The 57,671-nt window shown below is 72.6% G+C and carries 42 protein-coding genes, 1 tRNA gene and 1 pseudogene (1 of these 44 only partly in view); 27 read left to right on the plus strand and 17 right to left on the minus strand.

Annotation, left to right across the window (positions count from 1 at the left end):
- Positions 1–17 precede the first annotated feature (17 nt).
- Together ACIPXM_RS16725 and ACIPXM_RS16730 are read right to left on the minus strand one after the other, a co-directional pair.
- Positions 18–1,580 (minus strand): sodium:solute symporter family protein, encoded by a 1,563-nt coding sequence (locus ACIPXM_RS16725; protein WP_401655744.1) that lies wholly within the window; start codon positions 1,578–1,580, stop codon positions 18–20.
- 175 nt (positions 1,581–1,755) lie between these two features.
- Entirely contained in the window at positions 1,756–2,538 is a 783-nt protein-coding gene (locus tag ACIPXM_RS16730; RefSeq protein ID WP_401655746.1) for an SDR family oxidoreductase, read from the minus strand.
- A gap of 116 nt (positions 2,539–2,654) precedes the next feature.
- Between ACIPXM_RS16730 and ACIPXM_RS16735 the strand changes: the two genes are divergently transcribed.
- A complete protein-coding gene (locus tag ACIPXM_RS16735) occupies positions 2,655–3,500 on the plus strand; it encodes a hypothetical protein (protein ID WP_401656179.1) in 846 nt (281 codons plus the stop codon).
- A gap of 157 nt (positions 3,501–3,657) precedes the next feature.
- Here the strand turns inward: ACIPXM_RS16735 and ACIPXM_RS16740 are convergent, their stop codons facing one another.
- The 3 genes from ACIPXM_RS16740 to ACIPXM_RS16750 form a co-directional block, all read right to left on the minus strand.
- Positions 3,658–3,858: a DUF397 domain-containing protein gene (locus ACIPXM_RS16740; RefSeq protein ID WP_401655748.1), complete on the minus strand. Its 201-nt coding sequence runs from the start codon at positions 3,856–3,858 to the stop codon at positions 3,658–3,660.
- Positions 3,859–4,156: 298 nt separating this feature from the next.
- Entirely contained in the window at positions 4,157–5,020 is an 864-nt protein-coding gene (locus ACIPXM_RS16745) for a helix-turn-helix domain-containing protein (protein ID WP_401655750.1), read from the minus strand.
- 270 nt (positions 5,021–5,290) lie between these two features.
- Positions 5,291–6,001: a GPP34 family phosphoprotein gene (locus tag ACIPXM_RS16750; protein WP_401655752.1), complete on the minus strand. Its 711-nt coding sequence runs from the start codon at positions 5,999–6,001 to the stop codon at positions 5,291–5,293.
- Between the two features lie 162 nt (positions 6,002–6,163).
- On the opposite strand from ACIPXM_RS16750, the gene ACIPXM_RS16755 reads away from it, so the two are divergent.
- The 3 genes from ACIPXM_RS16755 to lepB all read left to right on the plus strand — a co-directional run bounded on the left by ACIPXM_RS16755 (position 6,164) and on the right by lepB (position 11,474).
- Positions 6,164–8,527, plus strand: coding sequence for a D-alanyl-D-alanine carboxypeptidase (locus tag ACIPXM_RS16755; RefSeq protein WP_401655754.1), 2,364 nt, complete (start codon positions 6,164–6,166; stop codon positions 8,525–8,527).
- 93 nt (positions 8,528–8,620) lie between these two features.
- Complete coding sequence (locus tag ACIPXM_RS16760) at positions 8,621–10,567, plus strand: MFS transporter (protein ID WP_401655756.1); 1,947 nt, start codon at positions 8,621–8,623, stop codon at positions 10,565–10,567.
- 166 nt (positions 10,568–10,733) lie between these two features.
- Positions 10,734–11,474 carry a signal peptidase I gene (gene lepB / locus ACIPXM_RS16765; protein WP_401655758.1) on the plus strand — a complete coding sequence of 247 codons (741 nt, stop codon included), beginning with the start codon at positions 10,734–10,736 and terminating at the stop codon, positions 11,472–11,474.
- Positions 11,475–11,562: 88 nt separating this feature from the next.
- Here lepB and ACIPXM_RS16770 read toward each other — a convergent pair.
- Both ACIPXM_RS16770 and ACIPXM_RS16775 read right to left on the minus strand, forming a co-directional pair.
- Positions 11,563–11,635, minus strand: a tRNA-Arg gene (locus ACIPXM_RS16770).
- A complete protein-coding gene (locus ACIPXM_RS16775) occupies positions 11,598–12,602 on the minus strand; it encodes a DMT family transporter (RefSeq protein WP_401656181.1) in 1,005 nt (334 codons plus the stop codon). The genes ACIPXM_RS16770 and ACIPXM_RS16775 overlap by 38 nt, the downstream gene beginning before the upstream one ends.
- Before the next feature lie 66 nt (positions 12,603–12,668).
- Between ACIPXM_RS16775 and ACIPXM_RS16780 the strand changes: the two genes are divergently transcribed.
- On the plus strand, positions 12,669–13,550 hold the full coding sequence (locus ACIPXM_RS16780; protein WP_401655760.1) for an AraC family ligand binding domain-containing protein: 882 nt from the start codon (positions 12,669–12,671) through the stop codon (positions 13,548–13,550).
- 63 nt (positions 13,551–13,613) lie between these two features.
- On the opposite strand, the gene ACIPXM_RS16785 is transcribed toward ACIPXM_RS16780, so the two are convergent.
- Entirely contained in the window at positions 13,614–15,473 is a 1,860-nt protein-coding gene (locus ACIPXM_RS16785) for an acyl-CoA dehydrogenase (RefSeq protein WP_401655762.1), read from the minus strand.
- A 282-nt stretch (positions 15,474–15,755) separates the two neighbouring features.
- On the opposite strand from ACIPXM_RS16785, the gene ACIPXM_RS16790 reads away from it, so the two are divergent.
- The 4 genes from ACIPXM_RS16790 (at position 15,756) to ACIPXM_RS16805 (ending at position 20,951) form a co-directional block, all read left to right on the plus strand.
- Positions 15,756–16,442 carry a ScbR family autoregulator-binding transcription factor gene (locus ACIPXM_RS16790; protein ID WP_401655764.1) on the plus strand — a complete coding sequence of 229 codons (687 nt, stop codon included), beginning with the start codon at positions 15,756–15,758 and terminating at the stop codon, positions 16,440–16,442.
- Positions 16,443–16,657: 215 nt separating this feature from the next.
- The gene (locus tag ACIPXM_RS16795; RefSeq protein ID WP_401655766.1) at positions 16,658–18,019 is read left to right on the plus strand and encodes a cytochrome P450; all 1,362 of its coding nucleotides are present in this window, start codon (positions 16,658–16,660) and stop codon (positions 18,017–18,019) included.
- A gap of 186 nt (positions 18,020–18,205) precedes the next feature.
- Positions 18,206–18,967: a ScbR family autoregulator-binding transcription factor gene (locus ACIPXM_RS16800; protein ID WP_401655768.1), complete on the plus strand. Its 762-nt coding sequence runs from the start codon at positions 18,206–18,208 to the stop codon at positions 18,965–18,967.
- Positions 18,968–19,118: 151 nt separating this feature from the next.
- On the plus strand, positions 19,119–20,951 hold the full coding sequence (locus tag ACIPXM_RS16805) for a class I adenylate-forming enzyme family protein (RefSeq protein WP_401655770.1): 1,833 nt from the start codon (positions 19,119–19,121) through the stop codon (positions 20,949–20,951).
- Here the strand turns inward: ACIPXM_RS16805 and ACIPXM_RS16810 are convergent.
- Positions 20,924–22,198 carry a M6 family metalloprotease domain-containing protein gene (locus ACIPXM_RS16810; RefSeq protein WP_401655772.1) on the minus strand — a complete coding sequence of 425 codons (1,275 nt, stop codon included), beginning with the start codon at positions 22,196–22,198 and terminating at the stop codon, positions 20,924–20,926. The genes ACIPXM_RS16805 and ACIPXM_RS16810 overlap by 28 nt on opposite strands.
- 223 nt (positions 22,199–22,421) lie before the next feature.
- Between ACIPXM_RS16810 and ACIPXM_RS16815 the strand changes: the two genes are divergently transcribed.
- Together ACIPXM_RS16815 and ACIPXM_RS16820 are read left to right on the plus strand one after the other, a co-directional pair.
- Positions 22,422–23,114: a TetR/AcrR family transcriptional regulator gene (locus ACIPXM_RS16815; RefSeq protein ID WP_401655774.1), complete on the plus strand. Its 693-nt coding sequence runs from the start codon at positions 22,422–22,424 to the stop codon at positions 23,112–23,114.
- A 99-nt stretch (positions 23,115–23,213) separates the two neighbouring features.
- A complete protein-coding gene (locus ACIPXM_RS16820; RefSeq protein WP_401655776.1) occupies positions 23,214–24,755 on the plus strand; it encodes an MFS transporter in 1,542 nt (513 codons plus the stop codon).
- A 110-nt stretch (positions 24,756–24,865) separates the two neighbouring features.
- Here ACIPXM_RS16820 and ACIPXM_RS16825 read toward each other — a convergent pair whose 3' ends face one another.
- Complete coding sequence (locus ACIPXM_RS16825; RefSeq protein ID WP_401655778.1) at positions 24,866–25,354, minus strand: MarR family winged helix-turn-helix transcriptional regulator; 489 nt, start codon at positions 25,352–25,354, stop codon at positions 24,866–24,868.
- Positions 25,355–25,469: 115 nt separating this feature from the next.
- On the opposite strand from ACIPXM_RS16825, the gene ACIPXM_RS16830 reads away from it, so the two are divergent.
- Together ACIPXM_RS16830 and ACIPXM_RS16835 are read left to right on the plus strand one after the other, a co-directional pair.
- Positions 25,470–26,285: a dioxygenase gene (locus ACIPXM_RS16830; protein WP_401655780.1), complete on the plus strand. Its 816-nt coding sequence runs from the start codon at positions 25,470–25,472 to the stop codon at positions 26,283–26,285.
- Between the two features lie 361 nt (positions 26,286–26,646).
- Positions 26,647–27,648 carry an RNA polymerase sigma factor RpoD/SigA gene (locus ACIPXM_RS16835; protein WP_401655782.1) on the plus strand — a complete coding sequence of 334 codons (1,002 nt, stop codon included), beginning with the start codon at positions 26,647–26,649 and terminating at the stop codon, positions 27,646–27,648.
- 180 nt (positions 27,649–27,828) lie between these two features.
- Here the strand turns inward: ACIPXM_RS16835 and ACIPXM_RS16840 are convergent, their stop codons facing one another.
- Positions 27,829–28,845, minus strand: a complete 1,017-nt coding sequence (locus ACIPXM_RS16840; protein WP_401655784.1) for a helix-turn-helix transcriptional regulator — start codon at positions 28,843–28,845, stop codon at positions 27,829–27,831.
- Positions 28,846–28,907: 62 nt separating this feature from the next.
- Here ACIPXM_RS16840 and ACIPXM_RS16845 point away from each other — a divergent pair, with 62 nt between their 5' ends.
- The 4 genes and pseudogenes from ACIPXM_RS16845 (at position 28,908) to ACIPXM_RS16860 (ending at position 34,472) form a co-directional block, all read left to right on the plus strand.
- A complete protein-coding gene (locus ACIPXM_RS16845) occupies positions 28,908–30,470 on the plus strand; it encodes an MFS transporter (protein ID WP_401655787.1) in 1,563 nt (520 codons plus the stop codon).
- A 227-nt stretch (positions 30,471–30,697) separates the two neighbouring features.
- The gene (locus tag ACIPXM_RS16850) at positions 30,698–31,459 is read left to right on the plus strand and encodes a DeoR/GlpR family DNA-binding transcription regulator (protein ID WP_401655789.1); all 762 of its coding nucleotides are present in this window, start codon (positions 30,698–30,700) and stop codon (positions 31,457–31,459) included.
- A pseudogene (pfkB, locus tag ACIPXM_RS16855) lies at positions 31,456–32,394 on the plus strand (1-phosphofructokinase); the annotation flags it as partial. The gene ACIPXM_RS16850 and the pseudogene pfkB, both read left to right, overlap by 4 nt.
- Positions 32,395–32,465: 71 nt before the next feature.
- On the plus strand, positions 32,466–34,472 hold the full coding sequence (locus ACIPXM_RS16860; protein WP_401655791.1) for a fructose-specific PTS transporter subunit EIIC: 2,007 nt from the start codon (positions 32,466–32,468) through the stop codon (positions 34,470–34,472).
- Positions 34,473–34,574: 102 nt separating this feature from the next.
- Here ACIPXM_RS16860 and ACIPXM_RS16865 read toward each other — a convergent pair whose 3' ends face one another.
- Complete coding sequence (locus ACIPXM_RS16865) at positions 34,575–35,894, minus strand: hypothetical protein (protein ID WP_401655793.1); 1,320 nt, start codon at positions 35,892–35,894, stop codon at positions 34,575–34,577.
- 468 nt (positions 35,895–36,362) lie between these two features.
- On the opposite strand from ACIPXM_RS16865, the gene ACIPXM_RS16870 reads away from it, so the two are divergent.
- Complete coding sequence (locus tag ACIPXM_RS16870; protein ID WP_401655795.1) at positions 36,363–37,529, plus strand: glycosyltransferase; 1,167 nt, start codon at positions 36,363–36,365, stop codon at positions 37,527–37,529.
- Here ACIPXM_RS16870 and ACIPXM_RS16875 read toward each other — a convergent pair.
- The 5 genes from ACIPXM_RS16875 to ACIPXM_RS16895 all read right to left on the minus strand — a co-directional run bounded on the left by ACIPXM_RS16875 (position 37,472) and on the right by ACIPXM_RS16895 (position 44,478).
- Entirely contained in the window at positions 37,472–38,257 is a 786-nt protein-coding gene (locus tag ACIPXM_RS16875) for a DUF6227 family protein (RefSeq protein WP_401655797.1), read from the minus strand. The genes ACIPXM_RS16870 and ACIPXM_RS16875 overlap by 58 nt on opposite strands.
- Before the next feature lie 258 nt (positions 38,258–38,515).
- Entirely contained in the window at positions 38,516–39,340 is an 825-nt protein-coding gene (locus ACIPXM_RS16880; RefSeq protein WP_401655799.1) for an SDR family oxidoreductase, read from the minus strand.
- A gap of 143 nt (positions 39,341–39,483) precedes the next feature.
- Positions 39,484–42,288 (minus strand): AfsR/SARP family transcriptional regulator, encoded by a 2,805-nt coding sequence (locus tag ACIPXM_RS16885; protein ID WP_401655801.1) that lies wholly within the window; start codon positions 42,286–42,288, stop codon positions 39,484–39,486.
- Positions 42,289–42,366: 78 nt separating this feature from the next.
- A complete protein-coding gene (locus tag ACIPXM_RS16890) occupies positions 42,367–43,542 on the minus strand; it encodes a low temperature requirement protein A (protein ID WP_401655803.1) in 1,176 nt (391 codons plus the stop codon).
- Between the two features lie 225 nt (positions 43,543–43,767).
- Entirely contained in the window at positions 43,768–44,478 is a 711-nt protein-coding gene (locus ACIPXM_RS16895; protein WP_401655805.1) for a sirohydrochlorin chelatase, read from the minus strand.
- A gap of 317 nt (positions 44,479–44,795) precedes the next feature.
- Between ACIPXM_RS16895 and nirB the strand changes: the two genes are divergently transcribed.
- The 9 genes from nirB to ACIPXM_RS16940 all read left to right on the plus strand — a co-directional run.
- The gene (nirB, locus tag ACIPXM_RS16900) at positions 44,796–47,612 is read left to right on the plus strand and encodes a nitrite reductase large subunit NirB (RefSeq protein ID WP_401655807.1); all 2,817 of its coding nucleotides are present in this window, start codon (positions 44,796–44,798) and stop codon (positions 47,610–47,612) included.
- Positions 47,613–47,799: 187 nt separating this feature from the next.
- Positions 47,800–49,224, plus strand: coding sequence for a NarK family nitrate/nitrite MFS transporter (locus tag ACIPXM_RS16905; RefSeq protein WP_401655809.1), 1,425 nt, complete (start codon positions 47,800–47,802; stop codon positions 49,222–49,224).
- Positions 49,225–49,412: 188 nt separating this feature from the next.
- Positions 49,413–51,734 carry a formate C-acetyltransferase gene (gene pflB / locus ACIPXM_RS16910; RefSeq protein ID WP_401655812.1) on the plus strand — a complete coding sequence of 774 codons (2,322 nt, stop codon included), beginning with the start codon at positions 49,413–49,415 and terminating at the stop codon, positions 51,732–51,734.
- A 154-nt stretch (positions 51,735–51,888) separates the two neighbouring features.
- Positions 51,889–52,689 carry a pyruvate formate-lyase-activating protein gene (pflA, locus tag ACIPXM_RS16915; RefSeq protein ID WP_401655814.1) on the plus strand — a complete coding sequence of 267 codons (801 nt, stop codon included), beginning with the start codon at positions 51,889–51,891 and terminating at the stop codon, positions 52,687–52,689.
- 124 nt (positions 52,690–52,813) lie between these two features.
- Entirely contained in the window at positions 52,814–53,947 is a 1,134-nt protein-coding gene (locus tag ACIPXM_RS16920) for an MFS transporter (protein WP_401655816.1), read from the plus strand.
- Positions 53,944–56,241 (plus strand): molybdopterin oxidoreductase family protein, encoded by a 2,298-nt coding sequence (locus ACIPXM_RS16925; protein WP_401655818.1) that lies wholly within the window; start codon positions 53,944–53,946, stop codon positions 56,239–56,241. Before ACIPXM_RS16920 ends, ACIPXM_RS16925 begins: the two co-directional genes overlap by 4 nt.
- Positions 56,242–56,248: 7 nt before the next feature.
- Positions 56,249–56,848 carry a 4Fe-4S dicluster domain-containing protein gene (locus ACIPXM_RS16930; RefSeq protein ID WP_401655820.1) on the plus strand — a complete coding sequence of 200 codons (600 nt, stop codon included), beginning with the start codon at positions 56,249–56,251 and terminating at the stop codon, positions 56,846–56,848.
- The gene (locus tag ACIPXM_RS16935; protein ID WP_401655822.1) at positions 56,845–57,540 is read left to right on the plus strand and encodes a Rieske (2Fe-2S) protein; all 696 of its coding nucleotides are present in this window, start codon (positions 56,845–56,847) and stop codon (positions 57,538–57,540) included. Before ACIPXM_RS16930 ends, ACIPXM_RS16935 begins: the two co-directional genes overlap by 4 nt.
- Positions 57,537–57,671: the 5' end (the start) of a hypothetical protein gene (locus tag ACIPXM_RS16940; RefSeq protein WP_401655824.1), read on the plus strand. Its footprint extends 285 nt past the window's final position; only the first 135 of its 420 coding nucleotides appear in the window; its start codon is at positions 57,537–57,539; its stop codon lies beyond the right edge, outside the window. The genes ACIPXM_RS16935 and ACIPXM_RS16940 overlap by 4 nt, the downstream gene beginning before the upstream one ends.

Below are 57,671 nucleotides of genomic sequence, written 5' to 3' on the forward strand. Positions count from 1 at the left end.
CCAGGGGCGGCCCGGGACTACGCCGAGGGCTGTCCGGCCCGGTCGCCCGCCGCCCGGCCGGGCTGGCCGGGGATCGCGGCGGCCGAGGCACCGCCGTCGCCGTCGCCGCTGTCCAGGGTCTCCAGGAGCGCGTCGCGCTCCGGGGTGTCCTCCGGCTTGATGAGGCCGATGACGATGTAGAGGATCAGCGAGGTGGCGAGCGGCGAGACGATCTGGATCTGCAACTCCACGCCGTCCAGGCCGTAGTTGGTCAGCCAGAAGGCGAACAGACCGGCCGCCCAGGAGACCAGCGCCGCCGTCGGCCCGGACTTCCTGAAGGTGCGCAGCATGCCGAGCATGAACGGGATGGCGATCGGCCCCATGAGCCCGGCCACCCACTTGATGACGACGGTGATGATGTCCTTGAAGGTGGGGGAGTTGACCTGGGTGGCGACCGCCATCGACAGGCCGAGGAAGGCGATGGTGGACAGCCGCGCGGCGAGCAGTCCGGCGCGCTGGGTCCAGGTGCGGGCGGCCTTGCTGAGCACCGGCGCGATGTCCCGGGTGAAGACGGCCGCGATGGCGTTGGCGTCGGAGGAGCACATGGCCATGGTGTGCGAGAAGAAGCCGACGATGACGAGGCCCAACAGGCCGTGCGGCAGGAGCTGTTCGGTCATCAGGGCGTACGAGTCGGAGGCGTCGGGCTTCTTCGGGGTGATGAGCAGCGGGGCGACCCACATCGGGAAGAAGAGGACCAGCGGCCAGATCAGCCACAGCAGCGCGGAGAGCCGTCCGGAGCGGGTGGCCTCGCGGGCGGTCGGGGTGGCCATGTAGCGCTGGGCCTGGTTCCACATGCCGCCGCTGTACTCGAAGGTCTTGATGAAGAGATAGGCGAGCAGGAATGTCAGCGTGTACGGGCCGGCCGTCGGCGCGGTGTGGCCCTGGAGCTCCGGCCGGTCCCACACGGTCCACAGCGCGTCGATCCCGCCCAGCTTGCCGAGCACGGCGACGAGCATCGCGATCCCGGCGAGGAACTGGATGATGAACTGGCCGAGTTCGGTGAGCGCGTCGGCCCACAGGCCGCCGACCGTGCAGTAGATGCCGGTGATGACACCGGTGATCAGGATGCCCTGGTTGAGCGAGATGCCGGTGAAGACGGACAACAGGGTGGCGATCGCGGCCCACTTGGCGCCGACGTCCACGATCTTCAGGAGGACGCCGGACCAGGCGAGCGCCTGCTGGGTGGGGAGGTTGTACCGGTTCTTCAGGTACTCCAGCGGGGAGGCCACATGGAGCTTGGAGCGCAGCCGGTTCAGCCGGGGCGCGAAGAGGTGGGCGCCCACCGCGATGCCGATGGCGATGGGGAAGGACCAGGTGACGTACGAGGTCACGCCGTAGGTGTAGGCGATGCCCGCGTAGCCGGTGAACATCACCGCGCTGTAGCCGGACATGTGGTGCGAGATGCCGGAGAGCCACCAGGGCATCCGGCCGCCCGCCGTGAAGAAGTCCGAGACGTCGTCCACGCGCTTGTGGGACCAGACGCCGATCGCGACCATGACGCCGAAATAGCCGATGAGCACGGCCCAGTCGAGACTGTTCATTGCGTCCCCTCCATGGGGTCCGGTCCGCCTTGTGAACGCCGTTCATCGTGTGGGGAGTTACAAGGTCTGGACAATGCGATGGAGGGTCAAGGGACAGTAAAATCGTTCGCTTTACTGACCCTTGTTCACGTCTATGAACTTGTCGGCGGGTGTCCCCGGCCGTCCCGGAAGGGCCTCAGCGCATCAGCTCCCCCGCGTTGACCAGCAACGACTGCCCGGTGATGGCCCGCGCCCGGTCCGAGGCGAGGAACGTGATCGCGTCGGCCACGTCCCCGTCCGTCGCGAGCTCCGGGAGCGCCATCCGCTCGGTCAGCCGGGCGAGCACCTGCTCCTCGGGCAACTGCTCGGTGTGCGCGGCGAACTGCACGAACGCCTGCACCGGCGGCCCCCACATCCAGCCCGGCAGGACGGTGTTGACCCGGATCCGGTGCGGCCCGAGCTCACGCGCCAGCGAGTACATCGTCGACGTCAGCGCCCCCTTGGAGGCCGCGTACGCCGCCTGCCGCACCTCCGAGGGTGCCGCGATCGCCGACTGGGTGCCGACGATGACCACCGCGCCGCCCCGCTCCTTCAGGGCGGGCAGGCAGGCCCGGGTCATCCGCAGGGTGCCGAGCAGGTTGACGTCGAGCACGCCCTGCCAGCTGCCGAAGTCGGCGTCCTCCAGACCGCCGAAGTACGAGTCCCAGGCGGCCACGTGCACCACCGCGTCGACCCCGCCGAACCGCTCGACCGCGAGCGCCGCGAGGGCCTCGCACTGCGCCTCGTCGGTGATGTCGGTCGGCAGGTGCGCGGTGCGCGTGCCGGCCGGGTCGATCTCGGCGGCCGACTTGGCCAGGTTGGCCTCGGTCCGCGCGCCGAGCACGGCGTTGCCGCCGTCGCGCACGACGGCGGCGGCCACCTGGTGTCCGAGTCCGGCGCCCACACCGGAGACGATGACGGTCTTCCCTTGCAGCAGCATGTGCGTGCCTCCCGGAGCCTGTTCATTCATCTGACGGCCCGTCAGAGTAGGTGTGAGCAGCCCACAAGGGAAGGGGAGCGCGGATGAGCGAGGAACGGCGGCAGGGGACCGGAGAGATGTCCGGCGAGGGGGCCGGGGCGGCCGGGCCCGGCCCGGAGGTGTACGGGGAGCTGGCCGCGGTCGGCCCGTACGGCACCCACCCCGGCCACGCCCTGATCACCATGGTGGAACCGCACCCGGGCCACGAGTACGCCTACAACCGCTGGTACGAGGACGACCACTACTACGCCGGGGCGATGGCGATGCCCTGGATGTTCGCGGGCCGCCGCTGGGTCGCGACCCGCCCGCTCCAGGAGCTGCGGGTGCCGGAGAAGTCGGCGGTCGCCCAGCCGGTCACCGCCGGCTGCTACCTCTCCACGTACTGGATCACCGAAGGCCGCTACGACGAGCACATGAAGTGGACCGTCGGCATCAACAAGCGGCTCAACCGCGACGCCCGGGTCTACCACGACCGCACCCACGTCTTCACGTCCTTCCAGGACCACGAGGTGACGGTCTACCGCGACGGCGCCGCGGGCCCCCGGGACCTGCACGCCCTCGACCACCCCTACGCGGGCCTGGTCCTCCAGGTCGTCGACACCGACGGCCCGGCGGCCCGGGACGCGCTGGTGGAGCGGCTGCGCTCGCGCGAGCTGCCCCGGCGGCTCGCCGGTTCACCGGCGGCGATGGTCACCCTGTTCCGCCCCACCCCGCTGCCGGGCGACCGCATGACGTACGTGAAGCAGGTCGAGGGGGTCGACAACCGGCTGACCCTGCTGTGGTTCCTGGAGCGGGACCCCCGGGAGTGCTGGGCGGAGCACTTCGCCGGTCTGGAGTCCGTCGAGGGCGGCCGGGTGGAGCTGGTCGCCCCGTTCATCCCGACCGTGCCGGGCACCGACCGCTACGTCGACGAACTGCGCTGAGCCGTCGGGTCGGGCTGAGCCGTCGGCCGCCCCCGTACGGCCCGGGCGCGCGGCAGGGCCGTACCGGGGCCGTACGGGCAAGGCCGAGCCCCCTCGGCCAGGACGGCGGACCGGTCGAGAGGGCTCTTTCCTACGGTGTTACGGGGTGTGCGCGGGGTCAGATGGCCCCGTCGCCCACCTCGCCCACGAACAGGTTCCAGGACCCCGGTCCGAAAGAGAGCGAAGGGCCCTCGGGGGCCTTCGAGTCACGCACCGCGATCGCGGTCATGACGGGGGACTTGACCTCGACGCAGGCGCCGTTGCCGCCGGAATACGAGGACTTCGTCCAGTTGTCCGTGCCGCCCTGGATAATCGCCATGGTTCTCAACTCCGGTTTCTGCGAGTACTGCGAGTAGGTGTCACGCCAAGGTGTCGCTTGCTTTGGCGTGATCGACGCTACTCGCCCGGCCCCGTCCAGTGGGACCGGCGTTCACCCGACCGGATGGCATATTCCAACTGGTCTTACATCAGGGTGAGTCGGGGGTGTACCGTACCTGCCTCTTCCCCGACTCCCGCGCCGAATGGCGGCATTCGGCCTGCGACGCCCTGATTCGCGCGGTTTCCCGTTGTTTCCTGTTCTTCGCCGTCGGTTCCCGTCGGTTCCCATCGAGGTCCCGCTACTTGCCGGACGCGTACTCCTTGGCGATGCCGGTGATGAACTCCCGGGTGTCCTCGACATTCAGCGCCTGCGCCCGCAGGTGCTCGTACATCACGCTGTACTTGCCGACGTCCTGCGCCTTCTCCAGATAGAGGTCGCTCGTCACGCCCTCGATGTAGACGACCGAGGAGTCGGACGTGTCCGGGAATTCGAGGATCGCGTAATGCCCGCTGATGCCCGGGTGCGCACCCATGTGGAACGGCAGCACCTGCACGGTCACATGCGGCAGGTGCGACTGCTCGACCAGGTGCTCCAACTGCTCCACCATCAGCTGCCGGCCGCCGACCACCCGGCGCAGCGCGCCCTCGTCGATGACCACCCAGAGCCGCAGCGGACGCTCGGCGTCCTTGATCCGGTCCTGACGGCGGGTGCGCACGGTGACCCGCTTGTCGATGTCGGCCGGACTGGACTCGGGCAGCGCCCCGTTGATCACGGCCTCCGCGTAGCCGCGGGTCTGCAACAGCCCCGGGATGATCTGCGGCTCGTACACCCGCAGGCTCTCCGCGTCCGTCTCCAGACCGATGTAGACGCTGTACGGGATGTCGCCGAAGGCGTGCCACCAGCCCTGCTGGCGGGAGTCCTTGGCCATCTGCATCAACGAGTCGACCATCCGCTCGTCCTCGACCTCGTACACCCCGCAGAGGTCGCGCACATCGCGCTGGCTGATCGACCGGCGGCCGTTCTCAAGGCGGCTGATCTTGGACTGGGAGACGAGGAGGCGCTCGGCGACCTGCTCGGCCGTCATGTTCTTCGCCTCCCGGAGCTTGCGCAGCTCCTGCCCCAATCGGCGTCGCCTGACGGTGGGGTTGACATTGGACGCCACGGAAACTGCACCTCCGGCTCTCGGCAGGGTAGCTGTGAGTATCTACCGCTTGGCAGACTGCCACCAAAGGTGCCGTGTGCGCTGGAAAACGGCGAAGCCGTGAGCGAAGCGGAGCGGGACGCGCCGGGGGGGGGGGGGGGGGCGGGGGGGGGGGGGGCCCGGGGGGCCCCCCCCCCCCCCCCCCCCGCGACCGCGCCGAAACGTGCGTGGTGGTGCGTGATGCGTGGTGCGTGGTGGTGCGTGGTCTGGCGTGACGCGTGGTGCGTGGTGCTACATGGCGACGCGCGCCATGGTGCCGCGGCGCGGCTGGGCCGGAACCCCGCCCGCCGTGGCGGCGGCAGCCCGCCGGGGCTGCGCGCCCACGCCGTTCTGCACATCCAGGACGGCGTGCGCCACGAGGCCGCCCATCGGGTCGTGCCGGATCAGATCGCGCAGCCGGGACCGCGACGACCGTCCTTCGTTGCCGGGGTACAGGTGCTTGCCGAGACCGACCGCGTGGGCCAGCGCGGCGAGCGCCGCGGTCCGCGGGTCCGGCGGTACGCCGGTGCGGATCGCACTGTCCAGCCGGGACCTGATCTCCCGGCTGATCGCCGTGTCCGTCGCCTGGTAGCGAGTCGTCGGCAGCACCCCGCACATCTGGCCCTCCACGGCATGGACCATGCCGCAGCGCTCCAGATGCGAGAGATACGTCTGGCGGAGCCCCAGTCGGGGTCCGCCGATCCAATGGACGGCCCGTACCGGACTGCCACGCCTGCGCAGCAGTTCCAGTGCGGAGTCCAGAGTCGGATCTCCGGTCGGCCGTGGCATCACCACGGCGATACGATCCCCGTCAGGGGCTATCCGTCCTGCCAGAGCCAGCTCCACTAGCTGTGCTCCGGCCAGGCCGAGGTCGAGCGACTGCGGCTGCGCTGTGGTACCCGTCGTCGGGTCCAGAGCGAGCAGCAGAAGCTCCTCCGGAATAGTTCTGCGGCTCCTGCCCATCCATGCCTCCCCGCGTGGATGAATGACAGGGTGACCCCTCTCACATTCATCTGTCGAGAGTGCCTGGGTGCTTCGTACGGGAACCGGTAGGTATGTCGTTCTCGTCTAGCACGGGGGCCAAGCGGTTCACACAGGACACTGGTAGATGGTTCGGACGTACGCATGAGCGATGGAGGAGGCACGGTGGCGGGCGAGTCCCCCGACAAGGCGGAGCAGCGGGAGAGCGCGGTCGGCGCGGACGGCAAGGACTCGCGACCGGCGTCGTCCGTCCTCCAGGACACCGACGGCGTCCGCGTGGACGAGCCGACGGCCGTCTTCCGCACGCTGGCGCCGCGGACGGCACCGGAGGACGCGGCGACCACCGAGGCCGCCGAGGAGCCGGAGGACGTGTCCGCCGCCACGGAGGACGTGCTGGAGGACACCACGGAGGACGCGGCGGAGCCTGTGGGGGTTGCGGAGGACCGTTCCGCCACCGAGGTCGAGGGCGCTGCCGAGGGCGCTGCCGAGGGCGCTGCCGAGGCTGAGGGCGACGCCGCCGCTCCGGCCGGGCCGGAGGCGCCTGCGGTCGATCAGGCGACGTCCGTGTTCCGGATCCTGGATGTTCCGGAGGCGAAGCCCGAGGGCGCGGACGCGGAGTCCGAGTCCGAGTCCGACTCCGGGTCCGGCGAGGACGCGAAGGCGGATGCCGAGGCCGCGGCCTCGGCCGAGGCGGCGGAGCCCGCTCCGGCCGTCGACCAGGCCACCTCCGTCCTCCGCACGCTCAAGGCGCCCGCCGGGCCCGCCGGGTCCACCGAGCCCGCGAAGGCGGCCGACGCCGAGTCCTGGTTCGCCGCGCGCAAGCCCGAGGCCGCGAAGGCCGAGCCCGAGGCCGACAAGCCCGCGCCCGAGCGGCCCGTCGACCAGCCGACCGCGATCTTCAAGATGGCCGACCTGCCGGCCACCGACGAGCCCGAGGCCGACAAGCCCGAGGCCGCGAAGGCCGAGCCGAAGCCGCAGCCCCTCGACCAGCCGACGACCGCGCTCAAGGTGCCCCCGTCGATGTTCCGCCCGCTCCAGGGCGACATCACCCAGGAGCGCCCCCAGGCCACCCCGGAGCCGAAGCCCGCCCCGGCCCCGAACCCGGCCCCGGCGCCCGCCCCGGCGGCGCAGCCCGCCGCCGCGGCCGCGCCCGCCGCCACCCCCGTACCGCCGGCGCCGTCCCTCGCCGAGGCCGAGCGGACCCGGCAGCAGCCGCTGCCGCCGCGCCCGCCGCTGGAGATCCTGGCGGAGCTGACCAACACCCCGCCGCCCGCGCAGACGCCGCTGCGCACCACCGTGCGACGGGTGAAGATCTGGACGCCGCTCCTGATCCTCGCTCTGGTCGTGTTTGCGGTCGTACAGTTCGTGCGCCCGCTGCCCGCGTCCAAGCTGGTGCTCTCCGCCTCGCCCACCTTCACCTTCGAGGGCGGCCCGCTGCAGTTGCCGTGGCCGACCGAGGGGCAGGGCGCGGCCGAGGTCGAGGGCGTCGGCTCGCTCGGCACCTACGGCCCGCAGCAGCCCGCCCCGATCGCGAGCGTGGCGAAGACCATGACCGCGTACGTGATCCTGCGCGACCACCCCGTCAAGGGGAAGGACAAGGGCCCGAAGATCGCGGTCGACAAGACCGCGGGCGAGCAGGCGAAGGCCAAGGACGAGTCGACGGCCCCCATCAAGGAGGGCCAGACCTACACGGAGAAGGAGCTGCTGCAGCTCCTGATGATCCCGTCCGGCAACAACGTGGCCCGGCTGCTCGCGCGCTGGGACGCCGGTTCGGAGGCCGCGTTCGTCGAGAAGATGAACGCCGCCGCCAAGGACCTGGGCATGACGGGCTCGACGTACACCGACCCGTCCGGTCTGCAGGCGACCACCGTGTCCACGCCGCTCGACCAGCTGAAGCTGGCGAAGGCGGTCATGCAGTACGACGTGTTCCGCGAGATCGTGGACATGCCGAACGTGACCGTCGAGGGCATCCCCGGCCGGATCGAGAACAACAACAGCATCCTGCTGGAGCCGGGCGTGAGCGGCATCAAGACCGGCTCGTCCACCCCGGCCGGCGGCAACCTGCTGTGGTCGGCGAACACCGTCGTCGACGGCCAGAAGCGCCGCATCCTCGGCATCGTGATGGGCGCCAAGGACGCGCCGCAGCTCTGGCAGAAGCTGGACCTGGCCATCAAGAACAGCCTCAAGGTGATCCAGAAGGCGCAGACCGACGTCACGTCGGCGGCCGTGGTGAAGAAGGGCCAGGTCGTCGGTTACGTCGACGACGGGCTCGGCGGCCGCACCCCGGTGGTGTCGACCAAGGACCTGAAGGCGGTCGGCTGGCCGGGCCTGAAGGTGAGCCTCGAGCTGGCCGACGGCGGGAAGAAGCTGCCGCGGGCCGGGAAGACCGGTGACGTCGTCGGCCAGGTGTCGATCGGCACCGGGACCGGCAAGGTGAGCGCCCCGGTGGCGCTGCAGAAGGATCTGGTCGAGCCGGGCTTCCAGAAGAAGCTGACCCGACTGGGCTGATCGTCCGGGCGCCCGGGAGCTCCCCGGGCGCCCAACTGTTAGCGTTCCCTGAGACCTGGGGAAGCGTTTTCCCGGTATCGGGGGAGGGCCGCATTGACCACTGCCGAGGGGACCCGTGAGGCCGGAGGCGAGAGGGACGTGTCTTCACCTTCGCGAATAGAGGTTCCAGGTCAGCGCCCGGCCCCGGAGTCCGGGCCGAGTTCCGGCCCCGCCCCCGACTCCGCCGCCGACTCCGCCGTCGCGGGCGCCGGTGCCCCGGACTCCGCCGTTCCGGCCGCGCCCGCTGCCCAGGCGGCGCCCGCCGCGCCCGCCGCCCGTCGCCCCTTCCGGAGCACGCGCCGCTACCCCGTCCTGGTCGCCACCCTTGTGGCGGCGGTCACCCACGTCCTGTGGGTCTTCTTCTTCGCCAACAGCGGCGGCGACCTGGCCGCCCAGGACGCCTGGGCCGAGTTCGTCGGACGCCACCCGGACTCGGCGTACAACCTCGCCTGGTACGGCGGGATGCACCCGGTCTCGTACAGCGTGGTCTCCCCGTACGTGATGTCGGTGCTCGGCGTCCGCACCACGATGATGATCGCGGGCACGGTCTCGGCCGCGCTGACCGCGCTGATCCTGGTCCGGGTGCGGGCCGTCCGCAATCCCCTGGCGTGCTCGCTCGCCGGGGTCTTCGCCTTCCTCTGCAACGCGCTCTCCGGCCGGGTCACCTTCGGCCTCGGCATGATGTTCGCGCTCGGCTCGGTCGCCGCCGTCTTCTGCTGGCCGCACCGCTGGCGCTACCGCCGCTGGGCCAAGGCCGCCGTCGCCGCGCCGCTCGCCGGGCTCGCGACCGCGTGCAGCCCGGTCGCCGGACTGTTCCTCGGCGTCGTCGCCGCCGCCCTGTTCCTGAACAAGCGGCGGCCCGGGGCGTACGCGGTGGGCCTGGCGCCGGTCGTGGTGGTCGCGGTGTCGGCGTGGCTGTTCCCGTTCTCCGGCACCCAGCCGATGTCGTTCGCCTCGACCAGCCTGCCGTTCCTGTTCGGCGTCCTGGTCCTGGTGCTCGTGCCGCGCGACTGGCGGACCGTGCGCACCGCCGCCGCCGTCTACTCGGCGGGCACCCTGCTCACCTGGCTGATCGACTCGCAGATCGGCTCGAACGTCTCGCGCCTGGTGATGCTGTTCGCCGGTGTGGTGCTGCTGGCGGCGCTGCCGTACGCGCGTCCGCGTTCGCGCCGCTGGTACGCGCTGCTGCTGGCGTTCGTCGGCCTGAACGTGTGGATCGGCTTCAAGGGCGTCGACGACGTGATCCGCACCGCCCCGGACGCCTCCTGGGCGCGCGAGGTGGCGCCGCTGATCAACCAGCTCCAGGTGCGGGACGCGGAGCGGGCCCGGGTGGAGGTCGTCCCGGCCTCCAGCCACCGCGAGTCCTCGGCCCTCGCCCCGTACATCAACCTGGCCCGCGGCTGGAACCGGCAGGCGGACATCGAGCGCAACCCGCTCTTCTACGACGACACCCTGAACGCGGCGAACTACCACGACTGGCTGGGCCGCTGGGCGGTGCACTACGTGGTGCTGCCGACCGGCGCGCCGGACTCGGGCGCGAAGCGCGAGGCGGAGCTCGTCGACGGCGGGCTGCCGTATCTGAAGCAGGTGTGGTCGGACGCCAACTGGCGGCTGTACGAGGTCCAGGGCGCGACCCCGCTGGCCGACGCACCCGCCGAGGTGCAGCGCGCCGAGTCCAACGAGGTGGTGCTCCGCCTCGACCGCCCGGCCCGGATCAAGATCCGGGTGCCGTACTCGCCGTGGCTGGCGCTGGTCGACGACAACGGCGGCAAGATCGAGCCGCCGCAGGAGACGGAGGCGTCGAAGGAGGCGCGGGAGGTCGCGGAGACCGAGATCCCGAAGGTCTTCGCGAACAAGGAGGGCTGCCTCTTGAAGGCGGAGCCGGACGCGGAGGGCGACGAGTGGACCGAACTCATCGCGCCGAAGGCGGGCACGTACCGGCTCGCGGCCCCGTACAAGCTCTTCCCGCGCGGTACGACGTGCCCGGAGGAACTGCGCTGAGGCACCCCGTACCGGGGCGCGGGGTCACTCGTACGAGGGCGGATGTGCCTGAGGCGGCCCTTCCGGGGGTACGGGGGCCGTAAGGTCCGTTCGTACGGAACGTTTCTTTCTGATCTCCCGGATCTCCGATCCTTCTGGACCTTCTCAAGACGGGGCGCGCGCTGACATGACGGACGCGGTGATCGACGCGGGTACGGACGAGGGCGCGGCCGACCCGGCAGCCACCGACGGGGGCGGCCGGAAGAAGAAGAGCCGCCCCTTCTGGGTCGAACTGCCGCTGCTCGCGGTGGGCGCGCTGATCCTCGCCTTCCTGATCAAGACCTTCCTGCTGCAGCCGTTCCTGATCCCCTCGGGCTCGATGCAGAACACCCTCCAGCAGGACGACCGGGTCCTGGTCGACAAGCTCACCCCGTGGTTCGGCGCCGAACCGAACCGGGGCGAGGTCGTCGTCTTCCGCGACCCGGCGGACTGGCTCGCGGGCCAGCCCGAGCAGAGCCCGAACGCGTTCCAGAAGTTCCTCGGGGTCGTCGGCCTGATGCCGCCGGCCGACGAGAAGCACCTGATCAAGCGGGTCATCGGGATTCCCGGCGACACGGTCGAGTGCAACGGCCAGGGCCCCCTGAAGGTCAACGGCAAGCCGCTCGCGGAGCCGTACGTCTACCCGGGCAACACCCCGTGCAGCACCGACCAGGCCGGCCAGTTCAAGATCACCGTCCCGGCCGGCCGCCTCTGGGTGATGGGCGACCACCGCCAGAGCTCCTGGGACTCCCGCTACCACCAGACCGACCCCCACGCGGGCATGGTCCCGCTGAGCGACGTCGTGGGCCGCGCGGTGGTCGTCGCCTGGCCGGTGAACCACTGGTCGACCCTCCCGGTCCCGGACACGTTCGAGCAGCCGGGGCTGTGACGAGGGGTCGGTGACGGGGCGCACAGCCCCTGCGGACCGCGTACGTCAAAGGGCACCCAGCGACATCGCTGGGTGCCCTTTTCCCTTGTGCCCCCGGCAGGATTCGAACCTGCGACACCCGCTTTAGGAGAGCGGTGCTCTATCCCCTGAGCTACGAAGGCGCCTGGACAGCGTAGCGGATGGGGCGGGGCGATGGGCCGGGAGCCTGGGCCGGGTGGCCGCGAGGGTCGCGCCCAGGAGGAGGATCAGGGCGCCGGTCGCCTGGAGGGGGCCGAAGGACTCGGAGAGCAGCAGGGTGGCGCAGAGGGTGTTCACGACGGGGACCGTGAACATCATCAGGGAGGCCCGCGCCGGGCCCACCGCGCCGACGCCCCGGTAGTAGAGGACGTTCGCCACGGCCGTCGCGCCGACCGCCAGGTACGCCGTGTTCAGCCAGACGCCGGGCGGCAGCTCGCGCCACGCCACGTCGGCCAGGTCGGGCGCCGCCAGGGCGCCGAGCAGCAGCGCGCCCGCGCAGGTCGCGTACGTCGTCGCGCGCAGGGGTTCGACGCCCGCGAGGATCCGGGGGCCGATCAGGGTGTACGTCGCCCAGCACGCCGCGCTCGCCAGGAACAGCAGGTCGCCCAGGAGCCGGGACGAGCCGCCCGCCCCCGCGCCCCCGGCGCCCAGGAAGAAGACCGCCGCGCCCGCCAGCCCGAGCGCGAGGCCCGTGACCCGGGCCCAGCCCGCCCGCTCCCTGCCGGTCAGCAGAAGGAACGCGCTGGTCAGGACCGGACTCATGACCGGGATGAGGATGCCCGCGTCGAGCGAAGGGGCGAGCGACAGGCCCCAGAAGAAGAACCCGTTGTACGCGAAGACGCCAAGCACCCCGGCCGCCGCCGCGAGCCACCCGCCGCGCGCCGCCGCCCCGGGCCGACCCGGCGACCGGCGCCCCGACAGGGCGAGCGCCAGCAGCAGGGCCACGGCACCGAAGCCGAAGCGCAGGAACGCGCCCACGGAGTGCGGCACCTGCGCCACGACCGCCTTGGACCCCGCGAAGGCGCTGCCCCACAGCACCATCGTCACCATCAGCAGCGCGTACGGGCCGCCCGCACGCCCCCGCTTCGCCGTACCGCTCGTCGTCGTCATGCCCCCGACCCTGCCCCCACCCCTGTCCCCATGGCTTGAACGCTGGTGCGCGGCCACAATGACGCCATGGAGCGAGACGGCGGCTGGGCCCGGTACTGGCGCGACGGCGCCCGGCCCCTGGAAGCCATGCACGCCCACTTCTTCGAGCACGTGTACGCGCCGCACAGCCACGACACGTACTCCTTCGGCATCACCGACGTCGGCGCGCAGAGCTTCCGCTGCCGGGGCGCCCAGCACACCAGCGGCGCGGGCATGGTGATGGCCCTCAACCCCGACGAGGTCCACGACGGGCGGGCCGCCGCCGAGCTCGGCTACCAGTACCGGATCGTCCACATCGGCCCGTCCGTGGTGTCCGGCATCCTCCGCGACGCGGCCGACACGTCCGCGGCCGACGGCTCCACGGCCGCCACCGCCGAGGCCGCCGGACCGGCGGGCGCGCTGCCGTTGTTCGTCCGTCCCGTGCTCACCGACCCCGTGCTCACCGACGCGCTGGCCCGGCTGCACCGGGCGCTCATGGGCCCCGCGAGCGCCCTGGCCCGCGAGGAGTTGCTCACCGCGACCGTGCTCCGGCTCGCCGAGCGCGGGGCGACGCGGGCGCCCCGTACCCGGAGCCTGGCGGGCGAGGCCGGGCGCCGGGCCGCCCGGCGGGCGTACGCGCTGCTGAACGAGGCGTTCCTGGAGCCGCTGTCGGCCGACGACCTCGCCGCGGCGGCCGGTTGCAGCCGGTTCGCGCTCTACCGGGCCTTCCGCGCGGAGTTCGGCATGGCGCCGAGCGACCACCAGCGGCTGCTGCGGCTGCGCCGCGCCCGCGGGCTGCTGGCCGGGGGGCTGGCCCCGGCGGAGGCGGCCGCCGCGGCGGGCTTCGCCGACCAGGCGCACTTCAACCGGTGGTTCAAGCGCGCGTACGGCATCACCCCCGGGGTCTACCGCCGCGCGGCCGGGAGCTGAGGCCGCGTCAGGCACCGCGCGTCAGGCGCCGCGCGCCGGGCGCGCCGTGGACCTGGGGAGGCGTCAGGACCCGAACCGCTCCAGATAGTCCGCGTTCGCGATGGGCGTCGCCGCCAGGAACTCCGGCGGCAGGTCGAACGCGTCGACCAGGGTCAGCAGATGCGGGGTCAGGGCCGCGACGGTCTGTTCGGTGGCCGGGTGGAGGGCCTCGACATGGGCCGGGGTGAGGTGGCCCGCGGCCAGCAGGTCGCCCGTGTGGGGGCGGAGTTCATGCAGCAGGAAGAGGCGGGCCAGCTGTTCCAGGAGCTGGCGGGTGCGGGGCTCGGTGGCGCGGGCCACGGCCGCCAGGAACGCGTCGGCGGCCGCCACGCGCGCGTGGGCGGCGACCATGTCGAGGGCGGCGCCCGAGGTCTCGTTCCAGCGGCCGATCGGGTCGCCGGACGGACCGCCGCGCAGCGCGGCGCGGGCGCGGGTCTGCCAGACGCGCTCCACGCACGCGTGCAGGTCGCGCAGGAACCCGAGGTCGGTGAGGTCGGCGACGTCGGGGCTCGGTTCGCGGGCCGGGCCCGCCTCGTGGGCGAAGACGAGCTCGGATGCGGCCTTGGCCCAGATGACCAGGTTGTCGCCCTCGGCGGTGATGCCGCCCTCGATGTTGAGCGGCAGGTCCGCGAGCCCGTTCGCGGGGAACAGGCCCTGCGCGCCGCAGCGTTCGCGCGCCTCGATGGTGATGTCGCGGGCCTGCCAGGTGATCCAGCCCTTGGCGACGGCGATCAGCCGCTCGACCTCGTCGCGCTGCCCGGCGTCGGTCGGGTCGTGCTCGGCCCACCGGTCGAGGACCGCGCGGTGCAGGAAGGTCATGGCGTACGCGGTGCCCAGCGAGCGCAGCAGCCGCCCGGTGTGGCTGCGGTGGGCGGTCAGGGGTATCCGCTCACCGGCCTTCGGCGCGGCCACCTCGCGGTGGTGCGCGTACCGGACGGCGATGGCGAGCGCGGCCCGCGCCATGCCGAGGGTGCCGCCGCTCATGCAGAGCTTGCCCAGGGTGACCCGGCCGACCGAACGCAGGAACCGCTTGCGGCGGTTGCCGAGGTTGCTGCTCAGTCGGCCGTCCTTGTCGAGCCGTCCGTGCGCCGCCTCCAGCATCGCCTCGCGGGGCAGCCGTACCCCCTCGAAGGAGGTCAGGCAGTGGTCGACGGGGGTGCCGGTGCGGTCCGGCAGCTGCCGCACCCGTATGCCCGGCAGGTGGCCCGCGGCGTCGCTGAGCGGGGTGAGGAAGAGGAACACGCCCTGGTCCGCGCCGTCGATCATCAGCCGGGCGGCGACCACGGCGGTCTTCGGGCCGCCGGTGAGGCTGGTGTTGGGCATGAACTTGCGGGCGCCCGGGTTCGGCGTGTCGAGCACGAAGCCGCCGGTCTCGGGGTCGAGCGTGGCGACGGTCTCCAGGGCGGCCACGTCGTTGCCGTGGGCGAGTTCGGTGCACAGGAAGGTGCCCGTGCGCTCCATCGCGGTGTACGCGGTGAGGTCGCGGCGGTAGCCGTCGTGGTCGAGCAGGCTGCCGAGGAAGAGGTTGTAGTGGATGCTCGCGAGGGTGCAGACCCCGCCGTCGACGAAGCCGGTCCACTCGTGCAGCGCGGCGAGCCTGCGGGCGTCGTACGTCAGGGCCTCCGCCCCGGCGCCGGCGACCGTGTCGTTGACCAGGCGGAGACGCTCGTACGAGAGTTCCGTCCGCTCGGTGGGGGAGAGGCCCGGGCGGTGGGCGAAGGCGTCCGCCGCGATGAGGCGGCGCCACTCGCCGTGGACGCGTTCGCGGTCGTCCCCGTCGAAGAGAAGCCGGGTGAGCTCCTCCGTGCCACTGTGGGTGTGCTCGTCCACCCCGCCCGGTCTGCTGGTGGCGGATATGGACGGTGCCTCCGCGTGCTGGAGCATCGGCTCCCCCGTAAGGAGTTTGACGAGCAGGACAGGGTCTGACAATAAGATACGTACCAACCGGTTTCGTTTCAATTTTCCTTGTCAAACCGGGCGGCTGGTTTTATTCTTGTAATGTGGAGGTGTGAACCATCCGGTGGCTTGCCGGGCACACCCTACTGCGGGCGCCGAGACACGCGGAGTGGTCCTTCGGGCGACGCCCGACCGCTCTCGCCCCCGGCGAACCGTTGGAACACGAGCCTCTCTCGGTACCCTTCAGGCCGTTGAGGTACGGAGGATGTAGTGGCGCAACAGGAACGGGCCATCCGCACACGTCAGAAGATCGTGCTTGCGGCGGCCGAGCTCTTCGACGAGGTCGGCTACGAGGCCGCGACGATCTCCGAGGTCCTGAAGAAGTGCGGAGTGACCAAGGGCGCTCTGTACTTCCACTTCGCCTCCAAGGAGGACCTGGCGCAGGAGGTGCTCGCCGGTCAGGTCGGCGCGCTCCCGCCGGTGCCGCAGCGCGAGCTCTATCTCCAGCAGATCACCGACGAGGCACTGGTCCTCGCCCATCTGCTGCACGCCGGTGACCCCATGGTGCGCGGCAGTGTCCGGCTCACCGTCGATCAGGGTTCGCCGTACGACGGTCTCGACCGCAAGATCCCCATGCAGGGCTGGATCGACCACAACATGGACCTGCTGGCCGCCGCCAAGGAGGCGGGGGAGCTGCTGCCGCACGTCGACATCCCGTCCGCGGCCACCCTGTTCACCGGAAGTTTCACCGGAGTTCAGGTGTTGTCGAAGATCATGACCAAGCATGCGGACATGGTCGACCGGGTCGCGAACCTCATGCGCACGATGGTCAGCGCCATCGCCGTCCCCGGCGTACTCGTACGGCTGGACTTCGCGCCGGCCCGCGCGCAGCAGGCGTACGAGGAAGCGCTGACCGCGCGCATGGCGGACGCCGCCGTGGCGTCCACGGCGGGCTGACCGACCCCGAGCGTCCCGCGCGACCCGTCACACCCCGCACCACCCCGCGCGCTCCTTCACCACCCCACGCACCACCCCCTTCTTCACCCCTTCACCACCCTTCATCACGCCCCGGGCACCCGGGGCCGCCGGGCCCCGAACCCACCGGGACCCCGGCCGCGGGGGGCCACGGGCAGCCGCACCGGCCCACCCGAACCGATACGGAGCCCACCCGCATGAACACCGACGCCCCCACCCCCGACGTCCGACCGGCCGCCGCCCCTGCCGCCCCGGCCGGCCACCGCCACGTCGGGATCCCGGCTTCCGCCGCCGTCCCCGGCACCGCCGCCCCCGTCTCCGGCGGCTGCCCGTACGCCCTCGACGTCACCGGCTCCGACCTCGACGGCGAGGGCGCCGCGCTGCGCGCCGCCGGACCCGCCGTCCCCGTCGAGCTCCCCGGCGGCGTCGGCGCCTGGGCCGTCGTCCGGCAGGAGCAGGTCGAGCGCCTCCTTCTCGACCCCCGCGTCTCCAAGGACGCCCGCCGCCACTGGCCCGCCTTCGCCGACGGCGAGATCACCCCCGAGTGGCCGCTCTACCCCTGGGTCGCCAACGAGAACATGCTCTTCTCGTACGGTGCCGAGCACGCCCGGCTGCGCCGCCTGGTCGCCGCCGCGTTCACCGCCCGCCGCACCGCCGCCCTGCGCCCCCGTGTCGAGGAGATCACCGGCACGCTGCTCGACGCGCTCGCCGCGCGGCTGGCCGCCGGTGAGACCGTCGACCTGCGCGGCGGCTACGCCGAACCGCTCCCGCTCCAGGTCATCTGCGAGCTCTTCGGGGTCGCCGACGGCGCCGCCCGCGACGAACTCACCGCCGCCCTGCGCGTGGTCTTCAGCTCCAACGTCTCCGCCGAGACCATGGAGGCCGCCCGCGGCACCGCCTTCCGGCAGCTCGCAGGACTGGTCGCCGCCCGCCGCGAGCGGCCCGGCGACGACCTCACCTCCTCGCTCATAGCGGCCCGGGACGGCGACGGCGACGACGCCCTCACCGAGAACGAGCTCCTCGGCTCCCTCTTCCTGTTGATCGCGGCGGGCCAGGACACCACCGCCGCGCTCGTGGTCAACGCCGCCGCCGCGCTGCTCGCCCACCCCGAGCAGCTCGCCCACGTCAGAGCCGGCCGGGCGGGCTGGGACGACGCGATCGCCGAGACCCTGCGCACCCACGGCCCGGCCGCCTACTCGCCGCTGCGCTTCGCCGTCGAGGACATCGACCTCGACGGGGTGGCCATCGCCCAGGGCGACCCGATCCTCGTCAACTTCGCGGCGGCCGGGCTCGACCCGGACCGCCACGGCGCCGACGCCGCCGCGTTCGACGTCCTGCGCGACGGCCGCGACCTGCTCGCTTTCGGCCACGGAGTGCACCGCTGCCTGGGCGCCCCGCTCGCCACCCTGGAGGCCACGGTCGCGCTCGCCGCGCTCTTCGAGCGCTTCCCCGACCTCGAACTCGCCGTCCCGGCCGCCGAACTGGCCCCGCTGCCGACCTTCCTCCTGAACGGGTACGGGGCGCTGCCCGTACGCCTGGCGGCCCCGGCCCGCGACTGACCGGGGGCCCGCCGCCACCGGGCCCCGGAACGTTCCGTGACGGCAACGGCGAGTGTCGGACAGTTCACCGGCGGTCTCACTCTTTCGATGAAAAACCGCTCAGCCGGTTTGTTAAGGTCCGAAGGAGAGGGCGCGCGGTGGTGCGGTGCGCCGCGCCGGTATCCCACGTCAGTGACGGAGGCCCCCGTGGCCAAGCAGGAACGGGCGATCCGGACCCGTAACGCCCTGGTGCACTCGGCGGCGACGCTCTTCGACCGGGACGGTTTCGAGGTCGCGTCGCTCGCCACCATCAGCGCCCGCGCCGGGGTGAGCAGCGGAGCGCTGCACTTCCACTTCCCGAGCAAGGCGGCGCTCGCCGACGCGGTCGTCGCGGCGGCCGGCGACCGGCTGGTCAGGATCACCCGGGAGCGCGAGGCGCTGGCGCTGCAGATCCTCATCGACGCCAGTCATGAGCTCGTCCAGGGCCTGCGCTGCGACCCGGTGCTCCGGGTGGGGTTCGCGCTGAGCGCCGACCCCGAGCGCACCCGGGCCGCCCGTGACCTCAGACGGGGCTGGCGGGAGTGGGTGGAGAGCGTGGTGGTGCGGGCCGAGCGCGCCGGGCTGCTCGCGCCGGACGTCGTCCCGCGCGACCTGGCGGCGGCCGTGGTGGCGGTGGCGGCGGGCCATGAGGCCCTCGGTCACCAGGACCCCGGCTGGCTGGAACGCGCCCCGCTCACCCGCTTCTGGGCCTTCCTGCTGCCGCGCGCGGTGGGCGACGCCCGGGTCGGCCTGTTCGTCGCGTCGGGCGACGCGGCGGCGGAGCCGTACGGAACGGCGGAGTCGCACGGAACGGGAACGGTGGAGTCGCACGGGACCGCGGAGTCGCGCGGGGCGAGGGCGCGGGAGGCGTACGGGACGGTGGCGGTGGTGTCGCCGGAGCCGGGTGCCGAGGCGGACGTGCGGTCCTGAGTCCGGCGCCCCCGGGGTCGGCGCCAGGTCGTCCCGGGGCGGCCTTGACCGGGGGGTGCGGCGGGCATACGGTCGGTCACCGTACCTGAGCAAGCGCTTAGAAACCTGACCGGCCGTGGATGCGGGCCGAAGCGGAAAGAGGCGATCGACCGTGGCGGAGCCGTACCCCGACCCCGACGCCCGCCCGGACGTCCGCCCCGGCACCGGTCCGCAGACCGATCCCGACGCCCGCCCCGGCACCGGCCCCTCGGCCGATCCGCTCGGCGCGCTCACCGCGCCCGGTGCGCCCTTCGCCGTCTCGGACGGAGTCTACGTGGGCGGCCCGCGCACCCTGCGCGAGTTCGTGGAGGCCACCTGGGGCTTCGGCGACGCGCCCTTCCTCGTCTCGGACGACGGCGTGCTCGGCTACCGCGCCTTCTTCGACGCCGCCTGCGGGCTTGCCCGCCGCCTCGTCGACGTGCACGGACTGCGTCCCGGCGACCGGGCGGCGGTCGCGATGCGCAACCATCCCGAGTGGCACATCGCCTTCTGGGCCACCCAGCTCGCCGGACTCGTCGCCGTACCGCTCAACGCCTGGTGGACCGAGGGGGAGTTCGGCTACGCGCTCGACGACTGCGCGCCGCGCGTGCTCCTGGTCGACGGCGAGCGGGTGGCGCGGGTCGCCGACTGGGCGCGGACCCGTGACGTACCCGGCATCGTCTTCCACCCCGAGGACGCGCGCGGACCCGGCGACGACGGCGGCTTCACCGGGGACCTCCCCGAGGGCTTCGAGCCGTACGTCCCGGACACCGATCCGCTGCTCGGCCCGCCCCCCGTCGACGTGGAGCCCGAGCACGACGCCACGATCATCTACACCTCGGGCACCACCGGCCGCCCCAAGGGCGCCGTCGCCACCCATCTCGCGATGGCGGGCGCCGCGATGAACCCGCGCTACTTCGCCGCCGCCTCCGCGCTGCGGCGCGGCGAGCGGCCCGGCGGCGGGCCGGTGCCGGTCTCGCTCACCACCTTCCCGTTCTTCCACGTCGCCGCGTTCACCTCGTTCTTCTCGGTGATGGCGGCCGGGGGCGCGCTGGTGACGATGCGGAAGTGGGACGCCGCGAAGGCCCTCGAACTGATCAGGACCCACCGGGTCACCCACTACGCGGGCGTGCCCACCACGGCGCTCCAGCTGCTCGACCTCGCCGAGCGGACCGGGGACCCGCTGGAGACCCTCAGCATGATCAACACGGGGGGTGCGGCGGCCCCGCCGGAGATCGTGGCGCGGGTCGGCGCCGTGTACGGGGGCCGGATCGAGCCGCGCAACGGCTATGGCCTCACCGAGACCTGTGGGGGAGTCCTCGCCAACTTCGGCGCCGAGTACCGGGCGCACCCGTGGAGCGTGGGCCGGCCCGCGCCCGCCGTGGAGGTGCGGATCGACGCGCCGGACGCCGAGGGGGTCGGCGAGCTGTGGCTGCGCGGGCAGCCGCTGGTGCGCGGCTACTGGGGCGACCCGGCGGCGACCGCGGCGGCGTTCACGCCGGACGGCTGGTTCCGCACCGGCGACCTCGCGCATCTGCGGGACGGCCGGGTGACCGTCGTCGACCGGATCAAGGACATGGTGATCAGGGGCGGCGAGAACGTGTACTGCGTGGAGGTCGAGGGGGTGCTCCAGGACCACCCGGCCGTCGCCGAGGCCGCCGTCCTCGGTGTCCCGCACCCGGAGCTCGGCGAGGAGGTCGCCGCCGTGGTCCGGCTGCGCCCGGGCGCCACGGCGGGGGCGGCCGAGCTGCGCGCCCATGTCGGCGGGCGGCTCGCCGCGTTCAAGGTGCCCGCGCACGTCCTCGTACGGGAGGCGGAGCTGCCCCGCAACGCCACCGGCAAGATCCTCAAGCGCGAGCTGCGCGCGACCCTGGCCCCCGCGGAGTCCACGGCCCCCGCGGAGTCCACGGCCCCCGCGGAGCCGGAGGCTCAGCAGGCTCAGGAGCGGGAGACGCGGATCCGGTAGCCGCCGGTCGTCTCGTCCTCGCCGAGGACGGTGATCCGGACGCCGTTGGTCCGGTCGACGAAGGTCTCGCCCGGCCCGTAGGGGGCGTCGGACAGTTCGGCATGGACGTTGGGGCGCCGGGTGCAGCCGCCGCTGTCGCGGTCGCTGTCGGAGACGGTGACCGGGCCGTGGCCGGTGTCGACGTCGGTCTGGACCCGGTAGACGAGCACGCCGGTCTTGCAGACGGCCTCGTCGTTGCCCTGGCGGGTGCGGGCCTCGACGGCGTAGCCGGAGGTGTCGGAGAGCGGGACGAAGACGAGCTTGCGGCCGCCGGCGGTGGCCAGCGGGCTGAGGACGTACTCGCGGTCGCCGGTGCCCGGGGCGCAGCCGATCTGGTCGTTGTCGAGCCAGCCGAGCTTCCACTTGTGCCAGCCGAGCAGGTCGTTGTTGGCCCCCCAGTCCTCGGACATGATGTCCCAGTGCCCGACGGTGCCGCCGCCGTCGGCGGTGTAGAGGTCGGGCAGTCCGAAGACGTGCCCGTTCTCGTGCGGCAGCACCCGGAAGCCGGTCTCGCCGTAGCTGCCGGAGCCGTCGTCCTGGCGGCTGTAGACGAAGGACGTGTTGGCGAGCGGGACGCCGTCCGCGTAGGGGGCGTCGTCGTTGCCGGAGAAGGTCACCGAGAGCACGGTGTCGAGGGCGGAGGGCCCGGCGTTCGGCGTCACCAGGATGTTGACCAGGTCGTAGGAGCTGAAGTCGACCCGGCCGTCGGCGACCTTGACGATGTCCTCGACGAGGCCGCGGTAGCCCGGTTCGTACGGTGAGCCGCGCTCGACGCCGTACGAGGAGAACGGCCGGGGCATCCGCAGCCAGTCGGGTATCGGGGTCTCCGGGCGGTAGCGCAGCCGCCCGTACGAGCTGGTGGTGAACCAGTCGGCGGTCTGCGGGAAGAACTCGCGGTAGCGGCTCATCGCGGTGCCCTGGCCCGGGGCGTCCGGGAAGTCGATCATCAGGTTGAGGGCGCGGACGCGGCCGGTGGCGCGGGCGTATCCGGGGGCGGTCGGCATGCCCTCCGACATCTGCACACCCATCGTCGTGGCGATCCGGCACGGTCCGAGCGGCGCTTCCCCGGGGTTCGCGGACACCGGTCCCGCCGATGCGGGGGCCGGGCCGGGCAGGGTGGTGCTGGCCGTTGCCAGGGCGGCGATGGCGAGGGCCGCCGCCGTTGCCAGGGCGATGGGTCTGCGTATCCGTCGGCGGGTGTCCTGCATCCGGTCGCCTTCCTGCTCCCGCGCGTGGGCTCCGCGCGCCGTGCGATCAGCCTGTGGCGGGTGGTGCGGACGCGCGCGCCGGGTGGCCCGACCGGGCGACCGATCCGGGAGTGTGACCCAGGCCACACAAGAGGGAGAAATAACCGGGGAAGCTCTCCCCGTTTACCTGTCTGTCGAACGAAGCGGGGAGTGTGTCCCCGGATGGCAGGGAGGAAGAGCGACCGTGAGCAGCAGCACCGCCGAGAGCACCGCCGAGGGCGTCACCGGGACCGACCCGGCCCGCCGTGTGCCCCGCCCCCGCGCGGACGCGCTGCGCAACCGCGCGCGGATCGTGACCGCGGCCCGCGAGATGTTCGTGGAGTTCGGCCCGCAGGTGCCGCTGGACGAGATCGCCCGCCGGGCCGGCGTCGGCAACGCGACGCTGTACCGCAACTTCCCCGAGCGCACCGACCTCGTCCGCGAGGTCGTGCTCTCCCTGACCGCCCGGATCACCGAGCGGGCCGTGCTGGCTGCCGAGGAGGAGAGCGACACCTTCGCCGCCCTCCGCCGCTTCACCCACGAGGCCGCCGAGGAGCGCATAGGGGCCCTGTGTCCGATGCTCGACGGCGCCTTCGACAAGGACCACCCCGATCTGCTGGCCGAGCGGACGCTGCTGGAGGAGGCCGTGCAGGGCCTCGTCGACCGGGCACAGCGCTCCGGCCGGATGCGCACCGACGTCGGCGTCGGGGACCTCATGGTCGCGGTCTCGCAGCTGACCCGGCCGCTGCCCGGGACGGCCTGCCTCAGCATGGACCGGTTCGTCCACCGCCATCTGCAGGTGTTCCTGGACGGTCTCGAGACGCCCGCGCGCTCCGAACTGCCCGGCGCCGCCGCGACCCTGGAAGCCCTGAGGAGCGAAGCCTGCGCCACGAACTGACCCGGGCGGCGCCCGCCCGCTAGGCCGCGCCCCGCCCCGCCCACTTTTTTCCTTTTTCTTCACTTTTCAGCATTTCCGCGCCAAGAGGTGGCTACCCCCATGTCAAAAATCACCGAGTCCGCACCGCCCTCCGGGCTGTCCCAGGCCGACCCCAGCCGGTGGAGAGCCCTGGTCTTCATCGCCCTGGCCCAGCTGATGGTGGTGCTCGACGCCACGATCGTGAACATCGCGCTGCCCTCCGCCCAGCAGGACCTGGGGATATCGGACGGCAACCGGCAGTGGGTCATCACGGCCTACGCGCTGGCCTTCGGCGGTCTGCTCCTGTTCGGCGGCCGGATCGCCGACCTGTGGGGCCGTAAGCGCACCTTCGTGGTCGGCCTGATCGGCTTCGCCGCGGCCTCCGCCCTCGGCGGCGCCGCGACCGGCGAGGCCATGATGCTCGGCGCCCGTGCCCTCCAGGGCGCGTTCGGCGCGCTGCTGGCGCCCGCCGCGCTCTCCCTGCTCGCGGTGATGTTCACCGACGGCAAGGAGCGCGCCAAGGCGTTCGGCATCTACGGCGCGATCGCCGGTGGCGGCGGCGCCGTCGGCCTGATCCTCGGCGGCTTCCTCACCGAGTACCTGAACTGGCGCTGGACCTTCTTCGTCAACATCCCGTTCGCGATCATCGCCGCCGTCGGCGCGTACTTCGTGATCCGTGAGCCGGCCGGCGGCCGCAACCGCGCGCCGCTCGACATCCCCGGCGTGCTGCTCTCCACCCTCGGCCTGGTCTCGCTGGTCTACGGCTTCACCCGCGCCGAGTCCGACGGCTGGACCGACCCGGTCACCATCGGCCTGTTCGCCGCGTCCGTGGTCCTGCTCGCGGTCTTCGCGTTCACCGAGTCGCGGGTGAAGTCCCCGCTGCTCCCGCTGCGCGTGGTCACCGACCGCAACCGCGGCGGCGTCTACCTCTCGCTCGGTCTCGCGGTCATCGCGATGTTCGGCCTGTTCCTGTTCCTGACCTACTACCTCCAGGTCGTGAAGGGGTACTCGCCGGTCAAGACGGGCTTCGCGTTCCTGCCGATGATCGCGGGCATGATCACCGGTTCCACCCAGATCGGCGCCCGGCTGATGACCCGGGTCCCGCCGCGCCTCCTCATGGGCCCGGGCTTCCTGACCGCCGCGGTCGGCATGCTGCTCCTGACGCAGCTGGAGATCGGTTCCTCGTACGCCGGTCTGATCCTGCCCGCGCAGCTGCTGCTGGGTCTCGGCATGGGCACGGCGTTCATGCCGGCGATGTCCCTGGCCACCCACGGGGTCGACCCGCGGGACGCCGGTGTGGCCTCCGCGATGGTCAACACCTCGCAGCAGGTCGGCGGCGCCATCGGTACGGCCCTGCTGAACACGATCGCCGCCTCGGCGACCACCGCGTACCTCACGGACCACGCGGCGGGCGCGACCACCCCGGCGGCCCAGAAGCTGCTCCAGCTCCAGGGCATGGTCGAGGGCTACGCGGCCGCGATCTGGTGGGCGGTCGGCATCCTGGTGGTCTCGGCGACCCTCGCGATCACCCTGATCAACACCGGCAAGCCGGGCACCGGCGCGGTGGCCGGTTCGGGCGCGGACGCCGACGACGAGGTCAAGGTCCCCGTCATCGCGCACTGACCCCACCGGGAGTCCCGGGTCGGGCCGCACGCCACCTCAGCGGCGCCCGCCGCGCGGCCGCACCGACCACACCCGGCCACCCGGCCACGCCCGGCCTGCCCTGGTTCCGCTCAGCGGAGCCAGGGCAGGTCCGCGTTCGGGTCCGCGGGCTGCAGCCCCTCGGCGACGGTCCGCATGATCGCGCCGAGCTGCTCGACCTGCTCGGCGCTCAGCCGCTCGAAGAGCGCCTGCCGCACCGCGTCGACATGGCCGGGGGCGGTCCTGCCGAGCACCGCGAAGCCCTCGTCGGTGAGCGTGGCGAACTGGCCCCGCTTGTCGGAGGGGCACTCCTCGCGGGCCACCCAGCCGTTCTTCTCAAGGCGTGCGATCGCGTGCGAGAGCCGGGAGCGGGTGATCTTCGCGTCCTTGGCGAGCTCGGTCATCCGCATCCGGCGCCGGGGCGCCTGGGACAGCTGGACGAGCAGCCCGTAGTAGACGTGCGGCATCCCGGCGTCGCGCTGCAGCTGGCGGTCGAGATGGTCCTCCAGCAGGGTGGTGGCGTGGAGGTAGGAGCGCCAGACGCGCTGTTCCTCGTCGCTGAGCCAACGGGGTTCGGTCATGGGTCCATGGTACGACCAATCCTTGAAAGTTGAACTAGATCGGGTCTAAGCTGGGTTCATCAGCTTGAACTTTCAAGAACCAGCAGGAACCAGGAACCAGGAGGCGGCGGACGCCATGGACGCACAGAACCCGGCCCCCACCACACCCCCCGCTCCGGGGCGGATGCCCGCGCTCTACCTCTCGCACGGCGCCCCGCCGCTCGCCGACGACCCCGTCTGGCCCGGCGAACTCGCCGCCTGGTCCACCGGCCTGCCCCGCCCCACCGCGATCCTGATGGTCTCCGCGCACTGGGAGGAGGCCCCGCTCGCCCTCGGCGCCACCGAGACCATCCCGCTCGTGTACGACTTCTGGGGCTTCCCCGAGCACTACTACCAGGTGCGGTACGCGGCCCCCGGTGCGCCCGCCCTCGCCGAGGCGGTCCGCAAACTGCTGCGCGCGCCCGGCGCGCCGGTCCAGGACATCCCCGACCGGGGCCTGGACCACGGGGCGTACGTGCCGCTCGTCGAGATGTACCCGGGCGCCGACATCCCGGTCCTGCAGATCTCGATGCCGACCCTGGACCCGCGCCGCCTGATGGACATCGGGCGCAAGCTGGCCCCGCTGCGCGACGAGGGCGTCCTGATCGTCGGCAGCGGTTTCTTCACCCACAACCTGGCCGCCCTGCGGCACACCGGCGGCGGCGTGCCCGGCTGGTCCGCCGAGTTCGACGCGTGGGGGCGTGAGGCGCTGGCCGCGCAGGACGTCGACGCGCTGCTCGACTTCACCGTGAAGTCCCCGGCGGGCCGGCTCGCCCATCCCCGCACCGAACACTTCGCCCCGCTCTTCGTCACCCTGGGCGCCGCCGACGCGGCGGGCGACCTGGACGGCGGGCGCAGTGTGATCGACGGCTTCTGGATGGGCCTGGCGAAGCGCTCGGTGCAGTTCGGCTGAGCCCCACCTGCGCGGACCGGGCAACCACCAGGGCCCCGGAGCCGTCTTCAAGGGCGGGAGCGGAGCCGAGGAAGCCCCCGCTCCCGGTGAGGGCGCCGTGTGATCGCCGTCTCACGCACGCACGGTGACGGGCACCTCACGGGCGGGCCGGGATCACCCCCTCCACCCGGCCTGACCTGCGCATCCACGGGCGCGGGGGCCCACGCCCGGCATGCCCGGACGGGGCGCGGCGACGCAGGATACTGCATGATCACGAAAATCCATGTGCCGGGTGGGAATTCTGTCCTGATTCCAGTCGTTGTTTCCGTCGGATGCAGGGCACCCGGGAGGGTGTCGCGACCTACTCAGCAAGGGAGCACGCATGGCAACCCGTGCCGTCGCCCGTCGTCAGTCCTCCGCGAAGAGCGGGACCAGCCGGGCAAGCAGCGTTCGCGTCGTGGGCGGGGACATCGCCGACCGCGACCTGGTCGGCATGTACCTCGACGAGATCGCGCGTACGCCCCTGCTCGACGCCGCCAAGGAGGTCGAGCTCTCCCAGACGATCGAGGCGGGCGTCTTCGCCCGGCAGATCCTCGACGGCGAGGTGGAGAGCAAGGCCGACGGAGCCTCCCGCGAGGAGCTGGAAGCCCTGGTCGCCGACGGTGAGCGCGCGAAGGACCTGTTCATCAAGTCCAACCTGCGCCTCGTCGTGGCCGTCGCCCGCCGCTACCCGCGCAGCGGCCTGCCGCTGCTCGACCTGATCCAGGAGGGGAACGCGGGCCTGGTCCGCGCGGTCGAGAAGTTCGACTACGCGAAGGGCTTCAAGTTCTCCACGTACGCGACGTGGTGGATCCGCCAGGCCATCACCCGCTCCATCGCCGACCAGTCCCGCACCATCCGCCTCCCCGTCCACCTGGTGGAGGAGCTGGGCCGGATCCGCCGCGTCCAGCGCGAGTTCAACCGCGAGCACGGCCGCGAGCCGGAGCCCGCCGAGATCGCCGCCGAGCTCGACTCCACCCCGGAGCGGGTCACCGACGTCCTCGACTGGGCCCGCGACCCGGTCTCCCTGAACATGTCGGTGGACGACGAGGGCGAGACCCAGTTCGGCGACCTCCTGGAGGACACCTCCGCGGTGTCGCCCGAGCAGTCCGTCCTCACCCTGCTCCGCAGCGAGGAGCTGGACGACCTCATCGACAAGCTCGACAACCGCACGGCCTCCATCATCCGGATGCGCTACGGCATCGAGGACGGCCGCGAGCGGACCCTCACGGAGGTGGGCAAGGAGCACGGCCTGACCCGCGAGCGCATCCGCCAGATCGAGAAGCACGCCCTCCTCGAACTGAAGAAGATGGCCCACGACACGGGCTTCGACGCGGTCGCGTAAGCGCCGAGCGGCACCACCACGAAGGGTGCGGGTCCCGGACCCGCACCCTTTCCCCGTCTCAGCCGCCCCCACCCACCCCCGGCCCGCACCCACCCCTACCCCCCCGCCCTGGGCGACGGAGAGACGTGAGCGTGGGCCGGACACGGTCCCCCGGAACGGCCCGCGCGTCACCGACCACCGTCACCCACCACCGTCACCAGCACCCGCCGCCGCCCCCAACCGCGCCCCCAGCTCCCGCGCGTACTCCACCAGCACCGCCGGCCCATGGATCGTGAACGCCGCGTCCACCATCGCCAACCGCACCGCCAGCCACTCCACCGAGTCCGCCGTCCGCACCCGCACCCGGCACCTCTCCCCGGCCCCCGCCCCCGCCCCGGCCCCGACCCCCTCCACCCGCACCGGAACCGGCACCGGCACCAAATGCGTCGGCAACCGCCCCGCCACGAACTCCGCCGGCGCCTCGAACGTCACATCCAGTTCCAGTTCGGGCTGCGCCCGCGCCATCGACCGCGCCATGTACGCCGCCGCGTCCTCCGCCGGCAGCTCCCGCGGCGTGAACCGCGCCCCGGTCGGGAACGGCTCGCTCACCCGGTCCACCCGGAACGTCCGCCAGTCCTCGCGCCCCATGTCGTACGCGACGAGGTACCAGCGCCGCCCGGTCGACACCAGCCGGTACGGCTCGACGAGCCGCTTCGTCTCGGTCCCGTCGCCCGCCCGGTACCCGAAGCGCAGCCGCTCCTGCCCGGTGACGGTGCCGGCGAGCGCGGTGAGCGTCTGCGGGGCGACGGTGGCGCCGTCGCCGCGGGTCAGCGGGATGGTGGCGTTCTGCAGGGTGGAGACCCGGTGCCGGAGCCGGGACGGCAGCACCTGTTCCAGTTTGGCGAGCGCGCGTACGGATGCCTCCTCGATGCCCTCGATGGCGTGCCCGGCCCCGGCGCGCAGGCCGACGGCGATGGCGACGGCCTCCTCGTCGTCGAGGAGCAGCGGCGGCATGGCGGTCCCGGCGACGAGCCGGTAGCCGCCGACGGCGCCCATGGTGGCCTCGACGGGGTAGCCGAGGTCGCGCAGCCGGTCGATGTCGCGGCGGATGGTCCGCGCGGAGACCGAGAGCCGCTCGGCGAGCTCGCTGCCGGGCCATTCGCGCGGCGTCTGGAGGAGCGACAGCAGATGCAGGAGGCGTGCCGGTGTGTCCGTCATGTGATCCAGGATGCGCGCCATCTAGGACATGAACTGACCTACATCACCTTTAACTTCTTCATATGAGTTCACACGACGCCGCGGTCACCGAAGCAGCGGCCCCTTCGGAATCGGACAAGCGGCGCTGGATCGCCCTTGCCATCGTCATGACCGCCGCCTTCATGGATCTGGTCGACGCAACGATCGTCAACATCGCGATCCCGAGCATCGAGCGGGACCTGGGGGCGTCGTTCGGCGCGATCCAGTGGATCACCGCCGGTTACGCGCTCGCCTTCGCCGCCGGTCTGATCACCGGCGGGCGGCTCGGCGACATCTACGGCCGCAAGCGGTTGTTCCTGCTGGGCACCGCGGGCTTCACGCTCGCCTCGGCGCTGTGCGGCTTCGCGGCCAACCAGGAGATGCTGGTCGGCTCGCGACTGCTCCAGGGCGCGGCGGCGGCGATGATGGTGCCGCAGGTGCTGTCGATCGTGCACGTCACGTTCCCGGCGCACGAGCGCGGCAAGGTGTTCGGCATGTTCGGCGCGATCATCGGCCTGGGCGCGGTGTCGGGCCCGCTGCTCGGCGCGCTCCTGACGCAGTGGAACATCGCGGGCCTGGAGTGGCGCCCGATCTTCCTGATCAACCTGCCGGTCGGCGTCGCGGCGCTGATCCTGGGCCGCCGCTTCATCACCGAGTCGAAGGCGCCGAAGGCGCTGCGGCTCGACTTCGTCGGCGTGGTCCTGGTGACGGTCGCGCTGCTCATGCTGATCTACCCGCTGACCCGGGGCCGTGAGCTGGACTGGCCGCTGTGGGGCCACCTGATGATGGCGGGCAGCCTGGTGGTGTTCGGCGCGCTCGTCGCGTACGAGAAGTACAAGACGAAGAAGGACGGCTCGCCGCTGGTGGAGCTGTCGCTGTTCAAGGTGAAGTCGTTCGCGGCGGGCATCGCGGTGCAGCTGACGTTCGGTGTCGTGATGGGCATCTTCTTCCTGGTCTGGACGCTGTACATGCAGATCGGGCTCGGCTGGACGCCCCTGAAGGCGGGCCTCACCGGCGTGCCGTTCTCGATCGCCGTGTCGGCGGCGGCGGGCATCTCGGTGCAGCAGCTGGTGCCGCGGTTCGGCCGCAAGGTGCTGCAGACGGGCGCGCTGACGATGGCGGCGGGCATCCTGTTCTACTTCTTCGTCGCCGGGCGCTACGGCGCCGACATCCACCCGTGGCAGATGGTCCCGCCGCTGGTCGTGATGGGTCTGGGCATGGGTCTGATCGTGGCGCCGCTGACCGACGCGGTGCTGTCGGAGGTGCCGCGGGAGCACGCGGGTTCGGCCTCGGGCCTGATCAACACGACCGGCCAGATGGGCAACGCGCTGGGCCTCGGCCTGGTGTCGGTGGTCTTCTTCGGCACGATCGACGAGAAGCACCTGGCGGCGGCGCCGACGGAGACGGGCGCGGCGTTCACGAACGCCTTCCAGAACTCGCTGGGCTGGGCGGCGGCGGTGCTCGCGGTCATCTTCCTGGTGATGTTCGCGCTGCCGGCGAAGCCGAAGCAGCACCTGGAGGGCGGCGACGACGAGCCGGCCACCCCGTCGTCGGCGGAGCCGCAGGGCACCGTCGACGTCGACAAGGAGCCCGCGCTGGCCTCCTGAGCGAGGGCGACGGTGGTCGACCGCCGTCGCCCTCGCCCCCCACGAAGGGCCCTGGTCCCGAGGCGCGTCCTCGGACCAGGGCCCTTCGTCCTGTCCACAGGTCCCCACTTCCCTCCCGATGCCCGTTTGTGCCCGCCCGGATGCCCGATTCCGTTTACTTGCCCCTCACTCGGGCGTAGTCTCGCAGTGAAACCACAGGTTCGGGCATCGAACGGACGTAAACCCACATGTACGCACCGGAGCGCCAGCAAGCGATCCTCCGCCTCGCCCGCGACAGCGGCCGGGTGGACGTGCTCTCCCTCGCGGAGGAGTTCCAGGTCACCGCCGAGACCGTACGGCGCGACCTCAAGGCCCTGGACCGCGCCGGGCTCGTCCGGCGCGTGCACGGCGGCGCCATACCGGCCGGGCGGCTCGACTTCGAGCCCGACCTGGCCGAGCGCGAGGCCACCGCGGCCGACGAGAAGGACCGGATCGTCCGGGCCGCGCTCGCCGAACTTCCCGAGGAGGGCAGCGTGGTGCTCGACGCGGGCAGCACCCTCGCCCGGCTCGCCGCCGAGTTCCCGCTCGACCGCTCGCTGACCGTCGTCACCCACGCCCTGCCCGTCGCGGCCCGGCTCGCCGACCACCCCGGCATCGACCTCCACCTGGTCGGCGGCCGGGTCAGGCACCGCACCCGCGCCGCCGTCGACGCCTGGGCGCTGCGGGCGTACGGCGAGATCCGCGCCGACGTCGCCTTCCTCGGCGCCAACGGCTTCTCGCCCGAACACGGTCTCACCACCCCCGACCTCGCCGAGGCCGCCGTGAAGCGGGCCGTGCTCACCGCCGCCCGCCGGGTGGTGCTGCTCGCCGACTCCGCGAAGCACGGCCAGGAGCACTTCGCCCGGTTCGGCTCCCTCGCCGACGTCGACCTGCTCATCACCGACAGCGGGCTCAGCCCGGAGGACGCCGCGGCCATCGAGGCGGCGGGAACGGAAGTCGTACGCACATGATCCTCACCGTCACCCCCAACCCCTCCCTGGACCGGACCTACGAGGTCCCGGGCCTGGAGCGCGGCGAGGTGCTGCGCGCCACCGGGGAGCGCGTCGACCCCGGCGGCAAGGGCGTCAACGTCTCCCGCGCGGTCGCCGCCGCCGGTCACCGCACGGTGGCCGTGGTCCCGCTGGGCGGCGCCCCCGGCGCCCTGGTCGCCGAACTCCTCGCCGGACAGGGCATCGAGGTCGCGCCCGTGCCGCTCACCGGGCACACCCGCTCCAACATCGCGGTCGCGGAGCCCGACGGCACCCTCACCAAGATCAACGCGCCGGGCCCCGAGCTGTCGCCCGCCGAGTCCGAGACGCTGCTCGCCGCCGTCGGCGCCCACTCGGCCGCCGCCGACTGGATCGCCTGCTGTGGCAGCCTGCCGCGCGGCCTGGCCCCCGAGTGGTACGCGGAGCTGGTCGCCCGGGCGCACGGCGCGGGCGCCCGGATCGCCCTGGACACCTCGGGCCCCTCGCTCCTCGCGGCCCTCGAAGCCCGCCCCGACGTGGTCAAGCCGAACGCCGAGGAGCTCGCCGAGGCCGTCGGCCGCCCGCTCACCACCGTCGGCGACGCCGTGAAGGCGGCCGGGGAACTGCGCGACCGGGGCGCGGGCGCGGTGCTCGCCAGCCTCGGCGCGGACGGCCAGCTGCTCGTCGCGGCGGACGGCGTCTGGTACGCCACCGCGCCGGTCGCCGTGGTCCGTTCCAACGTCGGCGCGGGCGACGCGTCCCTCGCCGGGTTCCTGGCGGCGGGCGGCGCGGGCCCGGCCGCCCTGGCCGCGGCCGTCGCCCACGGCGCCGCCGCCGTCCAGCTGCCGGGCAGCCAGATGCCCAGCCCGGCGGACCTCGACCCGTCGGCGGTCACGGTGACCGACGACGTACCGCTGGATCTCGCCCTCAGCGAGCCCACCGGCACCCCGGCCGTCCCGGCCTTCCCGGCCGAAGCCACTTCCAGCAACAGCGTGCAAGGGAGCCCGCGATGAGCAGCATGATCACCGCGGACCTGGTCGACCTCGACCTGTCCGCCGAGACCAAGGAGGCGGCGGCCCGCTCGCTCGCCGCCCGGATGGTCGCCCTCGGCCGCGTCACCGACCTCGACGGCTTCCTCGCCGACGTGGCCGCGCGCGAGGCGCAGATGCCGACCGGCCTGGACGGCGGCATCGGCATCCCGCACTGCCGCAGCGCCCATGTCACCGAGCCCACCCTGGCGTTCGGCCGGGCCTCCCAGGGCATCGACTTCGGCGCCCCGGACGGCCCCGCCGACCTGGTGTTCCTGATCGCGGCCCCGGCGGGCGCGGACGACGCCCATCTGACGATCCTGTCGTCGCTGGCGCGGAAGCTGATGGACGGCGCGTTCACGGACGCGCTGCGGGCGGTGGACTCGCCCGAGCGGGTGGCGACGCTGATCGCGGGCGAGGAGCAGGCGGAGCCGGCCGCAGGGTCGACCGCGGAGTCGGAGCCGTCGGCAGCGGAGCCCGCGGAGCGGGCCGAGGACGTGGAGCGGCCCTCGGCGCCGTTCCGGATCGTGGCCGTGACCTCCTGCCCGACCGGCATCGCGCACACCTACATGGCCGCCGAGTCCCTGGAGAAGGCGGGCGAGGCGGCGGGCGTGGAACTGGTCGTCGAGACGCAGGGGTCGGCGGGCTTCACCCGGCTCGACCCGGCGGCGGTGGCCGCCGCCGACGGCGTGATCTTCGCGCACGACGTGCCGGTACGGGAGAAGGAACGCTTCGCCGGGAAGCCGACGGTGGACGTCGGCGTCAAGGCGGGCATCAACCGCCCGGCCGAACTCATCGCCGAGGTCCGCGACAAGGCGGCCCGCGGCGAGATCACCGCCGCGGCCAAGGACACCCCGGTGGAGCAGGCGGGCGAGCCGGACGAGGGCTACGGCACCAAGCTGCGCAAGTGGCTGATGTCCGGCGTCAGCTACATGGTCCCGTTCGTCGCGGCGGGCGGTCTGCTCATCGCCCTCGGCTTCGCCATCGGCGGCTACGAGATCAACAAGGCCCCGTCCGTGGCCGAGCACTTCGGCTGGGGCCAGGCGGACAGCTGGGCCGCCCTGCTGTTCCAGATCGGCGGGCTCGCCTTCAGCTTCCTCGTACCGGTGCTCGCCGGCTACATCTCGTACGGCATGGCCGACCGCCCGGGTCTCGTGCCCGGTTTCGTCGGCGGCGCCATCGCGCTCACCATCAACGCCGGGTTCCTCGGCGGCCTCGTCGCCGGTCTGATCGCGGGCGGCACGGTGCTCGCCGTCCAACGGGTGCGGATCCCGGCGCCGTTGCGCGGGATCATGCCGGTGGTCGTGATCCCGCTGATCTCGTCGATCGTCGTCGGATTCCTGATGTTCCTGGTGATCGGCAAGCCGATCGCGAGCCTCCAGAAGGCGCTCACCGACTGGCTGTCCGGCCTCTCCGGCGCCAACGCGCTCATCCTCGGCGTGATCCTCGGCCTGATGATGTGCTTCGACCTCGGCGGTCCGCTCAACAAGGTCGCGTACGCCTTCGCCGTCGGCGGCCTCGCCACCCCCAACGAGGGCTCGCTCAAGGTCATGGCCGCGGTGATGGCCGCGGGCATGGTCCCGCCGCTCGCGATGGCGCTCGCCACCACGGTCCGCGGCAAGCTCTTCACCCGGACCGAGCGCGAGAACGGCAAGGCCGCGTGGGTGCTCGGCGCCTCCTTCATCACCGAGGGCGCGATCCCGTTCGCGGCGGCCGACCCGCTGCGGGTCATCCCGTCGGCGATGGCGGGCGGCGCGGTCACCGGAGCCCTCTCGATGCTCTTCGAGTGCACCCTCCGGGCGCCGCACGGCGGCGTGTTCGTGATCCCGCTGATCGGCAACCCGCTGCTCTACCTGGTGGCCATCGCGGCGGGCACGCTGGTCAGCGCGAGCCTGGTCATCCTGCTCAAGAGCGCGCGGAAGCCCGCGCCGGAGGCGATGGCGACGGTCGAGGCGGGGGCCGAGGACAAGGTCGCCGTGGCGGCCTGACGCTCCACCCGGAGGAGCGGGGCGGTGAGCGGGGCGGTACGCGGACTCCGCGCACCGCCCCGCTCCTCGTCGTCGTTCAGGACCGCTGGGCCAGGGTCCTGGTCAGGAACCGCTCACCGGCGCCGGGCCGTCCGACGGCGGCCGGAACGGCATGCCCCGCAGGGCCCTGAGCATCGGCGTCGCCTGCTGCGTCCACGCCTCGTCCCAGGTGAAGTTGCTGCCGTTGACATCACCGTGGGTCTGCCACACCTGCCCGCTCTGGGTGAGCACCTTGACGTAGGCGTCGTTGTCCTGTGCCTCGATGCCGACGGCGCACACTCCGGCCGGGTAGTTGGGGTTGGCGGGGTCCATGCCGACGGCCATCGCGTTGGTCAGGTTCTGCCACGTGATCGTCCCACCGAGCGAGGGGGCCCGCCCGACGAAGACCTTGCCGTTGGTGAGGACGGCCTGGAAGTCCTCGGAGCCGTTGGGCGCGTAGATGTCGATGTCGGAGCAGGGGCCGGTGGGGCCGGTGGGGCCGGTGGGGCCGGTGGGGCCGGTCGGGCCGGTGGCTCCGGTTGCGCCAGTCGCGCCCGTTGCACCGGTGGCGCCTGTGGCTCCGGTCGGGCCGGTCGCGCCGGTGGGTCCGGTGGGTCCGGTGGGTCCGGTGGGTCCGGTTTCTCCAGTGGCACCTGTGGCCCCGGTAGCTCCGGTTGCCCCAGTGGCACCGGTCTCGCCCGTCGCACCGGTTGCGCCCGTGGCGCCGGTAGCGCCCGTCGCTCCAGTGGCTCCAGTGGCTCCAGTGGCCCCAGTGGCACCGGTGGCACCTGTGGCGCCCGTCGCCCCGGTCGCCCCAGTCGCACCCGTTGGCCCGGTGGGCCCCGTCGGCCCCGGCTTCGGGCAGTCGTCGTGGCCGCCTCCGGCCCGGACCCCGGCCCGGACCCCGCTCCCCTCCTCCTCCGGCGCCATCGACCGCCGCACCGCACGCGCGTAGCGCTCCGCGACGCCGCCGCCCATGTACGGGCCGATCTTCTGGTCCAGGAACGCCTGGAGGTCGTCCGCGGCCGACGGCGGAGGTCCGTGCTGCTCCCACGGGGGCGGGCCGTCCTGCTCCCAGGGCGGTGGGCCCTGCTCGTCACCGGGCGGCGGGGGCGGCGGGCCCTGGTCCTCGTGGTGCGGGGGCGGCGGGCCCTGGTCGTGCGGGGGTTTGCCGGGGCAGTCGTCGCCGCCCCGGGGCAGACCGGCCGCCGTGACTCCGTGACGGCCCTCGTGCGCCGGCTCGCCCCACGCGGCCTGCGCGGCGGCCTGCGGCGCGAAGCCGGTCAGGACGAGCGCGACCGAGGCGAGCGCACCGCCGCCGAGCCAGCCGCGGCGTCGCGGCAGCGGGCCCAGCGGGGACCTGGATCGGGAACGGTTCCGGGGATCCCTGGGGTCGGGACGCATGCATGCTCCTTCCGCCGCCGGCACACCTCGCCGACGCGAGTGACGTGGTTGGTCGGGGTGACGCGGATGACGGACCTGCGGCGCAGGCCGCCGGTGGCTCGGGGACCACGGACGGCGCGGGCGGCACGGCCGGCACAGACGTCACAGGAGGCGAGCGGCGACCCGCGCGCACCCGGCGGCGGGCCGCCGGGAAGCGCTTCGTCGCCACAGCCTCCCGGTCAGTTCATCGGATCGCAGGAGCGAAGCCTTGACGGCCCCGGAGGCCCCTCAGCGCCATGGCCTAGCTGCTCTAGCCGAATGGACGCGTACGCGATGGCGAACCCGCGCGGCCCGTTCGGCGTGCCGCCGCCGCGTCCGGCGCGGCCCTGCGTACGGTCGCCCCCGCTCCGTACCGCTCCGTCCCGCTCCCTCGCCCCGCCCCCGCCCACCGGAAGTGGTGTTGCCGTGCAGCCGTCCTTCTGCTTGTGCATGATCGTCAAGAACGAGGCCGCGGTGATCGAGCGCTGCCTCGGCTCCGTCCGGCACCTCATCGACACCTGGGTGATCACCGACACCGGGTCCACCGACGGCACCCAGGACCTGATCAGGACCGCGCTGGCCGGGATCCCCGGGGAGCTGTGCGAGGAGCCGTGGGTGGACTTCGGCCACAACCGCAGCCGGAACGTCGCTCGGGCCCGCGGCCGCGCCGACTACCTGCTGCTGCTCGACGCCGACCATGTGCTCCGCCAGGACGGACCGCTGCCCGAGCTGACGGCCGACGCGTACCTGCTCCGGCACGAGGGGGCTCTCGAATACCGGATCAAACGCCTGGTCAGGGGCGATCTGCCGTGGCGGTACGAAGGGGTGACGCACGAGTACCTGACCGCCGACCGGGACCATCTCCAGCGCAATCTGGACGCGCTGGTCATCGAGGACCATGCCGACGGCGGCTCGCGCCACGACAAGTTCGAGCGCGACGCCCGGCTGCTCGGCGCCGAGCTGGCCCGCGACCCGGCCAACCCGCGGACCGTCTTCTACCTCGCCCAGACCCTGCGCGACATGGGCCGCCCCACCGAGGCCGCCGCCCTCTACGAGCGGCGCGCGGCGATGGGCGGCTGGGGCGAGGAGGTCTACTACGCGCTGCTCCAGGCCGGGGTGCTCACCGCCGAGTCCGGTGACTGGCCGACCGCGCAGGACACCCTCGTACGGGCCTGGGAGGCGCGCCCGGAGCGTCTGGAGGCGTGCTACGAGCTGGCGTCCCGGCTACGGGGGCAGCGCAGGCACCACGCGGCGCACGCCGTCGTCTCCGCCGTGCTCGACCGCGAACCGCCCGCCGGCGACGTGCTGTTCCTCCAGCCGTGGGTGTACCGCTGGGGGCTGCTCTTCGAGTACTCGATCACCGCCTACTGGATCGGCGCGTACGAGGAGTCGCTCGCCGCCTGCGACCGTCTCCTCGGCCTGCCCGATCTGCCCGCGCCCTACCGCGAGCAGACCAGAGCGAACCGCGGCTTCGCCCTCGGCAAGCTGGCCGAAGCCGAAGCCGAAGCAGCGGCACGCGCCGCGGGGCGGGCCGCCGCACCGGCTCCGCCCCACCCGGGTCAGCGGACCCGGGAGCGGGACTCCATCGCTTCGCGCGCGGCGCGCTCCGACGCGTAGACCTCGCACATGTGGCGTCCGTCCGGGGTCGCCGTGTGCTCGACCTCCCAGAGGCTGAGCTCGGTGCCGTCGAGCAGCAGGAACTGGTGCTCGTAGAGGGTGAAACCGGCGTCCCGGCCGCCCTCCACCGGGCAGTGCCGCCCGAACGCCTGGGTGATGTGGTGCGCGAAGGCGAGCCGCAGCCGCCGCGCGACGGCCTCGCCGGGCCGGTCCGCGTTCTCCGCGCGGCGCAGCACGCGGCGGGCGTGGTCGGCCGAGTTGTCCGGCACGTACATCCGCGGCTGGGTCGGTATCGGCCGGGCGAGCAGGGTGCTCAGCACCTCCAGGTCGTCGTCCTCGTCGGCGGGCGAGCCGTCCGCCCGCTCGACCGTCCAGCCGAGCGAGGGCCCGGTCGGCAGCCGGGACGCGGCGAGCCGCGCCTCGGCCTCCTCCACGTACAGCTCGTGCTGCTCGATGCCGTCCCGGCCGGAGTTGTGGACCAGCTCCCAGAGGCTGTGCGCGGTGCCGTCGGGGAGCAGGTACGTGTGGCGGTAGGTGGTGCGGTGCAGCGACGCGCTGTGGTGCGAGGAGTACAGCGCGGTGGAATGGGCGAGGGCCGACTCCAGGCGCTCGATCGTGGAGTCGGGCAGGTCGAAGGAGTTGAGCGCCCGGCCGAGGAGTCGCTCAAGGTGGGTCTCGGTCGTCTCGTACGGATCGTGAGGCTGATCCTGATCCTGCGGATCGTTCAAGAGGGTCTCCAGGCCGTCGCCGCATGTCACTTGGTGCTTGCTAAACGTAGTCCCTGGCTCTGACATCGTGTCCGGCGTTCGGGAAAACGACCGGGGGCGCACGATGAGTTCCCGCGCCCCCTGCGCGAATCCGTCAACTCCCTTTGGTATACCGGCAGTCGATGAGGAGTGCTAGAGGCCGAACGTCCCGCCCTCGCCGAGCCCGAACAGACCCGGCGCGCAAGCCACCCCGCGCGCCCCCATCTCCGCCCCGAACCCTCAGCGCTTGGGCCCCAGGTACGTGCCCCCCGACGCGTCCACCACCGTCCCGGTGATCCACCGCCCGGCCGGCGACGCCAGGAACGCGACCGGGTCCGCGATGTCCTCGGGCTGCCCCACCCACGGCAGCGCCTGCCCGGCGATCAGCATCCCCGCCAGCTCCGGCATCGCCGCCATCGCCGCAGTCAGCCCGGCCGTCTCCGTCGGCCCCGGCGCGACCGTGTTGACGGTGATCCGGCGGACCCCGACGACGTTGGCGAGGGTCCGGGTGAAGGTCTCCATGGCGCCCTTGGTCATCGCGTACGCCAGCTCGTCGGAGAGCGAGATCCGGGTGACGGCGGAGCCGATGTTGACGATCGCGCCCCCGTCGCGGAGCACCGGCAGCAACTGCTGCACCAGGAAGTACGGCGCTCGGACGTTGACCGCGAACAGCCGGTCGAACGCCTCGACGGTCTCGTCCTGGAGGTGCCCGCCGGAGCTCGTCACGGCCGCGTTGTTGACCAGGACGTCGAGCCCCGGCCCGTCGGCATGCGCGGTGAGGCCCGCGCGGACTCCTTCGACGAGCGCCGAGACGCCTTCGTACGACCCGAGGTCGGCGCCCACGGCGAACGCCCGGCCGCCTTCCGCGCCGATCAGGTCGACGGTCTCCTGCGCGGCGGCGGCGTCGGCCCCGTAGTGCACGGCGACGACCATCCCGTCCCGGGCGAGCCGCCGGGCGATGGCCCGCCCGATCCCGCGCGACGCCCCGGTGACGAGCGCGGTGCGGACGACGGTACCGGCGGTACCGGTGGTGCCGTTGATGCTGCTGCTGGCCTTGGTCTCCATGGTGGTTCCTTCTCTCCTCCGTCGGTCGGCGGGGTGCCGACGAGAAGGAGAGTGGCCGGGCCCGCTGACCGCCCGCGCACGGAACGCTGACGGTCCCTGACCACCGCCCGCCGGGGCCGGTCAGCGCCGGTCAGGGAGCCCGGTCACGGAGTCCGGTCAGGGAGTCCCGCCCGCCGGGCGGTCTCGGCCGCCCCGGCCCGGTCGGCGGCGGCCCGTTCCGGGTCGCCGGCCGCGTCGTGGACGGCCGCGCGGCGCAGCAGCAGATCGGCGATGTCCTCGGCGACGCCGAGCGACGTGAAGAGGTCGAGCGCTTCGGCGAGCAGCGGCAGTGGGGCGGGGGAGAGGGCGGCGAGCCCTTCGAGGGCGGTGGCGGTGCCCCAGCGCTCGCCGAGCGCGCGGAACCGGGCGAGGGCGTCCGTCAGGGCCGCACCGGCCTCCTCCGCGGCCCCGCGCGCGAGCGCCAGATGGCCTCGGCCGACCAGGTCGAGCGCCCGCGACCAGGCGTCGCCGGGCACCGGAAGCCGCTCCTCGGGGCCGACCGTGGTGGCCCACAGGAACGCTGTGAACGGCTGCCGCAGCGGCTCCGCCCGCCCCGCGAGACCCGCTCGCCCCACGAGCCCGTCCCGTGCCCGGTCGAGCCGGTCCCCCTGGCCCGTTCCGTGGTCCGCACCGCCCGCCGCAGCGGTGAGGACGGCCAGCGCGTACTCCTCCGCGAGACCGGCCGCCACCGGATCGAACCCGCTCCGCTCGGCCCGCTGAAGCAGCTCCTCCACCTGGCCCGCGACCTGCCCGCGCAGCCCACGGAGCCACCAGTAGGCCGTCAGGGCGGCCACCAGCCGCAGCCCGTCCGCCGCCCCGGCCCGTCGCAGGGCGGCCCGCAGATTGGCGTCCTCGGCGTCGAGCAGCGCCAGCCGGTCGAGCTGCGCGGGGCCCCGGAGTTCGGGGTCGGCCGCGCGGGCGAGGGCGAGGAAGTGGGCGGTGTGGGCGGCGAAGGCCGGATCGTCGTACGGCAGCCGGGCGGCGGCGTAGGCGCGGACGGTCTCCAGCATCCGGTACCGGGTCCGACCGGCGGCCACGGCACCCGCACCCACGCCCGCACCCGCACCCTCGTCGGCGGCGGCCGTCAGGAGGGACTTCTCGACGAGCGACGCGAGCAGGTCCCCGGTGTCGGCGGCGTCGCCTTCCGGGGCTCGGCCCGCCGCCACCGCGCCGACCGCCTCTGCCGTCGCGCCGCCCCGGAACACCGAGAAACGGGCCGCGAGCAGGCGCTCCTCCTCGTCGAGCAGCTCCCAGCTCCACTCCACCACCGCGGCCAGCGTCCGGTGCCGCTCCGGCGCCGTCCGGTCGCCCCGCGAGAGCAGCCGGAAGCGGTCGCCGCCCGCGTCGCCGGGGCGGGGCGCGACCCGTTCGCGGAGCCGGTCGGCGATCTCGTCGACGGTCAGCGTCCGCAGCCGGGCCGCCGCCAGTTCCAGGGCGAGCGGCAGTCCGTCGAGCGCCGCGCAGATCTCCGGCACGCGCGCGTGGCCGTCGAAACCGGGGCGCGCCGCGGCCCCGCGCCGTACGAACAGTTCCTCCGCCGCGCCGGGGGCCAGCGCGGCCAGCGGGAGCAGGGACTCGCCTGCGATGCCGAGGGCCTCCCGGCTGGTGGCCAGGACCCGGAGCCCGGGGCACGCGGTGAGCAGCGCCCGTACCAGCTCGGCCGCCTCCGCCACCACGTGCTCGCAGTTGTCGACGACGAGCAGCGGAGGCCGGTCGGCGAGGGCCCTGACGAGCCCGGCCATGGACGCGTCCCGCACCCCCAACGCCCGCGCGAACGCGCCGAGGACCGATCCGGTGGCCGGCCCGGAGCCGCTGCCCGCCTCCGCGGCCGCCAGGTCCACGAACACCGAACCCGCGCCCGTACTCCCGTCCCCACCCGCATCCCCGCCCCCGCCCCAGCCCCCGCCCGCGCATTCGACCGCGAGCCGGGTCTTGCCCGCGCCGCCGGGCCCGACCACCGTCACCAGACGGGCGGCGCCGAGCAGCCGGGTCAGCCGCGCGCGTTCGTCGTCCCGCCCCACGAAGCCGGTGAGCGGGACCGGCGGCCGGACCGGTTGGACCACAGCGAGCGCCGGAGCGGGCGCCGGAGCGGGCGCAGCGGCGCGCGGTCCGGCCTGCGGCGACCCGTACCCGTCCCCGTCCCCGTACGCCTCACCCCGCAGCACCGCCAGCTGCGCCGCCGCGAGTTCCGGGGAGGGGTCCGCGCCCAGTTCCTCCGCGAGTGCGCCCCGCACCTCCTCGTACACGGCCAGCGCCTCCGCCTGCCGCCCGGCCCCGGCCAGGGCCCGTATCTGGAGCGCCCGCAGCCGTTCGCGCAGCGGATGCGCGGCCGCCGCCGCGGTCAACTCCCGTACCAGCGCCGTACCGTCCTCGTCCGCGCCCCCGACCCCGTCAACGTTCGCGCCCCCGCCGGCGAGCCGCGCCGCCGCCCATTCCTCCAGGGTGTCGACGCGCAGCGCGTCGAGCCGGGCGGTCTGCCCCGGCGCGTACGGCGCGTCCGCCAGGTCCCCGAGCGCGGGTCCGCGCCACAGCGCGAGCGCCGCGCGCAGCAGCCGTTCCGCGTGGACGGCGTCCCCGGCCGCCCCGGCGCGCGCGCCCTCCCGGGCGAGCCGTTCGAAGCGCAGCGCGTCCACGTCGTCGGGCCCGGCGCCGGTCAGCCGGTAACCGGCCGCCGTGTGTTCGACGCCCACCCCGGGCGGCAGCGCCCTGCGCAGCCGGGAGACCTGCGACTGGAGGGCGTTGGCGGCGCCCGCCGGGGGCTCGTCCCCGTACAGCGCGTCGATGATCCGCCCGGTCGGCACCGTACGGCCCGCGTCGAGCAGCAGCAGCGCGAGCAGCGCGCGGCCCCGGGGCCCGCCGGGGGCCGGGGTGTCGTCGACGGTGAACGGTCCGAGCAGCCGGAAGATCATGCGGGGCATTCTGTCCGGGTGCCAGGGAGGGCTCAACCGGGGAGGGTTCGAGAGAGCTCAACAGGGCCCCAAGGGGGCTCAGGAACGCGACTTGGTCGCCGGGTTGGTGGCGGTCAGGGTGACTCCGACGCCCACCGTCGCGGCGGCGACGAGCCCGGCCGCGAGCACCGCCCACTCCCCGGCGAACGAGCACATCAGGATCGCGAGCGCGGCCACCGGGAGCAGCGCCTGCTGGGCGAAGCCGACCTTGAAGTAGCGGGCGTGCAGGAACCACACGCAGAGCAGGAAGACCGCGGTCGGGATGGTCACGGCGGCGGCCGCGGCGAGGGTGGTGATGTGCGCCTTGCCGACCGCCTGCTCGACGGCGATCTCGATGCCCGCGCCGATCGCGGCGGCGGAGGTGAAGATCAGATAGTGGCCGTAGCCCCAGAGGAAGCCCTGCCGGTTGGACGTGAGCCGGTCGTGGACGGGCACGACGAAGTAGATCCACCAGGCGGCGAAGACGATGAGCAGACCGCCGGCGGCGAGGGGCAGGACCTCGCCGAGCGCGTCGTTCTCGGCCACGCCGGACTTCACGGCGACGGTCGCGGCGGCGATCGTCTCGCCCAGCACGATGATCGTGAACAGGCCGTAGCGTTCGGCGATGTGGTGCGGGTGCCACTGGGTGGTGACGTTCCGCTCGGCGAGCGCCGGGACCGCCATCTCGGCGAGGGCCATGAACAGGAACAGCCACGGAATGCCGGACTCCGGTACGAAGAGCAGTCCCGACCAGCCGATCTGGCAGATCAGCACCCCGGCGGCGTAGCGGCGGCACATGGTCCGCTCGGCGGGGTCGGTGGCGTGGTGCGCGGCGCGCAGCCACTGCGAGGAGAGCGCGAGCCGCATGACGACGTACCCGATGAAGACGACGGTGAAGTCGTGCTTCTCGAAGGCCCGCGAGACCCCGGCGGCGAGGATCAGCACTCCGGCGATCTGGACGAGGGTGACCACGCGGTAGAGCACGTCGTCGTTGTCGTACGCGGAGGCGAACCAGGTGAAGTTCATCCAGGCCCACCAGATGGCCCAGAAGATCATCGCGTAGTTCAGGATGCCGGTCCCGGCGTGTCCCTCGGCGACGGCGTGCACCAGCTCGGCCCCGGCCTGGGCGACGGCCACGACGAAGCAGAGGTCGAAGAACAGTTCGAGCGGGGTGGCGGCCCGGTGCGCCTCCGCGCGCGAGCGCGCGGTGAGGGGGAGGAAAGGCGGTTGCGTCATGCCCCACAGGACAGCAGACCGACCGCTCCGACGGCAGCCACGACACCAGACCACCACGGGTCCCGCCCGTGCCGCGTGTCGCGTCCACCCCATGGGCCCGCGCGCGTCACCTGTGCACCGCGCGCCGCACCCGTACCGGGGTCGGATCGGGCACGTACGGACCCTCCCCGGACCCTCCCCAGGCTCACCCCCTGGGTTCCCCGGCTCACCCCCTGGGTTCCCGGCTCACCCCCTGAGCGCGCCCACCAGCACCTTCCGGCCCGCCGTCGCCCGGTAGCGCTCCGCCACCACGCCCGCCACGCGCGCGTGGTCCGCGAGCGGGGCCGAGACCGCGCACACTCCGGGGACCGCCGCCAGGGCGTGGGTGAACCGGCCGGGGGCCAGCAGATGGGCCGCGAGCGCCACCCGGCGGAACCCGGCGGCGTGCAGTGCCTCCACCGCCTCCGCGACGCGCGGGGCGCCGGGCCCGTTGGCCGAGCAGTACGCCGTCGTCACCGGGACCGGCACCAGGCGCCCGAGCTGCTCGGCCGCCGTCCTCGTACCGTCGTTGCCGCCGGGGCGGGAGGATCCGGCACCGGCCACCACCACCGCGTCGGCGGGGGCGCCCGCCGCGCACTCGGCGGCGCGCAGCCGGTCGTACAGGGCGAGGCCGACGCCGTGCGCGCCGCTCAGGCCGGAGGTGACCGTGCAGTCGAAGTGCCGGGCGACCGACGGGATGTCGACGTTCCGGTGGTATCCGTCGCCGAGCAGCAGCGGCACCACCACGGCACCGGGCCGGTCCGCGAGGACGTAGGGCAGCGAGGGCTTCTGGTGGTCGAGATGGGCGACGGCCACGGGCGCGCCGGTCAGGCGGTGTGCCGCGTCGGCGAGCCGGGCGACGGTCGCGCCGGCCTCCGGGACCGCGCTGCCGTGCACCGCGAGTACGAGATCACGCATGCCCCACTACCTCCAGGACGCCGTCCGGGGCCGTGGCACCGGTGTCGTTCGGCGCCACGGCCCCCTCGTCCCTCACGCTACGTCCGGCGCCGCCCCGCCCCGCGCCGCCGCAAGTCCCCTCCCGCAGGGCCGCAAGTCCCGTCCGGTCGGGTCCTTTTCGGTGCCGCGCCCCGCTCCGCCCCTCCTAACGTCGAAGACGACGCACGCGACGGCGCCCTCCCGGCCCGCCGCCCCACGCGTCACCCGCAGGCTGCGGAGCCCGACCGGCCCCGGAGCACCAGCCACCGGCCACCCAGCCCCCACCCCCGGAGACCGCCATGGTTGCCCCCACCACCCGGAACCTCGTGCTGATCGGCCACGGCATGGTCGGCCACCGCCTGCTCGAAGCCCTCGCCGAGCGCGGCGCGCTGGCCGGTCCCGACGGCGGCCCCGGCTGGCGGGCGACCGTGCTCGCGGAGGAGGACGTCCCGGCGTACGACCGGGTCCACCTCTCCGCCGTCTTCACCGGCACCAGCCCGGCCGACCTCGGCCTCCCCGCGCTCCCCGACGACCTGGTGGACCTGCGCCTCGGCGACCCGGCCGAGCACATCGACACCGCCGCCCGCACGGTGACGACCACCTCGGGCGCGGTGGTCCCGTACGACGTGCTGATCATGGCCACCGGCTCGTACCCCTTCGTGCCGCCGATCCCCGGCGCCGACGCGACCGGCTGCTTCACCTACCGCACCCTCTACGACGTCGACGCCCTCACCGCCTACGCCGCCGACGAGCACAACCGCACCGGTGTCGTGATCGGCGGCGGGCTGCTCGGCCTGGAGGCGGCGGGCGCGCTGCGCACCCTCGGACTCACCACGCACGTGGTGGAGTTCGCGGCCCGGCTGATGCCGCTCCAGGTCGACGACGGCGGCGCGGCGGCGCTCCGCTCGACCATCGAGTCGATGGGCGTGGCCGTGCACACGGGTGTCGGCGCTGCCGAGGTCGACGTGGACGCGGACGGCCGGGTCCGGTCGCTGAAGCTGTCCGACGGCACCCGCATCCACGCCGACCTGGTGGTCTTCTCGGCCGGCGTACGGCCGCGGGACCGGCTCGCCCGCGAGGCCGGGCTCGGTGTCGGCGACCGCGGCGGCGTCCTGGTCGACGAGCACTGCCGTACCACCGACCCCTTCGTGTACGCGGTCGGCGAGTGCGCGCAGACCTCCGACGGGCGGGTGTACGGCCTGGTCGCGCCCGGCTACCAGATGGCCGAGGTGGTCGCGGACCGGCTGGCGGGGGAGGGGACGACCGTCTTCACGGGCGCCGACACCTCCACCAAGCTGAAGCTGATGGGCGCGGACGTGGCGTCGTTCGGCGACCCGTTCGCGGATGCCTCTGGCGCGGCGAAGACCACCGAGATCGTGTTCTCCGACGGCCGCGAGGGCGTCTACAAGAAGCTGCTGCTGGGCCCGGAGGGCCAGCTGCTCGGCGGCATCCTGGTCGGCGACGCCGACGCGTACGGCTCCCTGAAGCCGCACGCGGGGCGGCAGCTGCCCGCCCCGCCGGAGGCGTTCCTGCTGCCCGCGTCCGCCGGTTCCGGCGGCGGGCTGCCGGGCGCGGAGGCGCTGCCGGACGACGCCGTCGTCTGCTCCTGCCACAACGTGACCAAGGGCGCGGTGCGCGAGGCGATCGCCGAGAACGGCCTCACCGACATCGGCGGCGTCAAGCGCTGCACCAAGGCGGGCACCGGCTGCGGCGGCTGCCTGAACACCCTCCAGGCGGTCCTCGACGCGGCGGGCGTCGAGCGCCCCAAGGGCCTGTGCGAGCACTTCCCGGCGCTGACCAGGCCCGAGGTGTACGAGCTGGTGCGCACCGAACACATCCGCTCCTTCACCGAACTGATGGAGCGGCACGGCGCGGGCGGCGCGGGCTGCACCGTCTGCAAGCCGGTCGTCGCCAACGTGCTCGGCACGCTGGCGCCCGAACTCGGTCTGCGGCACGTCCTGGAAGGGGAGCAGGCGGCGCTCCAGGACTCCAACGACCTCTTCCTCGCCAACCTCCAGAAGGACGGCACGTATTCCGTGGTGCCGCGGGTGCCCGGTGGTGAGATCACCGCCGCGCAGCTGATCGTGATCGGCGAGGTGGCGCGCGACTTCGACCTCTACAGCAAGATCACGGGCGGTCAGCGGATCGACCTGTTCGGCGCCCGCAAGGAGGACCTGCCGGTCATCTGGCGGCGTCTGATCGACGCCGGTTTCGAGTCGGGGCAGGCGTACGGCAAGTCGCTGCGCACGGTGAAGTCCTGTGTCGGGTCGCGCTTCTGCCGGTTCGGGCAGGGCGACTCGGTGCAGCTGGCGATCGACCTGGAACTGCGCTACCGGGGTCTGCGCGCCCCGCACAAGTTCAAGGGCGGGGTGTCGGGCTGCCTGCGCGAGTGCGCCGAGGCGCGCGGCAAGGACATCGGCGTGATCGCCACGGCCGGTGGCTGGAACATGTACGTCTGCGGCAACGGCGGCACCAGCCCGCGCCACGCCGACCTGCTCGCCTCCGACCTCTCGGCGGCCGAACTCTTCGCGCTGACCGACCGGTTCCTCATGTACTACGTGCGCACCGGCGAGCGCCTCGAACGCACCGCGGCCTGGCTGGAGCGGCTGGGCGGCATCGACGGCAGGACCGGCGGCGCGGCGGCCGGGCTCGAGCACCTGCGGGAGGTCCTGGTGGAGGACTCCCTCGGCATCTGCGCGGAGCTCGAGGCGCAGATGGAGCGGCACGTGGCGGCCTACCGCGACGAGTGGCAGGCGGTCCTGGACGACCCGGCGGCCCTGGAGCGGTTCACCTCGCACGTGGCCGGGCCCGAGTTCCTGGAGCCGGGCCGGGGCCGCAGCGCGGTGCTCGCCGACGGCACCGAGGCGGCGCTGTTCCGGGACGGCGACGGCACGGTGTACGCGGTGGGCAACCGCGACCCGTTCTCGGGCGCCGACGTGATCGCGAACGGCATCATGGGCACCCGCGACGGCGTGCCGGTGGTGGCCTCCCCGATGCACAAGCAGGAGTTCGACCTGCGGACCGGCGTCTGCCTCGACGACCCGGAGACGGCCCTCCCGGTGCTCCCCGTGCCCGCGGTGCCCGAGTCCGGTAAGGCAGCCCGCGACCAGGCGTGACGCCGTCCCGAGGCCGTCCCGAGGCTGCCCCGGGCGTCCCTAGGTCCCGTCCAGGACGGGACCTAGGGACGCCCGTTCTGGCGACGATCGACTCTCACGGCGCCCTTATCCCGGAGCGCAGCCTGGAAGAGCAAGAAAGCCCGCAGTGGGCGTGTTCGCGAAGCATCAGGGAAGTCAGGGAAGCGCCATGAGTTCCGTAACCCAGGACAGCAGAACGACGGGCGGCTCGTCGCCCGTCTCGTACGACACGGAGCAGTACCGGCCCGGCCGGCCGATCACCGACTGGGAGCCCGAGAACGAGCTCTTCTGGAAGTCGATCGGCAAGAAGGTCGCCAACCGTAACCTGTGGATCGCCGTCCCGGCGCTCCTGGTGGCGTTCGTGGTCTGGCAGGTCTGGTCGGTCACCGCGACCAACCTGAAGGACGTCGGTTTCAGCTTCTCCACCTCCCAGCTGTTCTGGCTGACGGCCATCCCCGGTCTGACCGGCGGCACGGCCCGGATCTTCTACACCTTCCTCGGCCCGATGATCGGCCAGCGGCGCTTCACCGCCCTGTCCACGGCCGTCCTGGTGGTCCCGCTGATCTGGCTCGGCATCGCGATCCAGAACCCGTCGACCTCGTACGGCGTGCTCGTCGCCATCGCCGCGCTGTGCGGCATCGGCGGCGCGAACTTCGCCTCCTCGCTCGCCAACATCGGCTTCTTCTTCCCGAAGAACAAGAAGGGCAGCGCGACCGGCATCAACGGCGGTCTGGGCAACCTGGGCGTCTCCGTCGTCCAGCTGCTCACCCCGATCGTGATCACCTGGTCGACGATCGCCATCGGCTCCGGCCAGCACAAGGCCGACGGCACCCCCGTCTTCCTGCAGAACGCCGCCTTCATCTGGGTGCCGGTGCTGCTCGTCCTCGCCACCATCGCCTGGTTCGGCCAGAACGACCTGAAGGTCGCCTCCACCCCCTTCAGCCAGCAGAAGGTCATCTTCAAGCGCAAGCACAACTGGCTGATGACCTGGCTGTACGTCGGCACCTTCGGCTCCTTCATCGGCTTCGCCGCGGCCCTGCCGATGCTCATCAAGACCACGTTCCCGGACTACTCCGTCGCCACCTACGCCTGGATGGGCCCCGCCGTGGGCGCCCTGTCCCGCTGGGCCGGCGGCTGGATCGCCGACAAGTGGGGCGGCGCGCGGGTGACGATCCTGTCCTTCGTGGGCATGGCGGTCGCCATCATCGGAGTGATCAACTTCCTTCCCTCGGGCAGTGACGGCGGATCCTTCTACGGCTTCTTCTTCTGCTTCCTCGCGGCGTTCTTCTTCTCCGGCATCGGCAACGGCTCGACCTTCCGGCAGATCCCGGTGATCTTCCGCGGGACCCACCTGAAGGGCCTCACCGAGGGCACCCCGGAGTACGCCAAGGCGCTCAAGCAGGCGGAAATGGAGTCCGGTGCCGTCACCGGCTTCACCTCGGCCATCGCGGCCTACGGCTTCTTCTTCATCCCGGCCCTGTTCGGTTCGGTGGCCGTGACCAGCGCGATGTGGGGATTCGTCGGCTTCTACCTGAGCTGCATCGTCGTGGCCTGGTGGTTCTACGCCCGCAAGAACGCCGAGGCGCCCAGCTGACCGGCCGACCGGCTGATCGGTTGACCAGCTGACCGGCTGACCGGCTGATCCGGGTCCTGCTCCCGGCCCTGATCCCATGCCTGAGAAAGGTCCCGCCACGGCGGGGCCTTTCCGCATTCCCGGAACGGGACCTACGGCCATCGAGTGGTGACCATTGCCGCCCCATTTGATCGATCAAAAGGGGTGCAATGGAAGCAAGCAACGAGGCTGTTTCGAGAGTCGAGAAGGCGGTGCGGGCAGTGACTGCGACCCCTGCAGAAGCAACGGTGAACGACGGGGCCTGGAAGGGCTTCAAGGGTGGCCTGTGGCGGGACGCCATCGACGTCCGCGACTTCATCCAGCAGAACTACACCCCCTACGAGGGTGACGACACCTTCCTGGCCGGTCCCACCGAGCGGACCACGGCCGTGTGGAAGGCGATCACGGACAAGTTCCCGGAGGAGCGGACCAAGGGCGTCTACGACGTCTCGTACGACATCCCCTCCACCATCACCGCCCACGCCCCCGGCTACATCGACCGCGACAAGGACCTGATCGTCGGCCTCCAGACGGACGCCCCGCTCAAGCGCGCGATCATGCCCTACGGCGGCTGGCGCATGGTCGCCGGTGCCCTGGAGACCTACGGCTACCCGGTCTCCGAGGAGCTGGAGAAGGTCTTCACGGACTACCGCAAGACCCACAACGCCGGTGTCTTCGACGCGTACACCCCCGAGATCCGCGCCGCCCGCAAGGCCGGCATCGTCACCGGACTCCCGGACGCCTACGGCCGCGGCCGCATCATCGGCGACTACCGCCGCGTGGCCCTCTACGGCGTCGACCGCCTCATCGCGGTGAAGAAGGAGGAGAAGGAGGAGCTCAACGCCCTCCCCGCCGGAAACCGCTCGCTCGAGGAGACCATCCGCCTGCGCGAGGAGCTCTCCGAGCAGATGCGCGCGCTCGGTGAGCTGAAGGCGATGGCCGCCTCGTACGGCTACGACATTTCCGGCCCCGCCACCACCGGCCGCGAGGCCGTCCAGTGGCTGTACTTCGCCTACCTGGCCGCCGTGAAGGAGCAGAACGGCGCCGCGATGTCGCTGGGCCGCACCTCGACCTTCGTCGACGTCTATCTGCAGCGCGACATCGAGGCCGGCCTCCTCACCGAGGAGCAGGCCCAGGAGCTGGTCGACGACTTCATCATCAAGCTCCGCATCGTCCGCTTCCTGCGCACCCCCGAGTACGACGAGCTGTTCTCCGGCGACCCGACCTGGGTCACCGAGTCCATCGCCGGCATGGGCGAGGACGGCCGTCCGCTGGTCACCAAGTCCTCCTTCCGCTACCTGCAGACCCTGTACAACCTCGGTCCGGCCCCCGAGCCGAACATGACCGTGTTCTGGTCGCCGCAGCTCCCCCAGGGCTTCAAGGAGTTCTGCGCGAGGGTCTCCATCGACACCTCCTCCGTGCAGTACGAGTCGGACGAGCTGATGCGCCCGCGCTTCGGCGACGACACCGCCATCGCCTGCTGCGTCTCCGCGATGCCGGTCGGCAAGCAGATGCAGTTCTTCGGCGCCCGGGTGAACCTCGCCAAGACGCTGCTGTACGCGATCAACGGCGGCCGGGACGAGAAGTCCGGCGCCCAGGTCGGCCCGGACACCGGCGCCCTCACCGCCGAGGTCCTGGACTACGACCAGGTCATGAGCAAGTTCGACGAGCAGATGGAATGGCTCGCCAGCGTGTACGTCCACGCGCTGAACGTCATCCACTACATGCACGACCGCTACGCCTACGAGCGCATCGAGATGGCGCTCCACGACCGCGACGTGCGCCGCACCATGGCCTGCGGCATCGCCGGCCTCTCGGTCGCCGCCGACTCGCTCGCCGCCATCAAGTACGCCAAGGTCACCGCCCTGCGCGACGAGACCGGTCTGGCCACCGACTTCACCATCGACGGCGAGTTCCCGGCGTACGGCAACAACGACGACCGTGTCGACGAGATCGCGGTGTGGCTGGTCGAGGAGTTCATGAAGAAGGTGCGCAAGCACCCGACCTACCGCAACGCCGAGCACACCCAGTCCGTGCTGACCATCACCTCCAACGTGGTCTACGGCAAGAAGACCGGCAACACCCCCGACGGCCGTCGCGCCGGTGAGCCGTTCTCCCCGGGCGCCAACCCGATGAACGGCCGTGACGCCCACGGCTACGTGGCCTCCGCCCTGTCGGTCGCCAAGCTCCCGTACGAGGACGCCGAGGACGGCATCTCGCTGACCAACACGGTCACCCCGGACGGTCTCGGCCGCACCCCCGAGGAGCGGATCAAGAACCTCGCCGGTGTCCTCGACGGCTACATGGCCAGCGACGGCTTCCACATGAACGTCAACGTGCTCAACCGCGACGTGCTGATGGACGCCATGGAGCACCCGGAGAACTACCCGCAGCTCACCATCCGGGTCTCCGGATACGCGGTGAACTTCGTCCGGCTCACCCGCGAGCAGCAGCTCGACGTGCTGAACCGCACCTTCCACGGCTCCCTGTAGCCGGCCCGGGCCGGCCGTCCCCATCGGCCGGCCCCCACCAGCTCGCGCGGCCCCGGGACCCTCCCTCGACCCTCACGGGTCCCGGGCCGCGCGTGAACCACGATCCATCCCCGTTCCTCCCCTCTCTCGCTCCATCCGGACAGGAGGCCCTGCCATGGCCGTACTCCTCGGCTCGGACATCCCGACCCGCCCCGCCACCCCGGCCGCCGCGGCGACCCACCGCCCCTCCGAGGGCTCGGTGCACTCGTGGGACCTGTCCACCGGCGTCGACGGCCCCGGCACCCGCTTCGTCACCTTCCTCTCCGGCTGCCCCCTCACCTGTCTGTACTGCCACAACCCCGACACCTGGCGGATGCGGAACGGCAAGCGCACCTCCGCCGACGACGTCCTGGCCGAGGCGGGCAAGTACACCCGCTTCATCTCCGCCTCCGGCGGCGGCGCCACCGTCTCGGGCGGCGAACCGCTGCTCCAGCCCGTCTTCACCGGCGAACTGCTGCACCGGATGAAGCACGAGCTCGGCCTGCACACCGCCCTGGACACCTCCGGCTTCCTCGGCGCCCGTGCCACCGACGCCCTGCTGCGCGACACCGACCTGGTCCTCCTGGACATCAAGTCCTGGGACCCGGACACCTACCGCAAGGTCACCGGGCGTCCGCTGCAGCCGACCCTGGACTTCGCCCGCCGGCTCGCCGAGATCGACCAGGAGGTCCACGTCCGCTTCGTGCTGGTCCCCGGCCTCACCGACGACCCCGCCAACATCGAGGGCGTCGCCGCCTTCGCGGGCGGCCTCGGCAACGTCACCCGGGTCGACGTCCTGCCCTTCCACAAGCTCGGCGAAGGCAAGTGGCAGGCCCTGGAGAAGCCCTTCACCCTCCACGACACCCCGTCGCCGACCCCCGAGCAGGTCGCCGAGACCCGCGAGATCTTCCGGTCGCACGGCCTCTACGCCGTCTGAGCCCCCGGGCCGGTCCGCCCCCGTCCCCCCTTCGAGTCCCCGCCCGGCCACGGCCCGGTCCGGGGACTCACCCGTTGATCGCGCAAAACGGGCATAAGGGTGTATCTAGCCCTATCGTGGCCGCGTGATCGAGCCACCGCAGGCACCCGTCGAGCCGCTGCCCGCCCTCACCGACCGGCCGCCCCAGACCCCCGCCCAGGTCCGCCGCCGCGCGACCCTCGCCGGGGTCGCCGTCTCCGTGCTGCTCATCCTCGCGATCGTGCTCGGCAGCCGGCTGCTGCGCGACTTCGACTCGGCCCTCCTCCCGTACGCGGTGGCGACCGTCTTCCTCGCGTTCGGCGTCGCCTACCGCTACACCGTGTGGGTCTCCGCCCCCGGCGCCCGCCGCCTCTTCCGACAGGGCTGGCGCGCCTTCTTCTCCGTCGAGAACTTCCGCCGGGCACCCACCGCGCTGCCCCGGATGATCGCCACCTATCTCGGCTTCCAGAAGTTCCTCGGCGCCCGCTCGCACGCCCGCTGGGCCGCCCACCAGCTGATCTTCTGGGGCTGCATCCTCGCCGCGCTCATCACCTTCCCGCTCACCTGGGGCTGGTTCACCTTCACCTCCTCGACCGGCTCGGGCCCCGGCTACGAGATGCGGATCTGGGGCTTCAAGGTCCTCGGCTTCGACTCGCTCAACATCCTCGGCTGGCTCATGTTCCACGGCCTGGACATCGCCGCCGTCCTGGTCATCCCCGGCGCCTCGTACTTCCTGTGGCGGCGCATGAAGGACCGCGGCGCCATCACCGGCCAGCGCTTCGCCTACGACCTGGTCCCGCTGATCGCCCTCATCGTCATCTCCGTCACCGGCCTGCTGCTCACCTTCTCCTCGATCTTCCTGCACGGCGGCGGCTACGAGTTCCTGGCGATCCTGCACATGGTGTCGGTGGTGTTCACCCTCATCTACATCCCCTTCGGGAAGTTCTTCCACATCGTGCAGCGGCCCGCCGCCGTCGGCATGCAGCTGTTCAAGTTCACCTCCCGGCACAAGGGCGCGGGACAGGTCGCGGCCTCCGGGGCCACCGTCGACGCTGACGGCCTCCTCACCTGCCGTCGCTGCGGACAGCCCATCGACGCCGCCCCCTACGTCGAGAACCTTCAGGGCACCATGCGCGACCTCCAGCTCGACTTCGACACCTGGGCCGAGTACTGCCCGCGCTGCAAGCGCGTCCTGCGGGGCACCGCCTACCTCTCCCACGTCAAGAAGGGCTTCAAGTGACCTCCCCGCTGCCGCTTGACCCGTCCGTCGCCCCGCCCGGCACCCGCAACTTCCGCGACGCGGGCGGCATCCCCGCCGACCGCTGGCACGCCGACCAGAACGGCGAGACCCTCGTCCCCACCCACTGCTGCTTCTGCGGAGTGCAGTGCGGCATGTATCTCCGCGTCGACAACGGCGGCAAGGTCTTCGGCGTCGAACCCCGCAACCACGACATCAACCGGATGCGGCTCTGCCCCAAGGGCATCAACGCCTACCAGCAGGTCAACCATCCCGACCGGCTCACCTCCCCGCTGGTCCGCCGCAACCGCGACGAACCCTTCCGCGAGGCCAGCTGGGAGGAGGCGCTCGACTTCACCGTCGCCGAGATCCGCCGCATCCAGGGCGAGTACGGCAACGACTCCTTCGGTCTGCTCGGCGGCGCCAGCCTGTTCTCCGAGAAGACCTACCTCGTCGGCAAGTTCGCCCGGGTCGCCCTGAAGTCCCGCCACGTCGACTACAACGGCCGCCTGTGCATGGTCTCCGCCGCCGGAGCCAACAAGCTCTCCTTCGGCATCGACCGGGCCGGCAACCCCTTCTCCGACATCCTCCTCACCGACTGCCTGCTCATCGCGGGATCCAACGTCGGCGAATGCTTCCCCGTGATGACCCAGTACCTCTGGGGCGCCCGGGACCGCGGCGCCACCATGATCGTCGTCGACCCGCGCGAGACCGCCATCGCCCGCACCGCCGACATCCACGTCGCCCTCAAACCCGGCACCGACGCGGCCTTCTTCAACGCCGTCCTCCACGTCGTCGTCGCCGAGGGCCTCACCGACGAGGCGTACCTCGCCGCCCACACCACCGGCTGGGAGGAGGTGAAGAAGACCGTCGCCGCCTACCCGCCCAGCCGCTCCGCCGAGATCTGCGGCGTCCCCGAGCAGCAGATCGTCCAGGTCGCCCGGATGTTCGCCGGCGCGGACAAGGCCATGGCCTGGCACGCCCGCGGCGTAGAACACCACTCCCAGGGCGTCGAGAACTGCCTGACCATCATCAACCTGTGCACCGCCACCGGGAACATCGGCCGCCCCGGCGCCGGCTACGGCACCATCACCGGCCAGGGCAACGGCCAGGGCGGTCGCGAGCACGGCCAGAAGTCCGACCTGCTGCCCGGCGGCCGCTCCATCTCCGACCCCGAACACCGCCGGCAGATCTGCGAGATCTGGGGCATCGAGGAGTCCGAACTCCCGCCCGCCGGCACCTCCATGATGGAAATGGTCTGGCAGATGCAGCGCCGCGAGATCCGCGGCCTCATCGGCATCTGCAACAACCCGTTCGTCTCCCTCCCCAACTACGCCACGGTCAAGGACGGCTACGACACCGTCGAGTTCCACGCCCAATTCGACTTCTTCCTCTCCGAGACCGCCGCCAACGCCCACGTGGTCTTCCCCGTCACCGTCTGGGCCGAGGACGACGGCGTCATGGCCAACGCCGAGGCCCGGGTCGTCAAGCACAACAAGGCCCAGGAACCGCCCGCCGGGGTCCGCACCGACACCTGGGTGATCTGCGAACTCGCCAAACGCCTCGGCGCGGGCGACAAGTTCGACTTCCCCGACTCCCGCTCCGTTTTCGAAGAGCTCCGCGTCGCCTCCGCCGGAACCGTCAACGACTACTACGGCATCACCTACGAGCGCCTTGAGGAGACCGGCGGCATCGCCTGGCCGTGCCCCGCCACCGACCACCCCGGCACCCCCCGCCTCTTCGAGGACGGCAGGACCTACCACGCCGACGGCAAGATCCATATGCAGGTCGTCGAATGGCACCCGCCCATGGACCCGTACAGCGAGGAATACCCCCTCTCCCTCACCACCGGTCGCACCGTCGCCCACTTCCTCTCCGGCAACCAGACCCGACGCCTGGGCGCCCTCGTCGAACAGACCCCACGCCCCTGGGTCGAGGTCCACCCCTCCCACGGCTTCCGCAACGGCGACCCGGTCCGCGTCGTCACCCGGCGCGGCAGCGAGGTCTTCCCCGCCCTGGTCACCGAGGCGATCCGCCCCGACACCGTCTTCGTCCCCTACCACTGGCCCGTCCCCACCGCGGCCAACGCGCTGACCATCGACGCCCTCGACCCCCGGTCCAAGATCCCCGAGTACAAGGTCTGCGCCGCCCGCATCGAGGCCGCCGAACGGATCGACGAGGTCCCGCCGCCACCGACCGCCCCCGGCCAGGTCGCCTACCCGGAGACCCAGATCTCCCGCGACGACCCGCTGCCCCCCACGGCCCCCCAGGGCCGTGGCACCTCGGAGAGGAGCTGAGCCGCCCATGATGGGTCGCACGATCTTCATCGACCCCGGCCGCTGCATCGGCTGCCAGGCATGTGTCTCCGCCTGCCGCGAATGCGACTCGCACCGCGGCAAGTCGATGATCCACCTCGACTACCCCGACGAGGGCCACTCCGTCGCCTCCCTCCCCACCGTCTGCATGCACTGTGAGGACCCGGTCGCCCCCTGCGCCGAGGTCTGCCCCGCCGACGCGATCCTGGTCACCGCCGACGGCGTGGTGCAGCAGGCCGACACCACCCGCTGCATCGGCTGCGCCAACTGCGTCAACGCCTGCCCCTTCGGCGTCCCGAAGATCGACCTCCAGGCGAAGCTGCAGATGAAGTGCAACCTCTGCTACGACCGCACCGCCTACGGACTCGCCCCCATGTGCGCCACCGTCTGCCCCACCGGCGCCCTCTTCTACGGCACCCTCGACGAACTCCGGGCCGAACGCCCCGGCGTCGAGGTCGCCGACTCCTTCACCTTCGGGTCCACCACCATCTCCACCGGCGTGGCGATGGTCGTCCCGGCCGACAAGGTCAAGTGGCCGGTCCCCGGCGGGCTGCCCATCGTCGAAGTCAACGGAGTGGATGTCCGATGAGCCTCACCGAACAGCCCCCGGACAACGGCCCCGGCCCGGCCACCGACCCCGCCGATCCGGCCGACCCCGACCGGCCCGCCGACGCCGCCCAGGAGGCGCTGCGCGACCGCATCGCCGCCGACTCCCTCACCACCCGCCGCGACTACCTGCGGATCGTCGCCACCGTCTCCGGCGGCCTGGCCATCGGCGGCATCGGCGTCGCCTCCGGCATCCTCCACCGGCACGGCGACAGCGACGACGGACCCCCCGAGGCCAAGAAGGTCGCCGACCAGCTCCTCCCCGGCGAATCGATCGCCTTCCGCTATCCCGACGAGGAGGACCGCGCGGTCGCCATCCGCCTCGCCGACGGCACCCTCGCCGGCTACTCCGCCGTCTGCACCCACCTCGCCTGCGCCGTCCTGTGGCGCAAGGACCGGGGGAGCGAGGGCGAGCTGTACTGCCCCTGCCACGAGGGCGTCTTCGACGCCCGCACCGGCGAGGTCACCGCGGGCCCGCCGCCCCGCGGCCTGCCGAAGGTGCTCCTCGTCGAGGAGGTCGACGGCAGCGTCTGGGCCGTCGGCACCACCCGCTCCGGCGAGAGCGTCAAGGAAGGGCTCTGCCGCCAGCTCGGCGACGAACGCCCCGGCCTGGCCGAACGCCTCGGCTGCCCGGGCGCCGGCGGCAGCGTGGCCGAGAGGACCCGAAGGACATGACCGACACCCCCTTCCCCAAGGACCCCGGCGCGCCCGACCCCTCGGTCGAACCGGCCCCGGCGATGCCGCCCCGGCCCGTCTACACCCCCGGCAGCGCCCAGCCCCGGCTCAACCGCCCGGTCCACGAGCGC

Source organism: Streptomyces sp. NPDC090025 (assembly GCF_044748125.1).
GTDB lineage: Bacteria > Actinomycetota > Actinomycetes > Streptomycetales > Streptomycetaceae > Streptomyces.

What these genes read in the sequence shown, in the direction of transcription:
- ACIPXM_RS16725 (WP_401655744.1), bottom strand. Translation starts at nt 1,580, where the DNA reads ATGAACAGTCTCGACTGGGCCGTGCTCATCGGCTATTTCGGCGTCATG.
- ACIPXM_RS16730 (WP_401655746.1), bottom strand. Translation starts at nt 2,538, where the DNA reads ATGCTGCTGCAAGGGAAGACCGTCATCGTCTCCGGTGTGGGCGCCGGA.
- ACIPXM_RS16735 (WP_401656179.1), top strand. Translation starts at nt 2,655, where the DNA reads ATGTCCGGCGAGGGGGCCGGGGCGGCCGGGCCCGGCCCGGAGGTGTAC.
- ACIPXM_RS16740 (WP_401655748.1), bottom strand. Translation starts at nt 3,858, where the DNA reads ATGGCGATTATCCAGGGCGGCACGGACAACTGGACGAAGTCCTCGTAT.
- ACIPXM_RS16750 (WP_401655752.1), bottom strand. Translation starts at nt 6,001, where the DNA reads ATGGGCAGGAGCCGCAGAACTATTCCGGAGGAGCTTCTGCTGCTCGCT.
- ACIPXM_RS16755 (WP_401655754.1), top strand. Translation starts at nt 6,164, where the DNA reads ATGAGCGATGGAGGAGGCACGGTGGCGGGCGAGTCCCCCGACAAGGCG.
- lepB (WP_401655758.1), top strand. Translation starts at nt 10,734, where the DNA reads ATGACGGACGCGGTGATCGACGCGGGTACGGACGAGGGCGCGGCCGAC.
- ACIPXM_RS16775 (WP_401656181.1), bottom strand. Translation starts at nt 12,602, where the DNA reads ATGACGACGACGAGCGGTACGGCGAAGCGGGGGCGTGCGGGCGGCCCG.
- ACIPXM_RS16780 (WP_401655760.1), top strand. Translation starts at nt 12,669, where the DNA reads ATGGAGCGAGACGGCGGCTGGGCCCGGTACTGGCGCGACGGCGCCCGG.
- ACIPXM_RS16785 (WP_401655762.1), bottom strand. Translation starts at nt 15,473, where the DNA reads ATGCTCCAGCACGCGGAGGCACCGTCCATATCCGCCACCAGCAGACCG.
- ACIPXM_RS16795 (WP_401655766.1), top strand. Translation starts at nt 16,658, where the DNA reads ATGAACACCGACGCCCCCACCCCCGACGTCCGACCGGCCGCCGCCCCT.
- ACIPXM_RS16810 (WP_401655772.1), bottom strand. Translation starts at nt 22,198, where the DNA reads ATGCAGGACACCCGCCGACGGATACGCAGACCCATCGCCCTGGCAACG.
- ACIPXM_RS16820 (WP_401655776.1), top strand. Translation starts at nt 23,214, where the DNA reads ATGTCAAAAATCACCGAGTCCGCACCGCCCTCCGGGCTGTCCCAGGCC.
- ACIPXM_RS16825 (WP_401655778.1), bottom strand. Translation starts at nt 25,354, where the DNA reads ATGACCGAACCCCGTTGGCTCAGCGACGAGGAACAGCGCGTCTGGCGC.
- ACIPXM_RS16830 (WP_401655780.1), top strand. Translation starts at nt 25,470, where the DNA reads ATGGACGCACAGAACCCGGCCCCCACCACACCCCCCGCTCCGGGGCGG.
- ACIPXM_RS16835 (WP_401655782.1), top strand. Translation starts at nt 26,647, where the DNA reads ATGGCAACCCGTGCCGTCGCCCGTCGTCAGTCCTCCGCGAAGAGCGGG.
- ACIPXM_RS16840 (WP_401655784.1), bottom strand. Translation starts at nt 28,845, where the DNA reads ATGACGGACACACCGGCACGCCTCCTGCATCTGCTGTCGCTCCTCCAG.
- ACIPXM_RS16845 (WP_401655787.1), top strand. Translation starts at nt 28,908, where the DNA reads ATGAGTTCACACGACGCCGCGGTCACCGAAGCAGCGGCCCCTTCGGAA.
- ACIPXM_RS16850 (WP_401655789.1), top strand. Translation starts at nt 30,698, where the DNA reads ATGTACGCACCGGAGCGCCAGCAAGCGATCCTCCGCCTCGCCCGCGAC.
- ACIPXM_RS16860 (WP_401655791.1), top strand. Translation starts at nt 32,466, where the DNA reads ATGAGCAGCATGATCACCGCGGACCTGGTCGACCTCGACCTGTCCGCC.
- ACIPXM_RS16865 (WP_401655793.1), bottom strand. Translation starts at nt 35,894, where the DNA reads ATGCGTCCCGACCCCAGGGATCCCCGGAACCGTTCCCGATCCAGGTCC.
- ACIPXM_RS16870 (WP_401655795.1), top strand. Translation starts at nt 36,363, where the DNA reads ATGATCGTCAAGAACGAGGCCGCGGTGATCGAGCGCTGCCTCGGCTCC.
- ACIPXM_RS16880 (WP_401655799.1), bottom strand. Translation starts at nt 39,340, where the DNA reads ATGGAGACCAAGGCCAGCAGCAGCATCAACGGCACCACCGGTACCGCC.
- ACIPXM_RS16885 (WP_401655801.1), bottom strand. Translation starts at nt 42,288, where the DNA reads ATGATCTTCCGGCTGCTCGGACCGTTCACCGTCGACGACACCCCGGCC.
- ACIPXM_RS16890 (WP_401655803.1), bottom strand. Translation starts at nt 43,542, where the DNA reads ATGACGCAACCGCCTTTCCTCCCCCTCACCGCGCGCTCGCGCGCGGAG.
- ACIPXM_RS16895 (WP_401655805.1), bottom strand. Translation starts at nt 44,478, where the DNA reads ATGCGTGATCTCGTACTCGCGGTGCACGGCAGCGCGGTCCCGGAGGCC.
- nirB (WP_401655807.1), top strand. Translation starts at nt 44,796, where the DNA reads ATGGTTGCCCCCACCACCCGGAACCTCGTGCTGATCGGCCACGGCATG.
- ACIPXM_RS16905 (WP_401655809.1), top strand. Translation starts at nt 47,800, where the DNA reads ATGAGTTCCGTAACCCAGGACAGCAGAACGACGGGCGGCTCGTCGCCC.
- pflB (WP_401655812.1), top strand. Translation starts at nt 49,413, where the DNA reads ATGGAAGCAAGCAACGAGGCTGTTTCGAGAGTCGAGAAGGCGGTGCGG.
- pflA (WP_401655814.1), top strand. Translation starts at nt 51,889, where the DNA reads ATGGCCGTACTCCTCGGCTCGGACATCCCGACCCGCCCCGCCACCCCG.
- ACIPXM_RS16930 (WP_401655820.1), top strand. Translation starts at nt 56,249, where the DNA reads ATGATGGGTCGCACGATCTTCATCGACCCCGGCCGCTGCATCGGCTGC.
- ACIPXM_RS16935 (WP_401655822.1), top strand. Translation starts at nt 56,845, where the DNA reads ATGAGCCTCACCGAACAGCCCCCGGACAACGGCCCCGGCCCGGCCACC.